Raw genomic sequence first — 55,267 nt, forward strand, 5'->3', positions numbered from 1 at the left:
GTCAGCAATCCGGATCAGTTCACGCCATGTCAGCCCAGTGCCCGAGAAGTCGCAGTCCCAGCTGGCGATCTGCTCGGCGCAGCTTCTGCCGGGATGGGTGAGGAGGTAGTCGGTGCCGTAGTCGCCATCCAGGTTGCGATAGATCACCACAGCTCCAGGGCCGTCTTCTGCCGGCACCCTGAACACCGGCCAGCGTTCGGGATCGAACAGGACCTCGGACAGGGCATCGACATCGGCGCCGTCCTCACCAAACCACTCCGGAACCGGCCGCTCAGCACACCCCCCGTCGCTACACATCGACAGAAGGTAGTTCGACCAGAAGCCCGGGCGGGCCAGCAGTGACTCGCCCGCCGCCAACGGGCTGACGTCGTATCCCTTGATCAGCACCCGTCGATTCTGGCACCAGCCACCGACACGGTCCGATCCGGGATCGGCAAGGGGGACCCGCCAGTTACGGGACAGCCCTTAGTTGTATTGATCATGAGCGTTGTTGACAGTCGTGGGTCTTGAACATGGCGAAGACCTCCGATGTGGTGGAGCTGTCTAGGAACACACCACACGGAGGTCTTCGTGTCCCACCGTAATGCCCGGCTGACGGTCTTCGGGAGGCGGTTGCTGGTCGAACGTGTCACGTCCGGGCGCCCGGTCGCGCATGTCGCCGCTGAGATGGGAATCTCGCGGGCCACGGCCCACAAGTGGGTACGGCGGTGGCGTGCGGAGGGCGATCCGGGGTTGTTCGACCGCTCGAGCCGGCCGCGCACGACCCCGCACCGCACGGCTCCCGAAACGGAAGCCGCAGTCTGCGATCTTCGGCAGGCCCGCAAGCTCGGTCCGGCCCGCATCGGCCCGATCCTCGGACTGCCTGCCTCCACGGTGCACCGAATCCTGACCCGGCACGGACTGAACCGGCTCGCCTGGCTGGACCGCCCGACCGGCGAGCCGATACGCCGCTACGAACGCCACCGGCCCGGCGAGCTGGTACACGTCGACATCAAGAACTCGGCAACATCCCTGACCGCGGCGGCTGGCGCACGGTCGGCAGAACAGTCGGCAACCAGAACCGGCAGGCCACCACCGACCAGCGCAAGAGCTGCAAACCAGTGATCGGTTACAGCTACATCCACTCCGCGATCGACGACCACTCCCGATTGGCCTGCAGCGAGGTCCTGGCCGACGAACGTCAGCACACCGCGATCGGCTTCTGGCAACGGGCGAACGCGTTCTTCGACGCCCACGGCGTCACTGTCGAACGCGTCCTGACCGACAACGGTTCCTGCTACAAGTCACGGCTGTTCACCCAGGCGCTGACCGCGGCCGCCATCACACACAAGCGCACCCGCCCCTACCGGCCGCAGACGAACGGCAACGTCGAACGCTTCAACCGCACCCTCGCCGAGGAATGGGCCTACCTACGGCCCTACACCTCCACCCTCGAACGATCCGAAGCACTCGAGGGCTTCCTGCACAGCTACAACTACCATCGATGCCATACCGCACTCGGAGGACGGCCCCCAGTCACGCGCGTCAACAACCCTGCGGGTCAATACAGGCGGCTTACCGCATTGCGTGGTGAACGACCCGGCCACTCCTCAAGACACGGCGCAATAAAGCTGCTGATCGACGCCCCGACGCGGGCTTGCCCGCCCGCTCACGGGCCTGCTCCGCTTCGTGCCGCAACAAGAGCAACGCCTCGTACGGCCTGCGCTCCGCACCCCTCACAGCCCCTCCCGCGTTGCCCGCCCGCTCGTGGGAGCCCGGGCCCGCAACCAGGAAAGCTACCCGCAATGTGCCCGGGTCGCCCGGCTCAGAGGACGGGCAGCGTACAGCCATCCCGTTCTCGTGTCATCGATGAGAGAGGAGCAGACCCATGTCCTGCCAGTCCACCCCCAAGACCCACCACCGCCTGGCCCGCACCGCGATGTCCGGTATGGTCCGCGGCTTCACCACCGCAGCCGGCTCCGCCGGTGCCGCCATCGCAATCCGGTCGCTGCGGCACCTGTAAGGCGCCTGCCGGCAATGTGCGCCGGGGGATGCTGCTGCCCGCGGTTCTTCCGTCCTCGGCGCAACCGCCTCTGACGTGCGCCTGGTTACCCCGATCCGAGCCTTCACATGAGCGGTCCGGCACGAGCCGGACCGCTCACCGTGGGCGGGCCCCGTCCAGGGCCAGATCCACGAGCCCCTGGACGAGCACGTCGTCCAGGGGTCCCCCGCTGAGCAGCACCCGCACGAACAGCGGGCCGCTGACCGCCTCGATCAGCAGCCCGGGATCGGTGTCGGCGGCCAGCTCGCCCCGCCCGACACCCCGCCGGACCATAACGACGGCCCGGTCGAGACGCTCGCTCCAGTAGGGACCGCGTCGCTCCTCGAGGGTGTCGTCGTGCTCGACGCTCAGCCGCAGCAGAGCCCGGCCCTGTGCGGTGCTCAGCAGCCGGGCCAGCGCGACGAAGAACGCCAGCAGGTCGTCCCGGACCCGCCCGGTGTCCGGGACCGGCAGCGCGGCGTCCAGCTCCGTGGTCAGCGCGTCCAGGATCAGGTTCTCGCGCGTGCCCCACCGCCGGTACACGGAGGTCTCGTGCACCCCGGCCGCGCGGGCCACGGCGCCCACCGTCGCACCCGCCAGTCCCTGGCTCGACAGCAGGTCGACCGCGGCGGCCAGTACGGCCCGTCGCATCCGCTCCCCACGGCGGCGCAGGGGTGGGGCGACGAGTTCCGGTGAGCTCATGGAATCAGCGTAAAGCAAGTCTCCATGCGTTGGATGTACAGTTTACGCAAGTCGAACTGCGATGACCTCCTGAAGGCCGTTCGGGTTCGCCGCACCGAGGAGGTCATGTCATGGCGCAGATGCTCGCCGCCCGCCTGCACGTCCCGAGCCGCACCCTGCGGCTCGAAGAGGTGCCCCGCCCGCAGCCCGGCCCGGGGGAGGTGCTGGTCCGGGTCGAGGCGGCCGGCGTCTGCCTGTCCGACGTGCACCTCATCGACGGCACCCTCACCCCGCTCCTACTCCGGGGAGACACGGTCACCCTCGGCCATGAGGTCTCCGGCACCGTCGCCGAGACCGGGGCGGGCGTCACCACATGGTCGCCCGGGCAGCGGGTCGTGCTGCACGCCGGCGAGATACGGGACGGCGTCACCTACACCCGCGGCGTCGACTACGACGGCGGCTGGGCCGAGTACGCCCTTTCCGCCGCCGATGCCATGACGCTGCTGCCCGACGCCATCCCCTTCGAACAGGGCGCGATCATCCCGGACGCAGTGTCCACCCCGTGGGGCGCGATCACCGAGACCGGAGCGGTCCGGCCCGCCGAGGCGGCTGGCGTGTGGGGCGTCGGCGGGCTCGGCATCCACGCCGTTCAGCTGCTCCGGGCGATCGGCGCCTGTCCGGTCGTGGCCGTCGACCCCAACCCTGTCGCCCGCGAACGCGCCCTTGCCGCGGGCGCCGACCTGGCCTTGGACTCAGCCGACCCTGAGCTGAGCCGGACGGTCCGTGCGGCGACCGGCGGCGTCGGGCTCGCTGCCGCCTTCGACTTCGCGGGCGTGCCGCCCGTGCGGGAGCAGGCGGTCTCCGTCCTCGCACCCAAGGGGCGGCTGGTCCTGGTCGGCCTGACCGACAAGCCGCTCACCGTCTCGGACGGGACCCGATTCAGCTACTTCCAGCAGCGCATCCTCGGCCACTACGGTTCCGACATGCCGGTGGCCCTGCCTCAGCTCCTGCGGCTGATAGAGGGCGGACGACTGGACTTCTCCGGTTCCGTCAGCGGGATATTGCCGCTCGCCGAAGTCGCTGCGGCGGTCACCCGGCTGGAGAAGAAGGAGGGCGACCCGATACGGCTGGTCCTCCGCCCATAGAGCGAAGAAAGGCCTGAGAGCCGGTCAGGTGCCAACTTGCCGTCAAGGAACTGTTTGTAGAGCCGACGGGCTCGCTCATGATTTGCGGCGCTGGATGGCACGTCAGCCCAGTACATCAGCGCCTTGCCCTCTGCTCGGGGAGCCGTCGGTCTGGGTGATTTGTCGGAGTAGTCTGCGGGCCTCCTCCAGATCCCTGGCGTCCGCCTCCGGCCGGCTCCGCGCCTCTTGTCTGCCTCCGGCTCAGTCCCCGCGAAGACGGTGCTGTTCGGCGTCGCAATGGCGACTTCTCGCTCGTCGATCATCGTGGTGAGGACGACCCGCAGCCAAGGGGAGCGAGACGGCCCCACGGACGCGGGCTGCAGGCTCTGCCCGGTCGGAACAGGTGCCGGAACTCAATTCTTCTGCTGTCGACGCACCATCTCGGTGATCCAGACGGGCGCGTACGGAGATGTACAACCCGGCGAGGCCGGATAGTCCTTGAGCACTCCGAGACGCTCACCGATGGCGAGGGCGCGAGCCCGGTGTGCGGGGTACTCGATCCCGATCTGGGCCAGGCAGTGGTTCATCGCCCACTGCAGGCGGTCCGGGGCGCCACTCATCTCCGTTTCGATGACATCGAGCAGGCCCGCCAGTTCGAGGCCTTCGGACTTGGTCATCACACGCGCAGTGGTCAGCTCCCAGCCAGCGGCGGCGACCGTGGGGTCCGGATCTGCCAGCCACGTCTGCCGCAGCTCTTCGGCATGCGGGCTCTTCTTGGCGACATAGCTCACGAGCCAGCTGTGCACCTTGGGTGCGCGCGCCTGGCGCAACATGGAGTCCAGCTCGTCGCGTGTGAAGACCTTCGGACGGCAGATCAGGAGCGCAAGAAGCCGCGCCGCGGCGTCACCCGACTCCCAGAGCTGACAGGCGAGGTCCTGGTTCGTCTTGAGCCTCTTCGCGAGCGACCGCAGCGCGCCCAGGTTCACGCCGTGATCGTCGCCGTGCTTCTCGTTGACCGCACGAATCTTCGGGTCCTCAAGCTCGCCGAGCTCGGCCAATACGCCGGCCACCGTTGCCTCGGGCATCTCGCGCTCTCCTGTCCTCATGTAGGCGCACCCCACGGTGCAAGCAGGCCTCCATCGAAGACACTCGGTTCATGCCCGCCTGCTGACCAGTACGGATCGGTGCCCGTTCCCTGGTCATGGCGCGCCTGGTCAACTCCCATTATTGCGTCGAGCCTCAACGGTGGTAGCGCACCGCTTCTCATGCGTTGTGTCGGAGAAATAGTCCTCCAACGTGGCGTCCAGGAGGTCCTGCAGGCTCGCGGCGTGCAGATCCAGCTGGCGCCCCGCCAGCTCGCGTGCCCCGCGCTCGTCGCTGGACATTTCCGGGTAGGTAGAACCGGCGGTGCTGGCGGTGCTCACCGCCCGGTCAGGTGGCCAGTTGCTGGTGAATGGCGGCGAGCCTATCGGGCAGCCCAGAGGGCAACTCCCTCGAGACGGATCCGGCCAACCAGTCACTTTACGTCATCATCCGGCAACTGCCAGGCGCGACGGTGCAGGTTGCGGATACATAAGGGGGTCGGGACGGGACCGAGGGCGATCCAGGGCGGGGTGGGATGCTGACCATCAACGTAGGAGTGCTGCTCGCCGTGATCGTCCTGCTGCGGCTGCGCCGACGCACCGAGGCCCGCAGCCGGAACGACGAGAAGCTGACCGTGATCATCGTGCTCGCTCTAGGTGTCGTGATCGCCCCGACCCCGTTGGGCGAGGGCATTGGCGACTTCCTGGGCCAGCTCGCCTCCGGCATCACCGACTCCTCCCGCTGAAACCGGAGCGCGCCCGATGGCCAACCGCCGCCCCCCGTCCCGACGCCGGCCCGCCGTGCGCCGTCCATCCCGCCGCAGCGCGCCCCCGCGCCGCCGTCGCTCGCGCCGGCAGCAGCGCCGCGACACCCAGCTGCTCCTGTTCGGGTTCGGTGCCGCCGCAGGACTCGCGCTGGTCTGGGCCGTGATCTCCTGGCTGCTGGTGAACTGGTGGGCGCTGATCGTGCTGGGGGCCCTCGCAACCGTGGGCGGGACGGTGTGGACCCACCGGTATCGCCAGCAGCAGGCCTGGGAACGGGTACGGCAACAGGCACTGCGCTACGGGCTTCCGCAACTGGACGCCCTGCACCACCGCGACTTCGAGTACGCCATTCGCGACCTGATGCGCCGCGACGGGTGCACCGACGCCCGGCAGATCGGCGGGGCCGGCGACAACGGCGCCGACGTCCTGGCCACCGACCCCCTCGGTCGCACCTGGGTCATCCAGGCCAAACACCGCAAGGACGGCGACCGCGGCTCAGCCGTCGGCACCCCCGACCTCCAGCGCGTCAACGGCACCGCCCGCCAGCTGTACGGAGCCGACGTCGTCCTGGTCGTCACCAACGGCCGCTTCTCCACCCGATGCGCACCACTGGCCAAGCAGCTGCACATGCACCTCGCCGATCGGCGCACCCTCGCGGCCTGGGCGAGCGGCGAGCGTCCCTTGTGGGAGCTCCTCCCGAAGGTTCCACCACCTCGCAGAGGCCGGTAGCCCGCGTGCCCGGCGACGAAGCGGTGATGCGGCCAGTTCACGCTCTTCTCCCAGCAACGCCGGAGCATGCCGCACCCGCGGCAAAGTTGCGCGGTACGCGGGCCATGCCTTCCCAGGCGGCCCCGATCTCACCGCGCCATCTGTTGGTGACGAAACTGAAGCGCCGGTGAAAGTCATGCAGCCGGTGCAGATCCGCGCCGAAATTTCCGCTCGAACTGAGCGTCACCCCTACTCCACGCAGGTCGGCCGCTGAGGTGAGGTGCGCCATGACGCGCGTGCCGAGCCCTGCGCCCCGCTCGCTCTCGGGAAGGACGATCAAGTACAGCAGGGGGTAACCACGACTGATACGGAGACTGACGTGCACACCCGGGCAGGTTGTCCGCACCCCTTCGGCCAGAGCATCGGCCCACACGCTCTGCTCCTGGTCCTCGGCACCTCGGCACCTCGGGCGAGGAAGGGCCACGTCTCACGGTACGTCACACGAGAGGCACACCCACACGCCTCACTGCATGAGTTCCGCCCGCGCCCTCTGCAACTGCTCAACGCCCACCGTGCCGGTGTCGGGCAGGCCTGTGCTCTCCCACGCGCCCTGGGCGCGCGCCACGACGCCGCCGACGTCGTCCAGGAGGACCTTCTTCGCCATGTTCACCGAGATCGCGCCGTCGCCCAGGTCCACGATGTGGGCGAGCATGCGCACGTTGTGCTGCCGGTTGCGGGACTTCTCCTCGTTGTACCGGTAGACCAGCACCCACCTCCCGACGAGGGAGCGGGCCCGCTCGATCAACTGGCGGCCACGGTCCGTCTCCTCCTGCTCGACCGTGAGGGTCTGCACGCGGCGGCCCCAGGAGGCCTCCTCACCGGGCGGGCAAGGGCCGGCGGCCTGGGCGGCTGCGATCACGAGGCTGTAGTCCACGGTCCCATCATCACGTGCGCCTCCCGACCCCGTGACTCCGCAGGCCGTTCTCTCCCCGCTGCCAGAAGCTCGGCTGCGCGGACGAGCCGCAAGAAATCCGAGGACAGCCAGCCCTCAGGACGACGGCTCCTTCCAAAGGGCCTTCAGAACCACCTCGTCACTGGCAGACTGGGACGTGCAGTCAGGATGCTGTTCAGGGCAGGATTTACTGCATCTCAACGAGACTGAGAAGCAGGAGTGAGTCAAGGCAAGTAAGTGCGCACCGGCGGTGCGCATAGGACAGTGATGGATCTCGTTCCTTAATGTCAGGGGCGAAGGGCAGCCGAACGGCGGCCACGAGGGAGTTCAAATCATGTCCATCGCTGACCACACGGATCAGCTCCATTCACAGGCGGAGATCGCCACGTTGGCAGGGGTCTCCCGGGGGACCATCACGGAGTGGCGCCGCGTCCCCGGCTTCCCGTCTCCCGAGCGCGGCGGGGACGCGGAACTGTTCCGTCGCGCCGACCTTCTCGGCTGGCTGGACCAGCGGCCCGTTCCGCGACGTCTTCTGCGGGGAGATCCGGACGGCACGACGTACGGAACACGGGCACGCCGGGCCCTCGCCCTCACCAGGAGATCCCCGGCCGACGTGGACGCACCCCGGCCGGGCGTCCCTGACAACAGGTCCGGTTCACACGACGCGGGCCATGTGCGGGAGCTCATGGGGCAGCTGTGCGACCGGGTACGAGGAGCGGGCTCACGGGTCGACTACGTGAACCTGCTCGTGTCGCTGCACTTCCTGCGGCGGTCCGGCGGGAATCACTGGAACGACCTCGTCCAGATGTCTGCGACGGGGAAGGGCTCGGACGGTTCAACCGCTCTCCTCAAACACATCGCCGCGGCCGTCGACGAAGAGCTGAGGCTGCTGGGTATGCGCCCGGCGATGCACCAGGCGTTGGTACGCCTGGAACCCCGCTCGTACGGAGATCTGCGGCACGTGGTGCACCTCGTGGGTGAGCTCGGACCGGAGGCCTTCGAGCTCATGCTCGACGAGTACGAGTTGCTGGCCGGGCTGGACAGCGGCGAGTTCTTCACTCCACGCGCCGTGGCACGCGTCATGGTCCGCATCACTGAGGAGAACAGAGCGGCCGGCGTCCCGCTGGGGATCTACGACCCGTACGCCCGGGGCGGGGAGCTCCTCGCTGCAGCGACCACCTGGTGTGCACAGCAGGGCACGGCACCGCGCAGGATGCGAGTCCGCGGTCTCACCCACGGGCGGGACACGGCACCGCTGGCGACTATGAACCTCGCTCTCCTCGGCGCGCGGCCGAGCGTGCGAGTCTCCTCCGGCGCGCCGCCCTGGGCCGCGTCCGGAGCGTTCCCTGCAGAGCAGTTCGACCTTGTACTGAGCAATCCCCCGTTCAACATGAGTGACTCCACCGGAGAACCACGTGCTGAGGGCAGCTGGCCGTACGGTTCCCCTCCCCAGGGCAACGACAACCTCGCCTATGTGCAGCACGTGCTCAGCACGCTGAGAGAGGGCGGCGCCGCCGCCGTGATCATGCCCAACAAGGCCGGCAACTCGGCGAACCGGTCGGAGAAGAGGATCCGGCAGGCCATGGTGGAGCGCGGCGTGGTGAAGGCCGTCATCGCCCTGCCGGACCGCTTGTTCTCCCACACATCGGTGCCCGTCTCGGTGTGGTTCCTGGTCCATCCGTCACAGGCCTGCGACGAGATCGCGTTTCTCGACGGACGACAGGTGGGAACCCCGGTCCGAGGCAAGCGCGCCCTCCAGGACGAGGATGTACAGGCACTTCTCGACGCCTACCGGGGCTGCCTCCACCCGGGCGACAACGGGCAGAACCCTGCTGTGCCGACCGCGGTCGTGACCCGGGAGTCCATCAGGGAGCGGGACTGGTCCCTCAGTCCCGTGGACCACATCGATACGCATAAGCCCTGCCGCAGTGCTTCGGAGGCTACCCATCAGGAGGCTCTGACCGTACTGGAGCTCCGTAAGCAGCAGGCGTGGGAAGCGGATGCCGCCGCAGCCTCGGCCCTGGAACAGGTGGAACGGGAGAGGGCTCTGCTCGATGCCGTCGGGTGGCAGCGCGTGCTTCTGTCTGACCTGTGCACCATCCAGGCGGGCCCGTCGTACAGCCTGCTGAAGAAGCACATCACGACCGATGGCGGCGTGCGCCTCCTCTATCCCCAGAACCTGCGCGGAGGCCACCTCGCAGAGTTGGCCGATGACCGGCACGTGACGGAGGCGCGGGCCCGAAACCTGGACCGTTTCCTACTCCGGTCCGAGGACATCGTCTGTGTCCGGACCGGGGCCATGGGCCCCCCGGCTCTGGTCCGAGATGTGGGCGCCGACTGGCTGATGAGCGCCAACGTGATCCGGCTCAGGATGGAGGACAAGCACCGGGCCCGTGTCCACCCCGGCTATCTCACGGCCTACTTGGGGCGGCCCGAGTCGGTCGCCTGGGTACGGGACCGTGCGACGGCGACAGGTGCACCGTCCATCAGCGCTGCGGCGCTGGGCAACCAGCCCGTGCTGCTCCCTCCCCATGCGGAACAGCAGCGCGTCGTCGCGATCCTTGACGCGCTCGCTGCCCAGGCCGCGGCCCACATCCGCCTCGCTGAAGCGGTCTCTCACACCCGCGCAACTGCGGCGGAACGTCTGATGACCTCGGATCTGAACGCAGGCACGCAGCCGGAAGGCGGTAGGCGCTCATGACGGCCGACCGTAGTCCCTCGCCCCAGCCCACCTCCGTCGATGAAGAGGTCTCTGTGACTGCCCCGGCTACACCGCCGCCCGTACCCGTCTCGTCCTCCCCCACCTGGGCGCTGTGGCTCCTGGTAATGGTGCTCTTCTCGGTCGTCGTCGCCCTCGTCGTGATCATGCTGAAACAGCACAGTGGCTCGGGACTCGCAGACGCGGTCCTGTCGGGCGGCACCGCCTTCGGCTCGACGATGATCATCTGCCTGGGCGCCGTCGCCGCGGTCAGGGAACTGCGTCGGTCACGCTGACTGTCCTGTGAACCGCCCGCGGCAGAGCGTCGCTCGTTCCGCGTCCGTGCCAAGACGTCGAGGAACATCACGTGCCGAGGCACAGGTACGGGAGCACCACCGTCGGCCGGAGGAATCCTGTTCAGCTCGCGCACACACTGTGGCATCAGCTGGACAGGGACTCTCCGGCCGGCGGGGCTCCGTTCCGGAGCATCGTCAGGAGGGCACTATCTCGCCTCGCAGCTTCCCCTGTGAGCGCGGGGTCTTCTCCCCCACCCGGCGCGGCTCGATCGTCCGGGGGTCGACCGCTTCGCCCGGAGCGCCCTCCTTGTAAAGGCCCTCCGGATCGTTCGGCCGGTCGTGAGGCAGGAGGAAGAAGGTGCGGCGCTGGAACAGGCCGCTGTCGGGGTTGGCCTCCGCGTCCTTGTCGAGCTCCGCGTAGCCGACCATGCGTCCGTCACGGGCGTAGCGGGGCTTCCCACCACGGCGGGCGCTCTTGTCGAGCGCCTGGCGGACGTAGTCGAGTGCGTCGAGGTCCTCGAGCCACACCACGTTCGCCTCGTGTGCGAGCTGGCTTTCGTGCAGCAACGAGCTCATGGCCGCAACTCCTTGTCGGTGGTGTGGCGGTACGGGTGGATACGACTGCTCGGTGCGGACCCGGCGGTACGACGATCTGCGGACATCCCCATGGTAGGACGATGCCCGGATCCTGGGCAGCAAGTCTTGGGGCTCATGGGCGCCTGCCTGCCCGTTCGTCGGAACGCGCGATGTCGTCCGGCAGCAGGGCCAGGGAGGGGTAGTACTTCTTGCCACTGGACTTCAGCATCTCGGCCGGGGAGGCCAGTCCGATCTCCTGCCGGATCCGGCCCGCGAAGGCCCGCGCCGTGTCGGCCCGGATGCCCTCCGAGCTGCACCAGCCGGTGTAAGTCCCGTAGAGGAGCCCCTGTTCGACACGGAGGTCACCGGTCTCCGGCCCCTGGCGCATGCAGCACTCGCTCAGGAAGCGTCCGATGTGGTCCTCGGTCGTCTCGTAGGCCGCCGTGGCGAGACGGACCGAGGCCGGACCGGTGAGCGGGTCACGGCTGGTGAGGTATCGGATGGCACCCTCGATCAGCCAGTGCAGGATGCCCGGCCCCTCCTCCTTGACGAGTTCGCCGGCCAGGTTGTCGATCTTCCGGTCGGCTACGACGACGCGTTCGAAGGGGATGAGGCGGATACGGCGCCAGAACGCGTGCCCGCCGGTCCCCACCTCGGGCTGGTGGTTACCGAGCAGCCAGAGCTTGTGGGTCGGGGTGAAGCTGAAGTAGTCCTGCCGCATGCGGCGAGCCTTGATCTTGTCGCCGCCGGTGAGGAGCTTGACCCTGGCCTCGTCGAACTTGTCGTTGGGCTTGAGCTCGCTGCAGACGAAGATGCGGCGGCCGTGCAGCTCCGTCAGTTCCGTAGAGTGCTCGGCGAAGTTGCCCTTGTCCATGAGGAAGCCCGGTGGGGCCGCGTCGGCGTAGTCCCCCATGACCTGGATCATGACGTCCAGAAGTACCGACTTCCCGTTGGCTCCCTTTCCCCAGAGGAACGGCAGGACCTGCGCACCGACATCGCCGGTGATGGAGTACCCGAGCAGCAGGTGCAGGAAGTCGGTCATCTCCCGGCCCTTGGCGTCGTCGCCGAAGGTGTCTTCCAGGAAGGCGTGCCACCGGGGGGTGGGCATCGCCTGGGGGGCCACATTGGTGGCGCGCGAGTGGAGGTCCCGGAGTGGATCGGGCTTGTGCAGGCGGCCGTTACGGAGGTCTACGACGCCCGCGGGGGTGCAGAGGGAGTAGGCGTCGCCGTCGAGCACATCGGGGTCGAGGCTGAGCGCGGGCGCGGCTTTCGCCTGGTGGAGCAGCGCCTTCATCCCGCTCGTGGACATGGTGCGCCGTCGGTGCTGGGCGATCTCGCGCTCGCTGAAGATGCCGCGGGGATCAGTGGCGGACATCTGCTCGGCCATATCGCCGGCGGCCCACAGTGCGGCCTTCTCGCCTCCGACCCGCTTCCACCGGAACTGGTCCCAGCAGTACCAGCCGAGGCCTTCGACATGGCGGAACTGGTCACTGTAGAGCTGGGCGAAGAGCTTCGCGTTACCGCGGTCGGTGAGCATCGGGGGCAGCAGAGTGGGTGTATCGGCCGGGGTCGGCGGCTGCACCTGCTGCGGGGGGACCCACGCGGGGGCCGCAGCCTCGATGTCGAGCATCTGCTGAGCGGCGGCAGCCGCGTCGAAGCGGCTGTTCTCGGCGCTACTCATGCGAGTCCTTTGGGGTGGAACGGGCGACTGGCGCCTGCGGAAAGGGCTGCGTCGATGATCGTCTCACTACGGCGGGTTTGGTGGGGACGAGCATAGTGAGCGGCTTCTGTCAGCTCTTGACGGGCTTCGGCCTGGTTCAGATGGCCTGCTCCGGCGAGCCCTCCTGCCGTGTATGCCGCTCGGTTGAGCTTCTCCGTGAAGCCTGCCCCTTCGGCCTGGCCGGCACATTCACGAACGGTCTCGACAAGCGACTGCAAGAGCGCCTGCGCGGCGCCGGGCCTCGCCTGGCGGGCCTGTCTGTGCGGCCGCGGACCGGGAACCGGGGAGGCCTGTATGACGTGGCCCGTGCGCCGCAGTTCGGCGGCCAACCAGGCGGGGAGGGGGGCGGGCTCCCGTACGGCCCCGAGGGGCGTGTAGACGCCCGCTGTGGTGCGGGTGGTGGGGGCCACGACGTATCCACCGTGGGCTCGTACGTCGACCTGCCAGGCGAGCGCGGTCCTGGGGCTGGATCCGGTGGAGGAGCGATAGCGGACCGCGGGCTCGGGGTTGACGTACCAGATGTGCAGCCCGCCGGACGGAGTGCGGACACGCAGGGTGGTCTCATCCTCGGCTGGGTCGGGTTCCTGCCGGTAGGCAGCGAGAAGGGCCAGCGTGTCGAAACCTGAAGCGAGGCCGGCCAGATCGACCTGCTCCGGGATACGGATGCCCGGCAGGAGCCGATCGCGGGCCGGAACCTGCGCGGCGTGGGCGTCGACGTCCAGGACCACGAGATGCGCCGGTCCGCAGGAGACACCGACGCCTGCCCGGGGCTCCCTCCCCCACCAGGCAGCGATGCGCGTGAACTCGGTGGTCGCGCTGTGAAAGCCGTGACACCACAAGCCTCGTGCATGACAGGGGCAGTCCGAGGGCTCGTGGCTACGCGTGCGGCACTGCTCGCAGTTGGCCGCCGGCGTCTTGCGTCCCGGGGCCAGTGGGTGAACCGGCCACTGACGGCCTGCAAGCCAGCGGGCCACGTCCGCAGGTCGTGGCTGCTGCGCGACTCCGGACGAGGCGGTGTCGGCGGGGCGCTGCACTGTTCGTGGATCCGTTCCTCTTGTGTGGCCAGGCAGGGTCTGTCAGTTGAGTCCCGGACGTTTTACCTGGTCAGGTAGGACAGCACGCGGGACTGAGGGACTGAAGGGACTGAGTTTCTCTTATAGCAGAGAGAGCCTAGCCGATGGGGGTGCCGCTCTGCGGGAGACATGACCAGTTATTGAAAATCCAGTCCCTTCAGTCCCTCAGTCCCTGATGCCGGCGAGGGCGGGAGCTGTCGGTCCCTCACACGGGCGCGTGAGGGACCGAAGGCCTGCAAGGGGCGGGGGACTGAACGGTCCCCTTTCAGTCCCGAACGTGTTTATGCAGGTCAGAGCACTTGTGGGTTGGGCCGGAGGGACTGAAGGGACTCATTTTCGTAGTTATCAGCGCACCAGGATATGAAGAGGTACCTCTTACGTACGCGTACATACGCCCGCGCGCACGCAGCTGGAACAGGGAGTTTCGGTCCCTTCAGTCCCTTCGGTCCCCGGGCATACTGCTCTGACCTGGTCTTTTGCGGAGGGACTGAACGAGGGAGGGACTGAACGAGTTGGGTCCCTCCCCCAGCAGGGCACTGGTCCCCGTCTAGTGCCGTCTACGGAAAGGGGGGCGTGAAGGGGGGAGCACATAGAGGAGCGTGAAGTTGACGGCCGCCCCCGGTACGACAGACGCGCCCGCGCCGTCGCGAACTGGGAGAGGCCGCACGAACGCCGTTGGAACGATGAGGACCACTTGCCTGCGGGGCACCACGTGGGAAGGGTCGGCGCCCGCGCCTGGCAGGCGTTTTTTGTTTTGACAGACTCGTCGGCCAGATCGTGTGGCAGTACTCCGCACGCGTGAAGAAGCCTTGATGTCCGACCAGCCAGGATGTACATGGACCATCCCCTCAAGTGAGGGGAGCACATTTCGGCCCTGGGGGTGTAGAACGCAAAGGGGGACCATTCCCGCACCTGCGGGAAGCACGAAGCCGACGGCAAGAGCAAGGTCGGCGAGTGGGGACTACCCCCGAACGTGTGGGAGCACCCGGTATTGCACAGGCCGAGGCCGTTGCCGATGGGAGCATCCCCGCACGCGCGGGGAGCACCCCACCAGCCGTGAGTCGGCGATATCGAGAAAGAATGACAGTTCGTGGCCGGAGTGCACGAACCCAGAGCCGGGCTGCAGCCAAGGACTTCCGCGGCGGCGAGCGCTGCTTCGGTCTTGCCCTCCCCCGTGGGCGCTTCGATCACCAGGAGCCCGGGATCGTTCATCGTCCAGGTCAGATCCACGGCCGCCTCCTGGACGGGGCGGACCTTCGCGCCCCAAGGCAGCGCGAAGCGGGAGGCAAACAGCTCCTGGACATCTACAGGCGGCTCCGCAACACGCCATGCGGCCGGCAGGTTCAGGCCTTGCCAGGCAGCTGCGATGCGTTTCTCGCTGCTACGGCTCGCATCCTGGGGGAAGTAGGGGAACAGGTCGGGGTTGCTGGCGATCCAGTCGGAGACGATGACCAGCACTGTGAGAACGACCTGCACGGGCTGGGCAATTTCACCGATCGCCACGCGCTGAGCCTGCCGACTACACCGAACTCTGCCGCGCATGCTTCAAAGGTTCCAGCTGCACATGTTGCCACAGCTCCCTGCTCTTGCCCGGGGTGCGCAGCAGCTCGGGGTGCCTGTCCAGGGTGGTGATCTGGCCGTGTTCGGGAGGGACTCCGTGGTGCCCGCCCACCGCGACGCTGAACTGCCCCGTCTGCACCATGGTCCAGCCGTGCTGCTCCTCCAGCCACTCCCCCAGCAACACCTGCCCGGCAAGCCCGTGCGGAGCCAACTTCCGGTCCGCACCCATTGCCCGCTGGGAGCGCATTTTCAGGCCGTCGGCTCGCACTACCTGCGCGAGCGGTTCGACCTGGCACGCGAACGCCGGCGTGGCCTTCGGCGAGCATTTCCAGGACCAGGCCGTGGGCGGTGAGGTGGTCGGCGAGCGGGGTGAGTTCGGCGGCGTCACGGCCCAGGCGCTTCATCTCGTACACGATGAGAAGATCGTGCCGCCTCGCCTTTCCCGGCAGTCGCTGACAGGCGAATACCGGCATTGCGCCGAGGTGGCGTTAGGCGGGCTGCGGGGCGGGCGTCGCCGGAGCGGCCGCGACCTTGCGGGTCTCGCGCATTATCAGCAGACCGTTGACCACCATCAGTGTCGCAGTCAGGCCGTGGACGCCGAGCGCGGTGGCCACGGAGCCGTGGTGGGCCAGCACGGTGGTCATGTCGCCGTACGCGGCGAGGGCCTCCACCAGCAGCGCCCAGCCCAGCGCCCGGCGGTGGCCCGTCACCAGCAGGATGCCCAGGACCAGGGCCAAGACGACGTCGCGGATCCCCTTGATGATCATGAAGCCGTCGCCGTCGCCGGACGGCCAACTCGGCAGGCCGAAGCCCGGGGCCGTCGTCTCCGGGCTCAGGATGAACTCCGCCCCGAACCAGAGGATGAAGAGGATGAAGGCGGCGGCCAGGACGGTGTTGATCTTCTTCAGCGACATTGTTCTTCCCCTTGCGAGTCTTCGTCAGCTTGGTGAGCTTCGTGGAGCTTGCTGAGTCGTGTGGGGCCTGATCAGGCCGCGGGCGCGGCTGATCGAGGGGGCGTAGTTTGTCGGAATCGCCGTTGTGGGATCTGAGCGGCAGCTGCATTCCCGGATGCCGGGAGTTCGGTAGCCCGCTGTCGCCCGGGCACGAGCGGGGATCGTGCGCCGCTAGCGCGGGGCTGGCCCGCGGGCTCAGACGAGGCCGGCGACGAGCAGGGTGAAGGCGGCGACGATGACGGCGACGCGGACGTAGTGGAAGCGTTCCCAGCGGTGCAACTGCTGCTTCCAGTCGGCGGGCCGGTTGCCAGGGGTCCACGTCTTGTTCAGGTTGTTGATCGGGACGAGCAGCAGGATCGACATAACCACGCTGAGCATCAGCAGCGCGCCGGCGGTGGCGACGAGGCCGGTGCCGTGGCGGTGCCATCCGGCGATGGCCCAGACCACGACGAGGACGAGTGAGCCGATGTACCAGACCGGCATCACGGCGCCGAGCATCCGGCCCCCGTGGGCATGGCCGAGTTGGCCGCTGTCCTCGGGGAGTGCGTTGAGGATCGGGTTCATGACGAAGGCGACGGAAAACTCCACCCCCACCATCACGCCGACGATCACGGTGGTGACGACCTCGAGCGCATTGAACATGATGCCCCCCTGGAATCTAGTGTTGCTAGACGATGAGGCAACGCTAGTACTGCTGCCGCTCGATTGTCTAGCGATGCTAGGATCGAATCATGTCGGTACAGGAACGCAAGCAGCGCGAACGGGCGGAGCGTGAGCGCCTCATCGTGGCGACGGCCCGTGAACTCGCCGAGCAGCAGGGCTGGGACGCGGTCACCACCCGCCGGCTCGCCGAGCGCATTGAGTACAGCCAGCCCGTCCTCTACAGCCACTTCCGCGGCAAACGGGAGATCATCGGCGCCGTCGCCCTCGATGGCGCCGCCGAGCTGGCCGCGGCGGTGCGGGCCGCGACCGCCGCCGCGGACGGCCCGCGCGAGCGGGTCACCGCCCTCGCGCGCGCCTACCTCGACTTCGCCGCACGCAACCCGGCGGTCTACGACGCCATCTTCCAGCTCGACGGCGGTCTCGCGTACGCGCAGGAGGACACCCCGGAACCTCTCAAGGACGCCTTCGCCGCGCTGCTGGAGAGCCTGGGCGAGGTCGCCGGGGACGGCGTCGCCCCGGGGCTGTTCACCGAGGTGTTCTGGGCGTCCCTGCACGGGGTGGCGACCCTGACCCGGGCGGGACGGCTGCCGCCGGAGGACACCGAGTGGAGGGTGGAGCTGCTGGCGGACAGGCTCGCCGTGGTCTGACACACCGTCCCGGCGGGCACGCGGCCGGGGCACTCGGGCCCCGCCGCTGCCAGCCTGCGGCATGAACAGGCCGAACACCATGTCGGAGTACGAGGCGTTGTCGGTGGCGATCTCGAAGCTGAGCTTCGCGTCCTGCACGTCCCGACGCTGAAGTGCGCGATAGAGCTGTTCCAGCACGCAAACTACGTACGCGTCACGGTCCACCGCCCCGGCCGGGAGGCCCGCGTTGTTCAACACCGCAGAGTTCTGACCTGGTCGACCCACGTTCCCTGGATGCGGGGAAGGCCTTGCTTCTCTCCGGCTGTCCATAGGCGCCTCAGCGTCGCCCCTGCTACTGAAATGCAGAAGGTGCGCCGAGGTCTGCCGACCCCCCGGCGCACCCATCAGTGCCCTCACACGTATGCGTGGAGCTCCTCGATCAGCTGCGTGAGCTGCTCGGGAGGAAGTCCGGACGCGATGGTCCGCGCCTGTTCCTCGACGGACGCGCCGAGCTGGCGCACCAGCAGCAGGCTGCGTTCGTCTGCGGATTCGGGCACCTCGTTTCCCTGGTGACCCATGGTCTCGGACGGAGGCATCAAGGCGTTGCCCTTGTTGTCCGCGGACAACAAGGGAGCGGGGACGGACACGGCCGCAGCCGGTGATGTTGGCTCGGCGGCATCCGTGTTGTCCGCGGACAACACAAGCGCCTCAACCGGGGCGGGATTCGTCCGAGCCGCCTTCCGAGCTTGAACGGGCTGGGCAGCCTCGGTCTCGGCTGCTGTGTTGTCCGCGGACAACATGGACCCCAGGGCGGGGGAGTGGCTCACCGGTTCCGCGTTGCCGGCAGGCGATACGGAGGGCTGTGCAGCAGCGGTCTGCTTGGCTCGCTGCAGCAGGAGCTTCTCCTCCTCACGCGCGCGGACCTCTTGCTCCCGAGTCTCCTTGAGGTGGGCCAGCAACTGGGCTCCGTCGAGTCCAGGCTCCTCTTTAAGCCGCCGCGCGAGCAGGCGGCCATCACGCTCAGGGAGCGACCCTGCGCTGAGCATCGCCTGCAGCTCGGCGGGGAGTTCCAGGAGAGCGAGCTGGTTTGTGATCCAGGAACGGTCACGCCCGAGCCGCTTGGCCGCCCGCGTACGGGCACCCTTCTCCGACTCCTCGCTGCACACCCGCACGAGCTCGAGGACGCCGCGTGCACGCTCGACGACGTCGAAGTCCTCCCGCTCCAGGTTCTCCTTGAGCAGGTGGTCGACGAATTCCTCACGGGAGGCAGCCAGGTCATCGCGTACGACGAAGTCCAAGGACTCCAGGGCTACGTGGACCGCGCTACGGAACCGCCGCTCACCATTGACCAGGACGTAGGCGGAGTCACCGATCTGTGCTTCGTGTTCAGGCCAGAGCCGCAGGTACGCGGGACGGGACACGGCGACGCACGCTGCGAGCTGTGCGACGCGCAGCTCCTCACCGAAGCGGGTGAGGTCTTCCTCCGAACCGAAGTTGCGACGAGGATTGAGCGGCGTCGGCGCGACATCATCCAAGGGCAGGCGCCGCAGCTCGTACGCCGGAACATCGCCCTGCACTATGGCCTTCGCCCGGCCACGGGCACTGCGGCCGCGCGGCACGCCCCCGAAGGACGAGCCTGTGCCAAGCCGATCGGCGACGCTCATGACATGACCTTCCGAGCGATGGCGCGCATGACCTCGGACTGCTCGCACTCCGGGGCGTAGAACAGCAGGGGCTGCTTGAGCCGCACCGACTCTCGTTGTTCCTTGAGCTCAGGCATGACGCCGACGACCGGCGGATCGCCGATCTCTTTCCAGCTGTGGAGCGACGACGTGGCGATGTAACCCTTGCGGCTGTCGTACATGTTGACGATGAACCCGAGCATCGAGATCTCGACCTCCATGTCCACGCTCAGGTCCTGGATCTGGTCGTAGAGCATGTCGTACGCGTCGGCGGACGAGTCCTCCGCGAGCACGGGGATGAAGATGCCGGACAGGTGAGGAGCCTCGCCTTCGCGTGTGCGGCAGTAATACAGGGCGGTGTCCATGGTGTACCCGAGGCTGGGCGGGCAGTCGACCACGATGTAGTCGAACTCCTTCTCCAGCGGCTCCAGAGCCTTCTCGAGGGCCGTCTCCTTGATACGGACGAAGCGGCTGGTAGCGAGCTTGGCGTCCAGCAGGAACGCGTCCTTGCAGGCCGGCAGCATGAACAGGCGCCCCCTGAAGGCACCGTCCTCTATCGGGACGAGCAGTTCGCGCAGCTCTCCCCTCGCCTCGCCCAGCATGTGCTTGGCCAGACTGGGGGCTTCGATGTCGAACAGGTCGTACCCGAGCTGTTTGGTGAGGTGGCCCTGGGGGTCGAAGTCGATGAGCAGGACACGGTTACCTGCCTCGGCCAGCGCCTGCGCGACACCGGAGGAGGTCGCGGTCTTGCCGACCCCGCCTTTCTGGTTACCGAAGATGAGCCGGCGGGCCCAACTGGGCCGCGTTGCGGGGCTACGGGGGGAGGGGTGGGTGTCGAGCCACAGACGGATTGCCTGGGCGATGCCTTGGTTGAAGGGGAGGCCGCGTCGCTTGCAGTCGTCCTTGAACTCCCCGTACAGCCCGGCGGGGAGATAGGTGGAGAACGAACTTCCTCCCGTCGTGTCCACGGGGGAGCGCTCGGCCTCATCTGCACGCCATGCTTGTACGCCTTCGGTCACGGCGTCCTTGATGTCGACGCCGAACTCAGCTGCTCTGACCTTGAGTTCCTGCCGCAAGGCCGCCGGCAACTTGGCGACTACCTTTTCCCTGTTATCGGGGGAGTATGGGACGGTCATGCGGTTACCTTACTCACCTCGTTGCGGCCTATGGTGCAGGCGGGGGCGAGAATCTGCGGCGTGTCACCTGGATGGGGGAGGAATGCCTCAAGCGGCTCGTTTTGAGGTGATGGGTGAATTGGGCGTTAGGGAGGCAATGTCGGATTCGGTGAAAGTGTGTCAGAACTGGACTTGCTGCTGATAGAACAGCAGGTCAGTCGGTCTGCTCCTCGCATGCGCGGGGATGGTCCCGCCTTCGGGTCCCGAACCGCCTGAGTCCTCAGCTGCTCCCCGCACGTGCGGGGATGGTCCCCGGCTCCGGTGACGCGCATGAATCTGCCGCGTCTGGTCGGGTTCTTGTTGTCCGCGGACAACAAGAACCCGACCTCCGGTTCGCCAGGTCCGCAGTCCGTCCGCCCTCCCACCCGCTGATCGTCCACATCGCTGCCGCGGAGCAGCTCGACGACTGGGTTGCGGAGGTGCCGGCGGCCGCGCGCCTGCTGGCCGAACGCTTCTGGCCAGGGCCGCTGACGCTGGACCTGCGGCGCGGGCACCGGGTGCCGTTGGAGGCGACGGGTTGGCTGGAGACGGTGGCCGTGCGTATGCCCGACCACCCCTGTCGCTCTGGCGCTGCTGTCGGCCTTCGGTGGCGGCATCACGGCCCCGTCCGCCAATCGGTTCGGTTCGGTCAGCCCCACCACGGCGGACCATGTCCGGGCGGAGCTCGGCAACGCCGTCGACTTGATTCTGGACGGCGGCTCCTGCCAGATCGGCGTCGAGTCGACCATCGTCGACGTCACGGGAGAGATGCCGAGCATCCTCCGGCCCGGCGGGGTGACGCGAGAGGACCTCGAGGCGGTGCTGGGACACTCGGTCGCGGATCCGTCCACAAGCGGTGTCCGGGTGCCGGGTCAGCACTCGTCGCACTACGCGCCGCGTGCGCGGATCGTTCTGGTCGAGCTGGAGAAGGTCGTCGCCGAAGCCGAGACTACGCGGGAGGCGGGGCAGCAGGTGGGCGTGCTTCTCCCGTCCTCGCTCGCCGACATCGAGGTGAAAGCGCACGCCGTGGTGGCCCTGCCCGGTGCGCTGGACGCCTACGCGCACGGGTTGTACGGGCTCCCGCGCGAGCTCGACCAGCAGGGGTGCGACCTCATCGTCGCGTCCCTGCCGGTGGAGGAAGGGCTGGGGTTGGCGATCGCCAACCGGCTTCGCCGGGCTGCGGGGCTCCGCACTCCCGTGTGAGCGGCCACGGCGAGCCTGTCAGGACGCGGCGGGGACCGCCGCATCAAGGCCGCGGGTGGCGACGAGCTGGGCGCTGCCGTCGGCCAGGCGGTAGGACAGTCCCACCACGGCGAGGCGGCCGGCAGCCACCGCGTCGGCCAGGACGCGGGAGCGCTCCAGGAGCAGGTTCACGGTGTGCTCGATGTGCTCGGCAAGGATCTCTTCGGGCTTTTCGCGTCCGGCGGCACGGGCGGCCAGCACGCTCGGGGTGACTCGCTCGACGATGTCGCGGACGAAGCCGCCCGGCGTCTGCCCGTTCTCCAGCGCAGAGCAGGCCGCAGCGACCGCGCCGCACGAGTCGTGGCCGAGGACGACGACCAGCGGCGCGTTCAGGACGCTCACCCCGAACTCGATCGAGCCGAGGACTTCGGTCCCGGTGACATGCCCGGCGGTGCGCACCACGAACAGGTCGCCCAGGCCGCGATCGAAGATGATCTCTGCGGCCAGCCGGGAATCGGAGCAGCCGAACATCACGGCGAACGGCTTCTGGGACGGTGCGGTCGCGGCACGGCGAGCGACGTCCTGGTTCGGGTGCTCGGGGGTGCCTGCGACGAAGCGCTGGTTGCCGGCCATGAGCAGCTCGAAGGCGTCGCGGGGTGTCGGAGTCTGGGTGATCTCAGTCATGGCTGCAGCCTACGAGGCGGCACCTGCCGGCCGTCGCAGCGACCGGTCCCGCCGGACGGCGCCGGCCGCGGTGTCACCCCGAGGCGCAGGGCGAGGGCGGTCTCGATGCGGAACCCGGTGCAGTGGCCCGGCCCCGTACGGGTCCCCAGCTGTCGGTTCGTCTTGCACACCGGCACAACGAGCGGGCCGCAGCTTGCGCTGTCGGCCGATCGGGCCGTGCTCCGAGTCCGGCAGAGGGTCAGGGCTCAAGCGGCTTCGCGGTGGCCAACGGCTGGCGTGGGCCGGCTGGAGCCCGGAGTGGTCGCGCCGGTCGGCGCACAGGCCGTGCATGTCACCCCATGCCCGCCGCAGGATGTCGTTGTTCCCGTCGTGCCATTCGAGCTGCCGCGGGAGAGTCTTCTCGTACGTGCCGATGGCGAGGATCAGTGCCTCGGGCACGTGCAAAAACAGTGCATCGAGCACGTGCAGGATCAGGGCAGCGTCGGCGGACTTCTCCACCCGCCGACGAGTTCAGCAACGCGCTGCTTGGTTGGTGGTCTCCTGCACGCGGGCGATGGCGAATGCGGCTAGCCTCGCCGGTTCGGTTGCCGTGACGGGCCGCTGATCGTCGTCAACTCGTGGGTGTTCGCGTTGTTTTCGTTGCGCGGGCATGCGGAGGTGCCAGCGCGGGGCCAGAGTCTCCAAGGCACCGCCAGATCGGCGGCGACCCGACCCGGATCGTGACCGGTCCCGCGCGGCCGCAACGGCCGCAGCACATCGCCGTACGCAGCCGTCAACCCAGTCGCATAGGCGAGATCCGCCAGCAACCGCGCTCCGGCATGCCCGACCACCCCCGACCCGTCAGCGGTGACGTGAATCCTGGGACGCGACCCGATAGCCTGCACGTGGAAGGTGCCTTCCGCTTGGCACGACAGAACCCCTAGACAAGGTTCATCGTCCCAGGTCAAAAGGCACTTTCGCGTTACTGGCCACCAACTGGACCCGCCCCAACCGAAACGGCGAGGCCAGGGCCCGTCTTCAAAGCCGTTTAGGGCCCCGATTTCTGCTTGCGCCAGGCCGGTGAGCCCGCCCTACTTGCTGTCTCGTGCCTTCTCGTAAGCGGCCAGTTCCCCCGCATTGCCGATGAAGGCCGGGCCGCAACGTGGCGGCAGGCGATCGATGACCATCGCTACTGCGGCCTGCGCGCTGTCCGTCTCGGCGATCCGAGGGCTGCTCCGATGCGGTCCTTCGACGTAGTACCGGCCGTCTCTCAGCGTGCCGATGTACGGGATGTCCCAGGTGTAATCCACCTCCGTGCACCTGCTGAAGTGCAGCTCCCACATACCGGTCCAAGGGGAGAGCTGGCGAAGCAGCGGTTCGGCATGCGCTACCCGCGCGAGCTTTGCAAACGGTTCCAGAAGCGGTGACGCTTCCGGCCGGAACGGTTCGCCGTAAGTACTCAGGACCTTGTGCCAGGCTGCGTCGACGATGTTGGTCATACCGCGATTGTGCGGGGCCCTTTCGGCGTTGTCATCAAAGATCATCCGCCAGTGGGTCATGGTCGGATGCAGAGACATGAACTCACCGATCAAGACTGGGATTTACTCGCTCCGCTCATACCCTCGGCCTCGACTGGCCGGCCCAGGGTGGACGACCGGCGGGTCATCAATGGGATGGTGTACAAGATCCGCACGGGCCTGCCGTGGCGTGACCTGCCCGACCGCTACGGGCCGTGGCAAACGGTCTACACTCGCTTCCGCCGCTACGCGTTGAGCGGCGTCTTCACCCAGGCCGAGCCAGAACCCGTTCTCATGAACAAAGCCACGGCGACGACGAACAGGTCGATGGAGCGGGCGACGAGCACGGTGGCCGGGTCTTTCTGTTGGTGGAGAAGGTGAAGCGGCGGGCTGGCGTAGGCAGGCCGTCGGGCCGAAGAGAGCGGTGAGCAGGTCGGCCCCGTCGGAGGCGGCGCGGACTTCGAGGTGGAGGTCCTGGCCGTCGAGGTGGAGACGGAAGGCGAAGAACGGACAGCACTGCTGCTCGGTTGCGGCCAGCGCGGCGACGTCTCCGGCCCGCGCGGCGGGGAGGCTCAGGCGGAGCCCGTCCGGGATCTCCTGGCGTACGGCGCCGCCGAGGAACTGGTGCCACTGGGCGGTGCGCTCGCCGAGCCCGTTGCCGGTCAGCGAGCAGGCGACCGGCGCGGTGCGCCAGGACTCGGTGTTCTCCGCGGCCTGGCGGCTTGGCGAGAGCACGACGTCCACCGCTTGGCCGCACCGATGAACGCCAGGCGGTCCACCGCCTCCTCGCCGTACACGCGGTATCCGGAGGCGGTGCGGTCGGCGGGCACTACCGGCCGCTCCAGCGCGACGTCCTCAGCAGTCAGGACGCGGCGGTGAGGTTTCAGGCGTCCTACGAGGGCTCCGTCTCTACCGATCCGGAGGAGCCGACAGCGGCCACCGTCGCGGGCCTGCTCGCCGCCGGGCTCCTGGTCCAAGCCGATGACGGCACCGCCGTCCTGGCCGACGACGTCCGCTACGGCCTCCGCCTCACCGACGCCGACGACGCCAGCACCTACTGACACACCTCATGGCAGAACCACTGACATCCAGTGGCGGACTCCGCTGACGTCCCGATGGCAGACGACACGAGGCGGTGACGGTCGTGGCCCCGGCACTGGTACCTACGGGGGCTGGGCAGGCCGGATCAGCCGGATGCGCGCGTGGTCGCCGGCCGGTGGGTGTGCCGCTGGGCTGTTGTCCGCGGACAACAGCCCAGCGGCACACCCACCGGCCGTAGGATCTGTAAGATCCGGAATGGATGGACAAAGGTACGTCCCCTCCAGGACATACACGGCAGAGCTGCTCGTTGGACGACAGGGAGTAGGGGGGAGAGGCAGCGCGGATGGCCTGGGTCAGTCGGATCGTGGACATGGAGCAGGTCGAGTACCGCCTCTCCGGGAACGCCGGCTGTTACGTGCGCCTTGACGGCCAGGAGGCCGATGATGCCGCCGAGTCCCCCACCGACCCTCAGCTCCACCACCGGATGACTGCCCTCCAGGACAGCGGTCTGGTCTGGCTCGGTGCAGGCCTGACCGAAGTCGGGCTGGTCGCCGGCACGTCTCTGGACGAGGCCGGCAAGCGGGCGGCACGGGCGCTCGCCAACGGCGTGCACCCCCGGACCGGCGAGCTGCTCGTCGGAGCCGAACTGCGTGCCCATCCTGCCGCTCAGCTCGTTGGCGCTCGATTGGTCGAGGCGATCGAGCATGCCGCGATCGCCGCCGGCGTCGAGCCGAAGGACCTCCTGGCCGGTACCCCGAAGCAGCTGAAGAAGTACGCCACCCTGGCGCGCATGGTGAACGCTCGAGGCGAGCAGCACCAGCTGCAGGTCGACTCCCTCCACCGGATCGCCCGGGCCGCCGGCATCGACCTGGCCGACGTCTACGACGCGGAGGGACTCGCACGGGCCCGCGCCCACGAGAGGGACCGCGTCAACGTCCGGGTCCGCGCCTACGACCTCGTCGCCGACCTCCCCAAGAGCGCATCCACGCTGTGGGCCCTGCTCGGTCCTCGACGGGAGGCCGACTTCCGTGTCCTGGTCCACGAGGCCAAACGCGAGGCGTTCGCCGAGCTCGAACGATGGATCGGCTACAGCGTGGCGAGCGAGTTGGGGGAGCGGCGCCGGATTGCCACCGGCGGGCTGCTCGGATGGAGCGTGGAGCACCAGTCCGCCCGGCCGGTCGACGACACCCCCGGAGACCCGCATCTGCACGTTCATCTGGTCGTCGCCAACATCGCCCGATGTGAAGACGGAGCCTGGCGTGTCATCGCCAACGGTGGCATGGACCTGCACCGCCATGCGCGAGCCTTCGACGCCCTTTTTAAGGCCCGCGTCCGCGCTCTGGCGAGCGAGCGGTTCGGAGTGCGGTACGAGCGCGACGGCCGTACCCGGGCCTGGGAGGTCATGGGTATCCCGGCCGAACTGCGCACGCACTACTCCCGCCGCGCGGCCCAGGTCGACGCGCTGGCAGGAGCCGGCGCCGGCCGCGACGAGAAGCTCCGGGTCTCGGCCGAGACCCGGCACGCCAAGCACGACGAGGGAGACATCGACCTGCACGCCCACTGGCGTCAGCGCGCGGTAGCTCTCGGCATCGACGTCGACGCGATGATCGCGGCTGCCGCTCCTGGCCCTGGGCCGTCCGGCGGGCTTACGGCCGGCGGATCACCCGGCCCGAAGATCCCGCCGCCCGCCGCGATCGCCCGCGACGTCTTCGACCCCGCGCACGGGCTGACGAGCAGCGCCAAGGACTTCCGGCGCGCCGAACTCCTCGCGGCCGTCGCCAACGCCTGTTCGTACGGCCTCGAAACGACCGCGCTCGACAACCTGGCCGAGCAGGTTCTCGCCGTACCCGGCTACGCCGAGCCTCTCCCGCACCGCGGCTCGACCACCATGAGCAACACCGACCGCTACACCACGCGCGACATCCTCGATGCCGAGCAGATCATCGTCGACCAGGCCCGCTCCCGGTACGCGAGCGGTTCAGCCCAGCTGACGGGGGACCAGGCTGCGGCCGCGCTTGGGGTTTTCGAGGTCGCCTCCGGGTTCGCGCTCGATGGCGTGCAGCGTGCCACCGTTCAGAGGCTCCTGACCGCCGGCCACGGTGTCGATGCCGTCATCGGCGCCGCCGGAGCCGGGAAGACGTCGCTGCTGGAGGTCTGCCGCATCGGTTGGGACGCCGTCGGCATGACCCACGCGGGCGCCTCTTCCTCCGCTGTGCTCGCACAGAATCTGTTCGAGGGCACCGGCATCCCCGCGCGCACAGTGGCCTCCTGGCTGCAGGGCATCGACAGCGGGGAGGGCCTGCGAGGGATCGACGTACTCGTGCTCGATGACGCGGTTCTGACCGACGACCGTTCTCTGGCGCGCCTGCTGACCGCGGCCGCCGCCACGGGCACGAAGGTCATCGGAGTCGGCGACCCCCAGCAGCTTCGGGCGCTCGGTCCAGCCGGTGGACTCGAGGAGATCCACCGGCTCGTCCGCGGCGTCGTGCTGCACAGCAACCGCCGTCAGAAGGACGCCGGCGAGCGCCTGGCCCTGGAAGCCTGGCGGGACGGCGCCCGGGACAACGCGTTGCGCATGCTCGCCGTAGGCGGCCGTGTGCACGCCACTGACACCGCCGAGCAGGCGCACACGGAGATCCTGGCCGCCTGGAATCAGCAGCGCCGCCGATGGTCCGCTCCGCATGACACGGTCGCGAACCTCGTCCTGCTGGCCGCGCGGAACGCCGACGTGGACACCCTCAACGCAGGAGCTCAGGCCATCAGGAGCGCCGCCGGTGAACTCGGCGCCACCCACACCTACGCCCGTCCGCGCGGTGAGCAGATCACCCTCGCCGTCGGCGACATCGTCCGCGTCCGGCAGGACGGTTCCCGAGGGCGGCGCGGCACCGGTCCGGATCCCCTGAGCGGGTACCGCGCCGTCGTCACCGCCCTCGACGGCGAGCACAACGTGCAGATCACCTGGAGGCGTGAGTACGGCGTCCATGGCCAGGCATGGCTGAGCCCGGGGCAGGTCGGGCACGGCGCCCTGGCGCTGGGTTACGCGATGAGCGTCTCCGCTTCCCAGGGGCTCGCTGTCGAGACATCGCTGCTGTACGGGCTCGGAGCCGACGCGTACACGTTGTACCCCGCCATCACCCGGGCCCGCAGCGAGAATCACCTGTGGCTGGCCACAGCGGCGTTGGAGTACGAGGAGGCCCAGGTCAGGTCAGGCGAACCAGGCAGCGAGACCGACCGCCTCAACCGTGCAGTGCGCGCCTGCGCGGCCCTGCTGAAGCAGGTTCGTCCGGAGTCCATGATCAGCGACCAGTTGCGCGCTGTTCCGGAGCCTGTGCCTGTGGCCGCAGGTGACCTGCAGTTTCCCACGTGGGACGACCGGGCGGCCCGGCCGTACGGTGCTGTGACCGATACAGAGCTCGCGGTGAAGGCAGCCGAACTGACCCGGCGGGCAGCGGCAGCCGACCGGAGGGCGAGCGAACAGGCTCGAGCGTCCATCGACGGCGTTGCGGACGTGGCCCAGCACTCCGGCCGGTATATCGCCGGCAACGCGAGAAGGCTCATCGATGCGGCAGACCGGCTGATCCGCCAGGCACACCATGAGGCCGATGCGGCGGAGCGCGCCCGCGCCGCCGCTTCCGGCGCGCGCGACGTCTGCGCCAGCCTGCAGCGGGCCACCGGACGCAGCCGCATCGCCTTGCGCCTCGCAGGCACCTCCCGGACAGAGCAACAGCAACTCATCGCCCAGTACACGCAGCAGGCCGAGGCGGCGGACCGCGAGCACGAGACGTCCGCCCGGGCCGCAACTGAAGCCCGGCGTGAAGCAGCGCGGATCCTGGAGTCCTCCCCGTACACGCAAGCGCTGCGCGATCAGGCCACGGGAGGCATGAGGTCAGCAGTCGTACGGATCGAGGAGCTGGAGGTGATGAGGCAGCAACTTCCTGCCTTGGCCCTGCAGATCGACAACCACCGCGCCGAGGCAGTCCGTGCAGCACGCACTGCCGCCGTTGATCTGCGCGCCCGTGCCGAAACTCTTCGTACCGACGCAGGGGGCATGCAAGCGGAGCGTCAGCTGCGTCGCCGAATTGCCGAGCAAGCGCCGCTTCAGCACCGCGTAGAGGCGCATCTACGGGACCAGTTCACGGTCCACCGCCAGGCGCAGCTCGCTGCTCAACGGCCCCACGCCGTCCGACACTCACCACGTGACGCGCTACCTCGCATTCCCGGTGGCCCGGGCGTCAGCATGTGAACGCAGGCCGTATCAGGCGGCGATGCTGTTCGACGCCGAGATCGACCCCTACTGGGAGGACGCCCGGAGCTTCCTCGGCGACTTCTACAACGAGATCCTCCACCAGGACACCTGCCAGCCCGCTACCGTCGAAGTCGGCGGCCGCCCAGCGTGCTGGGCCCCAGCCAAGCTCGACGAATGGTTCCAGGACGCCCAGAGCCCGCTCGAACTCCGCTGTCCTGCACAGCTTGCGCGCGGCCGCACGCGCGCAGGACCACGCACCCCTTGAAGCTGCCCGGACCAGCAGCTCTACGTGGCCCCCGCGATCAGCATTCGGGCTGGACGGTAGAAGCGCAGCTGTACAGCGCACGCGGATATCCGCGAAGCAGTCCGGCGAGGTGGGCGGACCTGGTAGGGGAGCCGGTCGATCGGTTCAGGCGGCGGTCGGATGCCCGGCGGCCTTGCCGGTGGCGTCCCGGCGCATGGCGGTCATGCCCAGGTCCGCCATGCGGGGCACGAAGGCGACGTCGAGTTCGTCGACCGGGTGGATCAGGCCCCGCTCGCAGGTCTCCGCCAGCCACACCGTGCAGCCAGCGGTGGGGTAGGCGGGGTTGACCCCGATTTCGCCCTTGGGGAGGAACCCGTTGAACGGCGTCGCTATTTGGTGGACATTCCAGTAGTTCCACGCCCGAAGGGCCTTGGCCTGCTCAAAGGCGAGGTACAGCTGCGGATAGCGCTGAAGGATCCGCATCTCTCGGAAGAGCGTCTGCCCCAGCAGAGACGGCGTGGCCTGGGCAAGGCTGTCGAAGTCCTGCTCGTGGAAGGTGAAGGTGGTTGCGTCCTGGCCGTGGTCGAGCGCCAGGGCGGTGAAGAGGTGGGAGAGACGGTCTCGGGTGTACTGCGCTGCTTCGGGGGCGAGAGAGGGCTCGATGTCGGCGATCAGCTCGTACAGGCGCTGGTGGTCGGGGTGGAAGCGGGACAAGTCGAACAGCTTGCCCATGCCGCTGACGGCGGAGAACGCCAGACGCTTGTAGAGGAGGTTGTTCATCTCTCCAGCCCTCGCATATGTCTTCGTCTCGGTGCTGGTGGAGTGGAGCATCAGGTACTCCGACAGCACCTCGAAGTACACGTAGCCCAGGAATGGCAAGGCTGGGACGGTGGCGGCGAGGCGGTCCACGAACACGTCCGGCGCCGTCCTGTGCCCGGCGGCGCCTGCCACCAGCGTGTCCAGGAAGGGGGCGGCCGTACGGATTTGGTGCACCGCTTTTGTGCGGAGCTGGGTGTCCTCTGCCTCGGTGAGGAAGCTGCGGTGATCGAGATAGGTGTGCAGGTGGACGCGGCCGAGTCGCAGGTAGTCGATGCCCCTGGCGGGCGCCGGGCTGGTGGGCGCGATCTCGATCATCAGCGTTTGGGCGTGCGGTTTGGTCCGCAGCAGGTAGGTGCCGAGGTTGTGCGGGCGCAGGCCGTCGGGGGTCTCGGTCAGTGGCGCGCAGTACAGCGCGGCGAGCAGGCAGCCGGAGGAGGCGTAGAGCTGTCCGCTGGAGCGGATGGCGTCCAGCGCCGTCGTGGTGTGCATCAGGTGGATCGGCCGGCCGCTGGTGAGTACTCCCGTCATGGCGTTGTGCGCGAGCAGGTGGCCGCCGGGGGTGTCGTGTTGCAGGTATCGGCGCCAGGCGTCTTCGCTCTCGGCGCACCCGGCTGCCATGGGCCGGGTGTGGGGGCTGGTGTAGTCGGTGTGGGCGTCGTCGAGTTCGGTGTCCACGAGGAGGTCTCCTACTGGCCGTGGGCCAGGCTCTGACGGGCGGTGGTGAGGGCGTCGTGGTGGGTGGCGCCGTCGAGGGCGGCTTGCTCGCTGCGTACGACGAGTGCGAAGGCGGCTGGGGGCAGCCAGGCGGGCACCGGGGTGCGCAGTCGGGTCAAGTCGGGCCACCACTGCTGGAGCGGTAGGCGGTAGCGATCCAGGCAGTCGGCGGCCTTGAGGACATCGACGAGGTGCGGGGCGGCCTGGTAGACGCGTTTCTGCTGGGCGGTGAAGTCGCCGTAGGGCACGTCGTGGACGGCGATCGCTTCCGTCGCCCGGTGCAGCGCGACCGCCGCCACCGGGCGGCTCATCGCACCAGTGACCGTGTCGGTGTGGTGGAGGAACCAGGATGCGGCGCGCCGCCCGTGCCCGGCATCCGCCCGGTCGTCGCGTCGTCGGCAGTCGTGGACCGCCCCGGCGGCACACACTGCCGCGACGTCGTCGTCTTCCAGCCCGTACTCCTGGGCGAGGAGGGCGGCGAGCAGGCTGACGCGGGCGTTGTGGAGGATGCCGTGGTTGGAGTCGGCCTGGCGCTCGGTGGTGAACCAGGATCTGGCCGGTACGAGCATCAGGCCTGGGCGTGGGAAGCTGGGCGCGGCGTCGAAGTTCACCGGCCGGTTGTCCGCGATCCACTGAAGCGTCATCTGGTCCATCGGCTGATGGGCGGGCAGTCGGCGCTGGGCAGCGAGTTCCTGGAGGCAGGCGCGGCCGGGCACAGTCCGATCGGTCATGGCTTCCTTCACACAGAGAGGTACGGAGCGGGCGTGAAGCTGGGCGTGGCGATTCTGACGATGGGCACGCGGCCCAAGGAGCTGGCGGAGCTGCTGGCCTCGGTCCATGCGCAGACGGCTCCGGCGGTGCGGACGGTGGTGGTGGCCAACGGGTGTGCGATGCCCGATCTGCCGCCGTGGGTCGAGACGGTGCAGCTGGAGGAGAACCTGGGGGTGACCGGCGGCCGCAACGCCGCCCTGGAGCACTTGGGGGACATGGACCTGGTGCTGGACCTGGACGACGACGGGCTGCTGGTCGCCGACGACGTATTCGCCACGATCCTCGCTCTGTACGCGGCAGACCCACGGCTGGGGATCGTCGGGTTCCGTATCGCCGACGAGACCGGGGTGACCCAGCGCCGCCACGTGCCCCGGTTGCGGGCCGGTGATCCCATGCGCGGCGGACTGGTGACCGGCTTCCTCGGCGGTGCCCACGTGCTGTCCACGAAAATGCTGGCCCAGGTCGGCCCGTGGCCGGACGCCTTCTTCTTCGCGCACGAGGAGACCGACATGGCCTGGCGGGCGATCGACGCCGGGTGGACGGTGCTGTACGCGCCGCAGTTGCTGCTCCAGCACCCGCGCACCTCTCCGGCCCGCCATGCGTTCTTCTACCAGGTCAACGCCCGCAACCGGGTCTACCTGGCGCGCCGACACCTCCCGGCGGTGCTGGTGCCCGTCTACCTGGGGGTGTGGGTGGCTTTGACGCTGGCCCGTACCCGCAGTCTGGGCGGGCTGCGGGCCTGGTTCGGCGGGTTCGTCGAGGGCTGGCGCACTCCGTGCGGGCGCCGGAAGCCGATGCGCTGGCGCACCGTGATCCGCCTCGCCCGCCTCGGCCGTCCCCCCGTGATCTGACGTCCTCACGCAGCGTCCCGGGCCTCGGCGTGCAGCCATGCCGGGATCGCCTCGGGGGTGTGCTCCAGCCACGTGAGGTAGCGGCGCACGCCGTCCTCGATGTCCACGCGCGGCGCCCAGCCCAGCACCTGGCGCATACGGGTGGTGTCGGCGCAGGCGCCGAGCGGGTCGCCCTGCGGGCGGGGGGTCTCGACGATTCGCGCCCCGGGATAGTGGCCGAGCACGAGGTCGGCGACCTGCCGGATGGAAGTGGCGCGGCCGGTACCGACGTTGAGCGTGGTGCGGTCCGCGCCCTCGGTCACGGCCGCCAGCAGGGTCGCCTCCGCGATGTCGTCGACGTGCACGAAATCGCGGACCTGTGATCCGCCGCCGTTGAGATGCAGCGGCAGGCCGAGCGCGGCCCGCATCGCGAACCAGGCCACCACCCAGCTATGGCTGTTCTCCTTGACCACCTGCGGTTCTCCGTAGACAGAGAAGTACCGCACGATCGCGTACGAGTCGCCGACCCCGCCCAGGGTCAGGGCGGTCTGATGCTCGCCCCACAGCTTGGTGTTGGCGTAGACCGACGTCGGCACCAGCGGATCGGTCTCCTTCCATGGCGGGAGGCGCCACTGCTCCGGTCGTCATATGCTCCGCGCGCCTGCGGAGAGCCCGGCAGGAGCGGGCCCCCAGCCGTCGCTACGCCCGGCTCCGCAGCCACCTGATCGGCTACTCCCACCCGTGTTCCGTGAGCGCCCCGTCGCCTTCCAGGTAGGCCAGGAGCCCCTTCTCCGGGTACTCGATGATGTCCTCGGGCAGTTCGTGGACGCTGAACCATTCCAGCCCGAGGCACTTCTCCGGTTCCCTGTTGACGGGCTCTCCGCTCCACTCGGTGGCCTCGAAGAAGAAGCCGAGCCGTTCGACTTCGGCGCTCTGGCGGTGGTGCACCACGTGCACCATCCGCAGGTGCGCGGGGTCGACCGTCACGCCGGTCTCCTCCAGCAGCTCGCGGGCGGCCCCGGCTCGCAGGGGTTCGCCCTGGTCGAGCTTGCCCGAGGGCATGTGCCAGCGGCCGTAGCCGTACGGGCCGCCGCGCTGGGAGAACAGCAGCTTGTCGCCCGCGCGCAGGAGGACGTGGGTGTCGATGACGGGTTCTGCGAGTGGTTCCGGTGTCATGGTCCCTGGGATGGTGTCGACTGCGGTGCAGCAGCCGACGCTATCGACGATCCGGGGACCGCGTCGGCGATTGTGGCCGCAACCTCCGTCGGGGTGACCTCACCGGTATTCACGACGAGCACCCTCACACCCGCCCCCGGCCGGGGGCGATGCCAAGGGGCGGGAGGGTCTCGCGGGCCCGCGCGAGCATCGGCTCCACAGACGGCCTCAGGACCACGCGAGACTCCCTCCGGGACTGTCAGCCGCCTCGGGGTCAGGAGTCGGGGTGCGCGTCCGTCTGAAGCGTCCACGCGGCCCCCGGGCAGCCTGCCGGAAGGGGAGGGAAGCGGTGCCCCTTCACGTCGGTGCTCCAGTGGTGGCCCGCGCCGCAGTCGCACTCGTAGATCCCGCTCTCCGGCACAACCTCGCCCGGATGCCACGACGTCTGTCCCTCGCTCATGTTCTCTGTGTACGACGCCCCGTCGTAGGGCGCGAGTCCGGGAGCGCCGCCCGGCATGCTGTGACCGGCGCGGAGTCGCACCCTGGAGGGATGAGCGGGCTGATAGTCATTCACCGCCTCTTCCCCACGGGCGGCCGGCAGGTCACCATCCGCGGCAGATCGCCGGACTCGCGGGCGGCCAGCCTCGCGTCGGCCGCCTGCCGGGCGGCCCGGTCCGCGGCTGTCCGGCGCCGATAGTAGAAGCTCGAGCAGCTGACGCCGAGGATGCTGCAGAGCCGCTTCACGCCGTAGCGGCGCTGGAGGTCGGCGACGCACTGGAAGCGGTTCAGAGGACCCGCAATTAAACTACTGCCGGTTTTGGCTGATACCTCGGTGATGCCATGCAGTTGGGCTGTTGTAGCCATTGCGGATGAAGTCCTGACGGTGCTGGATACGAGTTCGCGGTGGTGCTGCCGCATCTGGACGAGCGGCAGCGCCGTCTGTATCTGGCTTCCGAGGCGGAGGCTCTGGGGCATCGGGGGATCGCGGCCGTGGCCAGGCTGGCGGAGGTCTCGGAGTCGACTGTGACACGAGGGCGTGCGGAGCTCGCGGTCCTAGCAACAGCGTTGGGGCGGATACGCAGACCGGGCGGCGGGCGCAAGTCCGCTGCCGAGCGCGACCTGGTCTGCTCGCGGCTCTCGAGTTGCTGATCGAGCCGCGTGCGGTGGGTGATCCGGTGTCCCCGTTGCGCTGGACCACCGCCTCGCTGCGGGACTTGTCCCAGGAATTAACCGTTGCTGGTCATCCAGTCAGTGCTCCGGTGGTCGGCGGTCTGCTGCGTGCGACTCTCAGCAAGCCAGGTCAGGTGTCACCTATCCGTGCAGCAGTCCCAGATGATCATGCCGCCCGAGAAGGCCACCACTCAACCTGACAACGCCAGGACAGGGCCTACCGTCGGCCGGGGCGACCGACGTCCTCCTGAAGATGCCCGAGCAGGTGCTGGCCACGTGGTGTCAGCCGGTGGGTGACGTACATTCCGGCGCGTTCGCTCGCGACCAGTCCGGCGTTCCTGAGAACGGTCAGGTGACCGCTGACCGACGACGCCGGCAGGGCGAGGCGAATCGCCACGCCACCCGTGGTGCGGGTGGTCGCCAGGGCCGTCAGCACCCGTGCGCGGTTCGCTCCGAGCAGCCGTGCCAGGGCGGCGTCCTCGTGCACCGCGTGCGGCTCGTCGAGGTGCAGGGGATAGACCACGACGGGAGGCAGCCCGGGGTCGGCGATCGCCACGGGCCGCGTGTGGCAGAAGAAGGACGGGACCAGACGCAGCCCCCGCCCCCGCAGGCGCAGGGTGACGTCCTGGGGGTAAGCGGCGCTGAGGACCGGCTCGCGCCACACGAACGGCGTGAACGAGGCGAACACCGCCCCGAGTCCCTCCCCGAGCGCTTCCATCCGGCGCGCCCGGTCGGCCGCGCCGGCCGCCTCGACCTCGCTCCAGTCGGGTGCGAGCAGGCCGCCGTGGACCGTGCCGACGGCGGCCACGACGTCGTCGAGCAGCGCACGGTCGCCGGCCGCCAGCCGTCGCGTCCAGGCAGGCAGGGGCCGGTGGCGGGACGCCTCGCGCATCTCACGTTCCAGCCGGGCCCGTGAGGTCTCCCGCAGCACGCGCAGTCCGGCGGCGAGTCCCTCCTCCGACTCGGCGGGGGTGAGGAAATCCGGCCAGTAGGAGGCGTCGGACGGGGCGAGATCGTGCAGCAGGCGGAACGCGCCCCGTACGTCCGGCTGCCGGGCGCGCCCACGCGCCCGGTTGCGCCACAGACGCAGCCGGGCCGGGAGCCGGTCCGCCGAGGTGGTCAGTACGTGCAGTCCGAGGACGGCCTCCCACATGGGGTCGGGTGAACGGGCGAACCGCACGCGGAGGAAGTCGGCGGGGGTGAAGTGGATACGCAGCATTCCGGCCATGTGAGGTATGAAACAGCGTTGGGGCGCCCGTTGGAAGGCCCGCTCCGGGCTCCGCGGTGCGGACTGCCTGCGCCTTTCGACTGGTACGGAAAAGCCCTCCACCCTGGCATGAACACGCTCATACACTCGGCTCCGCGACGCGAACCGTCACGCGTGCGCACGCGTTCTCCGGCCGGCTCTCTCCCCAGTCGCCGGCCCCACCTCCCGGAAGGGCCCCGTGCCATGTCATTCAGACGCCTCCTGTCCGTCCTCCTCACCAGCGTCCTATGGGCCATGGGCCTCGTCGCCCTCACCGCCGCACCGGCGCAGGCGGCACCGAACTTCAAGGCGCCCTACCCCTGCGGCCAGCAGTGGACCTACAGCCACCACTCGGCCGAAGTCCGCCTTGCTCTCGATTTCATCCGCTCCGACGGCGGCGCCACCTCGGGAGCCCCCGTCCTGGCCTCCGCCTCCGGCACGGCCTACCGTTACTACGAGGCTGGCGGCGCCGGCAACTACGTCGTCGTCGACCACGGCGGCGGCTGGAAGACGTACTACTTCCACCTGAACGCCTTCTCCATCAGCCACGGTCAGGGCGTCGCCCAGGGCCAGCAGATCGGCACCACCGGCTCCACCGGCGCGAGCAGCGGGGCCCACCTCCACTACGAGCAGCTCTACAACGGAGTCGGGCAGACCATCCAGATCAACGGCACCTACCTCTCCCCGTATCCGAGCTCGTACTACCAGAAGTACCTGACCAGCGACAACGGTTGCTCCGGCAGCGGCAAGTACTGGGTGGACACCTTCGCCGACGCACCCGGCTACGCCTCGCCCACCAGCACCACGCAGACGGGCACGCTGTATAAGGGCACCAACTACGTGTACTGCAAGGTCTGGGGCCGTGAGATTCGCGACGGCGCCGGCAACTACAACCACTGGTGGCTGCGCACCGACCTCGACGTGGGCCCCGCCAACCAGTACATCTCGGCGTACTACCTCTCGCGGTGGGGCAACGACCAGGCTCGGGACAACAGCGGAAACATCATCCGCGACTGCTGACCCGGCCGGCCCGCGCACGCGGGACAGCACGGGAGGGGGCGGCCCGCCGGCCGTACCGGCGGCCCGCCGGCCGTACCGGCGGCCCGGCCCCCGTACGGCGGCCTCCCCGCGTCCGACGTGCGGGCGTCGCCTTCACCACGTCATGCGCTCGGCCGCGGTTCCACACCCCGGTGACGGACCCCCTTCGCGCGGACACCGCCCCTCCCCTCCGCGATGGCGCCTGTGTTCACGTGGTCGCCCGCGGAACACGTGACACTTCCAGCCCACCCCGCCTCCCCACAGGACGGCCCGCCGTCTCCCCTCCTCACCTGGAAGATTCCCATGGATCTCAACAACCGACCCCGCAAGACCCTCGCCTGGAAGACCCCCGCCGAGCCCTCAACGAGCACCTACTAGCCCTCCAGGAAGCTGGTGTTGCGACGACCGGTTGAGTCCAAGCTCGCTTCCGCGATCACTGTGGACCACGCATCCGGGCTCCAGGCTGCCACGCCCGGCCGCCATCCGCAGGGCAGCGACCGGCAGCTCGGCGCGGTGGTGATCGGCCATCGCCCAGCCGACCACCTCCCGCATCGCAAGATCGATACAGGTCGCCAGATACAACCTCCCTACCAGCGTCACGAGTTCGGTCATGTCGCCGACGAGCCGCATCCCCGGCCGGGGCGCGGTGAAGTCCCGCCCGATCAGGTCGAGCGCGAACACCGCCCGCTTCGCCTGCCGAGTCAGCCCCCACGCCGACGGCGAGTGATCCCGACGATCCGGTGCTTGCGCATCAGCCGCTCGACCTTCTTGGAGTTCACCACCCGCCCGGCCCGCCGCAGGGCAGCGTGGATCCGCGGGCCCCGTAGGCACCGCGAGACCCGGCGTGAAGCACCCGAATCTCGCCCACCAGCACCTCCTCGGCGGCCCGCTCCCGCACCGTCCGGGCCGGCCATGACGCCCTGTACGCGTAGTAGGTGGAACGGGTCACTCCCAGCACATGGCACAGAAACGAAACACTGTGACCTGCAGGATTACCCTCCGACGCCTTCTCCGCATCGATGAAACGACACCGTGCCGCGGTGTCTACCTCATCTTGTCCTGAGCGAAGAAGGCGGTCACTTTTCCCAGAACCTCGATCGTGGCCCCCTGCTCGCGGACCTTCCGCCGCAGCCGGACCAACTCCTCACGCTCCGCAGTGATCAAAGCCCCGGCAGGCCCCTTACCGCGGTCGACCTTCGCCTGCTTCACCCACCCGCGCAGCCCTTCCGGACTCACGCCCAGATCCCTCGCGACCTCGGTGACCGTCTTCTCCGAGGACAACGCCAAGGCGACCGCGTCCCGCTTGAACTCGGCCGTGTACCGCTTGCTCATATTGCTCTTGTTGCTCACTACCTGTGACTGCTTCCTTCGGGACCATCCGTCCCAGTGTCAAGCTGTCCGGCTGGCAAGGGGAACCTCATTACGGCGTAATAATCCTGGCTGGGTGCGGATCCCGGGCGGCAAAAGCTTCATGACGCCGATCCGGTCCAGTGAAGTTCGGTGTGACCGCCGAACTGGAGTGGGTAGGCGAGGCCAGGCTCGGAGTCCGTGATCGCGGGGTCGCTGAGGAAACGGTTGTCGCGAAGACCAGGCGCGGACTGCTGGAAGGGCATCGTGGGGCGCGGAGGGGGAGTGGGCCGTCGCAGCGTCTGTCTGCGCCGAACCTGGGCTGCGGGCCTTGTTCCCGTTCCCGAGCCACGGGGCTTGCACCCTTCTGCCGCGTCACATAGTTCCCCGTGATGAAGCATTGGCTTGCTGTGCTTTGCGAGCGACGCGCAGTCGTGCACCGTCTACGAGTCGGTGCACGTGGGTGGCCTCTTGGACGAGGCGCTTACGCCTCAGGATGCGGGCGGCGCTGGTGATGACCCTCTGTCCGACGGCTGGGGGCGACCTTCGAGGGGCCCTGCTGGCCCCGGCGACACTCCGCTGAGGCTCATCAAGGATTGATGCGACGGGTCGGTGACGGGGGTCTAGCTTGTTCTCTATCTACCAAGATCTGCCGGGTTTGCCGATGGCTTTGAGAGTCTCGGGGCGTTTGGCGGTTTTGCCGACGTCGTAGCGGGTGGCGGGTCGCCGGTTCTTTGAGCCGAGGGGGCGTCCGGGCCCGGTTCCGGTCGGTTGCGGAACACGGGCCGGGCAGGGCAAGTGGGCGCGGATGTTCCTGAACCCACGGCGGACTTGGGCCGGGGTGAGGCTTTCGGGCTTGGCTGGCTTCTCCCAGGGCCGACGGAGATCTGCGGCGAGTGGCCGGGCGAGGCGAAGCTGGGTGTGGGCGACTACCAGGAGCCAGGTCCAGCGGTCCGCTGCCTCGGGAGTGGGCTTCGGGGTGGTCCAGCCGAGCGTCTGTTTTCCGCACCGGAAGGTGTGCTCCAGATCGAACCTCCTGAGGAACACCTGCCAGCACCGGTCCACGTCCGCCGGGACGGCGCCGGTCTTCGAGGACCACAACCACACCGGCGGGGCCTCTCGTTCCTTCGAGAGGTGCTCGACCTTCAACCGGAGCAGGGTGCCTTCGACGATGGGGAGTTCCCCATCATGCTCCAGCCAGGCCGAGCGGTGGGTCAGTCTCGGGTGGACCCGGTCCCACGCCTGGGCTTCGGCCTTCCCGTAGCTCACCGTGTCGGTGGCCGTGGTGATCGCCGGTTCGGGCCAGGTCTCGGGCTTGGCGAAGCGGAACTCCGGCCCGTGCTTGGGCGGCCGGCCATTGACGCCTTGCATCCTCGGTGGTTTCGGCAGACGCATCACCCGGTCACTGCGGATCCGCCCGACCAGCTCGATGGGCAGATCCTGCAGTACCCAGGCCAGACGGGTGACGTCGTAGCCGGCGTCCATGACGATCGTGATGTCCAGGTCTCCGGGCGTCCACTGGCCGGCCGCGATGAGCCGCTCGGCCACGGCCCTGAGCTGGGCGGCGGTGACAGCGGTCGCGTCGTCCTCGGGCCCAAGCCGGACCACGTCCAGGATCCCGGTCCACGACGTGGCACCGGGCTCCAGGACGGCGACGAACGAGTACGGCCAGCCGGGGATGAACTGTGACGCCGACTTCGCCCGCCCGTAGAGGTGGCAGAACAGCCTGGCCGCCGAGCACGGCGCGTCCGACCTCAGCCACGGCGACACATCCACCGCAAGCACCAGACGCCCCCCGTCGAAGCGCGGCAGACGCATGTCGGCCAGCAAGGACCGCAAACTGCCGACGTCGATCCGACCGTGGTTGAGGGCTCCGTACAACGCTCCGTGCCCACGACGATGCTCGGGCACCAGCGTCAGGTCCACCGGCGAGACCACCGGCCCATCAACGCACAGCAGCGCGTCCGTCAACTCGAACAGTTCGTCACGCCGGGCGGTCAGACACCCATAGAACTCGGCCCGGAAGCGTGACGCTTCCGCGAACGCTTCCCTCTGGACAGCATCAGGCAGCAGACTCACCCTCACGGCCTTCGTCTTGGTCACGTGCACCTTGGTTGGATCACAGGATCAGACGAAGGCCGCCTGCGTGTCCGACGAATGCTCAGGTGAGCGACCTAGTGCGAGTCTTCGTTCGATGCTGGATGCCACATCGATCCAAATATGCCGAGGCGAGTACGATCCACCGGGCTCAACAGCGCTTCCGTCTGCTCACCAGTCGATTTCTCCGGCCTCGTCTACGGAAGGATGGGAGACGGCATGGAGCAAGTCGGCCCGATCGTGGTGCTCCATGGCCTTGGCCACCTCGTGGAGCCAGGATCCAAGGCTTGGCCACCCCAGGAAGTAGGCACGGTCGTCGTGCGCAGCGCGGCCAAGGTGGTTGTGCCAGAGGCCTGGGCCCGCCTCCATGAAGTGCTCATCGCCATCGCTGCCGGCGAAGGGGATCCACTGCGTTCCCCACCATGGATTTTCCTGCTCATCTGGGTCGTTCTCGCCTTCCCAGATCTCCATGCGCATCTGTCGCACTTCGGCGATTACATCCGTGGAGTACAGCGGGCCGCACGGCAAAATACCGAGATAGGAAGAATCCCCGTCGTGACACAGCAGTGATGCGCGCAGGTCGGTGGGCAGCCGGACGCCCAACATGACTTCGAGCTGGTCGATGGCATGGGGCGACGCCGGAGGACCAAGCTCTGCGAGTCGAGCGGGCGCATGCTGGGCCAGCCATGCATCGATGCGCTGCCAGGAGGTGGCAACGGGTGGAATCACCGGCGTGATGCCGTTCAGAGGCGGCTCAATCATGAGCTGAAGGGTCTCACTCGGGTTCAGCAGCAGGCTTCGAGGGGATCGTTCTCATGCGCTTGGGCGGGCTGGTAGATAAAGAACAAGCTAGGTGCGTGCCGTTTCCCCAATCTGATTTGCCTCTGTCTGTTCCGTCTATCCGTTCCAGCGAATCCCAGCATCGACTTGTCTGACCGAGCAGATCCGGGGGACTGGGGCGACTCTCAGAGGTGCTTACCGGTCAGATGGCCGGCATCCACCGATGTGGAGCCGGCCATCTGTGTCACGGCGGGGGAGTGCTCCCTCACTTGCGGATGCTATTTGTCTACGCGCAGAGCTGCGGCGACCTGCTGGAGGATGTCTGCCAGCGAGCTTCGTGCCTCGGCAGGAAGGCTCCCCCGCATATCGGCCGTGACCGCCGTGATCCCGGTGCTGCGCTTGAAGTAGCGGAGGATGAAGGCGCTTCGCTGCTCGTCGTCGAGTTGATCGAAGGCGGCGTCCATGAGTGCTTCGCCCTGCTGCCGGGGCTGCGAGGGTGGAGAAGTGTTGTCATTCTCGCTGGGAGCGCGCCTGGTGTGTGAGGGTTTGCCTGGGGCGTTTTCAGCTCCCGGAGCGTCAACTCTTTGATCGCTGTCCGGAGCGGCGGGCGTCATTACGGCGTAATAGTCCTGAGCCGGGGGAGTGGGAGCAGGGATGGCCGCTGGTTTCGGGGCTGCGCCCCTCTGTGGGGTCTTTTTCTCCTTCTCCTTGAGGCGGCGGAGGTGTTCCTCTTGCTCTTCCGGCTTCTTTTTCCCTACACGCCGCAGCAGCGCTGCGGATTCCTCACCAGTCTGCAGCTTCTCCTTCAGCTTTGGTGTCAGGCCGAGAAGTGCGAGGCGCTGCGACACCCATCCTTGTGATCGGTGGAGGCGGGCGGCGAGAGCGTCCTGGGTTTTGTGGATCTCGAGGAGCCGCTGGAGGACCTTCGCTTCGTCGAGGGGGTCGAGATCCTGACGGTGGACGTTGGCGACGAAGGCGGATTCGAGAATCTCGTCGGGGTTGCTGCCTAGCTCGTCGTCGAGCATCACCTTGATCTGGGTGAGGCCGGCTTCGCGGGCAGCGGCGAGGCGCGAGTTCCCGTCGATGACGACGTACTTGGTTCCCTCCTCGAGGTCGTTCGCCCGGCCGGGGTTGCCCTCCAGATAGGCGAACCGGCTCATAATGCTGATGGCGGTCTTCTGCTTGTGGTCTCGGAGGCTGGCTCCGAGGTCGGTCAGGTCACCCAAGTCCTCCCGGGGGTTGTCGGGGTTGAGGCTGATGACGTCGACGGGGAGCTTCAGTGGCGGGGGAGCGCCGTCGGTGGGGGCGGCGGCGGCGGCTTCGATCGCGGCGCGACGGGCGCTGATGCCTCCCCTGGCTTGGCCGAAGGATGCGCTCGCGCGCAGGGTGTCTGCCTTGCTCATGAGATCTCCCTGGTGAGTGCGCGCATGCCGACGGCCTGGTCGCAGCGGGGCGCGTAGGCGAGGAGGGGGCGCTTCACGCGGACGGCTTCCTTCTGCTCCTTGAGGTCCCCGATGACGCCGACGACTCGCGGATCCTTTATGTCAATCCATGACTGGAGGGAGGAGGTGGCGATGTAGCCGCGGCGGGCGTCGTAGTGGTTGACGACGATGCCGAGGTAGTCGAGTTCGAGGTGCATGTCGGCGCGGAGGTCTTCGATCTGGTTGGTGAGGAGTCCGTACGCGTCGGCGGAGCTGTCTTCGGCCTGGACGATGATGAGGATGCCGGAGTTGCCGGGTGCTTCGCCGTCGCGGCGGCGTCCGTAGTAGGCGGCGGCGTCCATGCTGAGGCCGAGGCTCGGGGGGCAGTCGATGATGATGACGTCGTAGTCGCCTTCGATCGTTCCGAGGACGCGTTCGAGGGCTGCTTCGCGGGCGCGGACGCTGGAGAGCTTTACGTCGAGGAGGAACGCGTCGGTGCACGCGGGCAGCAGATGGAGTCGGTCGCCGAAGCGTGGGTCTTCGATGGGGACGATGAGGTCCTTGAGGTCGCCCTTGGCCTCGCCGGCCATGTGCTTGGTGAGGGAGTCGCCCTCGATGGGCAGCGGGGCGTGACCGAGTTGGTTGGTGAGGTGGCACTGCGGGTCGAAGTCGACGAGGAGGGCGCGCAGTCCGAGCCCGGGGAGGTCCTCGTAGTCGAGGGGGGAGGCCGGTTCCTTGTCGGGCTCGACGAGGGCGGCGGCGAAGTGCTTGGAGATGCGCACAGGGTGCAGCTGGTCGCTGTCCTCCGCAAAGGCTTCACCGATACCAGCGGCGAGCGCAGTCTTGCCCACGCCGCCCTTCTGGTTGCAGATGATGATCCGCTTGGGGTGCTCCGGCCGGACGACGCCGGGGGCCGGGTTGGTGTCGAGCCAGAACAGTACGGACTGCGTGAGCCCTTGGATGAGTGAGACACCGCGGGAGGCACAGGCCTCGCGGAACTCGTCCCATTGGCCTGGCGGGAGGAAGGTGGCGAATGGCTTCGCTCCTCCTGTGTCGGCGGCGGGGAGGTTCGCTCCGAGCCGGCGCCATGCAGTGATGCCGGCTTCGACAGCATGCTGGATGTCGGTGCCGTGCTGTGCAGCACGGACCTTCAAGTCCTGCTGCAGGGCGGGGGGCAGCTTGGAAACGACCTTCTCGCGGTCGCCTGCGTCAGACGAAGTCATGGGCATACCTTACTAACGTCAGGGATCAGTTTCATCGTTGACACGTTAGTTAGTGCCCTGAGGGGGTGTCAGCAGAGCGGTATTACGTCGTAATGCTGCAGCCTCGCGCACCAAAGGTGGAGTGCCCGGGGCGACAAAAACGGCTGTGTGGCCGACTGGCGTCCCCGCAGCTGATGCCACATCCGATCACCCCAGCTCCACTGACTTCGACCGCCTGTGACCCCTTCCAGCTGTTCGCTTTTGCGTCAGAAGTGAATTTCGCCGGAAAGATGGTGCGCCACAGTTGTGAACCAGATGCAGCGAGCCTGTCGACACGCTGGGCACGGGGATGCACGCCGTGATCCGTCCCCGCACCCATCCCGGAGGCCGGAACTGCTGGCTGATGAACAACCGGAGGTCCGCAGCAATCAACGCAGGACAGCTGACCGACGGACACTGAGCCGGATGACGAAAGCTCCACCGGGTGGGGCGGAATCGGTGAGTGCTTCGATGCACCTGACCGAGCCTTCAACGCCTTCGCACCGGCGCCCCGCCGATCACTGGCGCCAGCCCCGAACGTCGAACAGTCAACATGACGATCGACCAGGGAGCCCCCGCGCCAATCGAGGACGTCGCCGACTAGCAGGACCTTTCCCTCTCGGGCGCCAACCTCACGAAGACACCCGGAGCCGCCGCACCTCTTGGGGTGGGGGAGAACCAAACGCCGAGCAGCAGCGGGACCGCACTGGTCGAGCCGGATATGCGCGGGGATCCGATGTCACCGCTGCGATGGACGACGAAGTCCACCCGCAGACTCGCCGACGAGCTCACCAGGCAGGGTCACCGTGTCTCGGCGGATACCGTCGCCGACCTGCTGAGGGAGGAGGGTTCAGCCTCCAGGCCAACGCCAAGACCGTCGAGGGAGCACAGCATCCCGGCCGGGAAGCCCAGTTCCGCTACATCAACGACTGGGCCAAGGAGCATATGGGAGCCGGCGACCCAGCGATCAGCGTCGATACCAAGAAGAAGGAACTGGTCGGCCAGTACAAGAACGCGGGCCGCGAGTGGCGTCCGAAAGGACTTCCGGCCCAGGTCAGGACCCATGACTTCCTGGACCGTAAGGGACCGGGCAAGGCCACCCCTTACGGGAGCTACGACGTCGCCGCGAACCGGATAGGTCAGTGTCGGCACCGATCACGACACGGCCGCGTTCGCCGTTGCCTCCATCCGTCGCTGGTGGAAGGCCCGTGGCAGTCACGACTACCCTCAGGCCACCCGGCTGCTGATCACCGCGGATACGGGCGGCTCCAACGGATACCGCACCCGCGCCTGGAAGACCGAGCTTGCCGCCCTTGCCGCCGAGACCGGCTTGGAGATCACGGTCTGCCACATGCCGCCGGGTGTCGGCGTACTTCTCTGAGTACTCCGGCAAGTACAGACAAACGTGCACCACTTAGCGGTCGGCAAGGTGGTTGTGACTGGTTGGTCGTGGGCAGTGTCGGACGTCTCTGCGGGGACTGTCATGATCTCGACCATGGATGAGATCACCGAGGTTCTGAGGCGGGAGTTCGACGCCGAGGAGGGGAGCTTCCTGCTGCGGTTGCGTGGGGATCTGGAATGGGATCGGGCTGCATTCACCCGTCTGGAACGTGCGATGCGGGCCGCATGCGAGCAATGGCAGGCAGACCAGAAACTCGATCGGTGGGTCGCTGAAGGGTTCTATGAGGTCGCGACCTGGGTCCCGTCGTGGACGTCACACCCGAACTTCCCAAGGCCGACGCCCGACGCCTACTTCGAAGACTGCGTCGAGCGCATCGGGGATCTTGCCAACTGGTTCTTCCGGGGCTGGCACGACTACTCCGAAGGCCATGTATGGACTGACCTGTGAAAACTCCCGGGAGCTCGGTCAGGCTGCGTCGTCCCGCTCGCGTTCAATGGAGGCGAGCCGGTTCTTGAGCCGGTAGCTGGGGCCGTTGATAGAGATCACGTCACAGTGGTGCAGGAGGCGGTCGAGAATGGCGGTGGCCAGAACCTCGTCACCGAAAACCTGTCCCCATTCATCTGGGGCTGGCACATGTTCCTTTTCGTGGATCGCCGCTGCCACCGGCCCGTATCCATCTTCTGCTGTCCTCGTTGGTCTTCGTGGTGGTGCCCAGATTCTCCAGGTGCTGCCTTGATCAGTCAGGTGCGAGGAAGGTGTGCCGGTGGCATCCCAGTTGAGGGTGGTCCAGGGCGGTGCCGTCCTACTGGAGCCGGTGACCGCCGATCCGTGGGAGTTCCAGGCCGACTGCGTTGAGGCGTTCGTCGCCTCATGGCGATCTCGTGGGTTCAGCCCGGTGACCGTCGAGAACGACATCGGACTGCTGGAACGCACGCTCACCGCACTGGGCCGGCCCGCCTGGGACGTCACCCCCGAAGACATCGACCGCGTCGTCGGAGACCTGGCCCTTGCCGGGCGGGCGGCCTCCACCCGCCGCGAGTACGTGCAGATCTTCAAAGGCTTCCACCGGTTCCTGCAGGTCCGCAAAGCCGTCGAGATCGAAGCCGGGTTCGGCGTCCGCCTGGTATGCCCAGTCGATGAGTTCAACGCGGCCCGGCATGTCGGCGACGACTCCCCGGCCCAGCTGCCGCCATCGACCCCAGAGCGGGTCGCGGAGTTCTTCGACTTCCTCAAGGCCCGGATCGCCACCGCCCGCAAGTACGCGCCCGCCGCCCGGGACTACGCAATGTTCCGGACCCTCTACCACGCCGGCCTGCGATCGGAAGAGGCGTCGCTTCTGGACCGCCCGGACCTCCACTTCACGCGGGGCCCGTTCGGGAAACTCCACGTCCGGTTCGGCAAAGGCGCCCGCACCTCCGGACCGCGGCCGCGCTGGGTGCCGATGCTGGACGGGCTCGACCTCGTCCTGCGCTGGTTCCTCGACGACGTCCGCGGGAAGTTCCCCGACTCACCGGTGCTCTTCGCGGACGAGTCCGGAGGCAGTCTGCACCGCGGGACGATCCGCAACCGTTTGCGCTACCTGATGGAACTCGAAGGCCGCCCGGCAACCGACCGTTTCAGTCCGCATGCCCTGCGGAGGGCCTGCGCGACCCACAACTACGAGCGCGGTGTGGACCTGGTGGCAATCCAGCAGCTCCTTGGTCACTGGACGGTCAGCTCAACCATGAGATACGTCCGTCCCTCCGCGAATTCATCGAGGATGCCTATCGCCGTGCCGTGACCACCACGCTCGGTGAACTCACCGCCGAGGGGGACAACTCCGCATGAAGATCCGATGGCGCCTGCGGATGGCCGCCGCCCAGCGCGAGATCTGGACCGGCACCCAACTGCAGCGGCTGCTGGCCGAACGCGCCGGGCTGCAAATGTCCTCCACCTCGGTGTCTGCCCTGTTCAGCAAAGAGCCCTCCCAGGTGAAGATGTCCACGCTGATCGCGTTGTGCACCGCGCTGGACTGCACCCCCAACGACCTCTTCGAGGTCGACACCACCCCCGTCGAGCGTCCTGCGGTCCCACCGCGACCGGTCGCCGACCTGCCGAAAGTGGCCTCCGCGCGAGGCCGCTCGATGCCACCCATCTGACCCGGAGACGAAGGGGGCACCGTGGGCGTCAAACAGAGCGACTGCACCAGCTGCGGAGCCCCGGTCGGCTTCATCGACCGGCGCTACTGCTGCCGCTGCACTGCCCAGCACAAGGAGGCCGAGGCCCGGGCCGCTTGTCCCCGGTGCGGCCAGCAGCGCGTTCTCCAGGCGGACACCGGCCGGTGCATCACCTGCTCTCGCGTCTGCACCGCTTGCGGTAATCCGGTACGGAGTAAATCCTCGGCTCTCTGCCGCACTTGCCTGCGGGAGTCCGAACGCGACGCCGCCAAGGATCCATGCCCTCGCTGCAGCCGGCCCGGACATCTGCGCGAGGACACCGGCTGGTGCGGGCACTGCTCTCGCCCCCGACAGACCAAACAGCCGCCCCGGGCCTGTGAACAATGCGGCAGAGTACGGAGGCACGCAGGCTTGGGACTGTGCACGGCCTGCTGGCAGCGTCACCCCGACCGCCCCTTCATCCGGGTGGAGCACCTCATCGCCGAACTCGACAATCCCCCCGACTGGCTGCAGGACTTCACAACAGCTCTCGCCGCCAAGTACTCCGTCGGCCGAGCCTGCACGATGATCACTTCCCTCGCGCGGCTTCTCCGGGACAGCCAGCCCAACCTCCCCCAGTCCGTACTCGAACGTTCCCGCCGCCCGGGCCGCTCGATGGGCCCCCTCGCCCGTGCCCTGGAAGCCTTCTTCACCAGTCACGGTCTGGCCATGGCCACCGACCAGGCCGAGCGGCTCGCGGCCGGCCGCCGGCAACGCCGGATCCTCGCGGTCCCAGAGCCCCTGCGACCTTCGGTGGAGTCCTTCTCCGACTTCATGATCCGCTCACGCGAGCGGTCCCGGCGTGCCGGAACGCTGCCCCGCACCGATGCCACCATCGAAGCCGCACTGGCCATCGTGCGTGACCTCGCCCTGTTCCTCGCCGGTGAGCGCGGGAAGCTGGACTGGGCACTGACCGACGTGCACGATCTCGAAGCCTTCCTGGCCGGCTCACCGAAGGCCCGGAAGCGTCGACTGGTGGTGCTCGGACAGTTCTTCCGCTTCGCGCGATCCCAGAAGGTCATCCTCGTCGATCCCGCCCGCGGTCTGACCGCCCGAGGACCGAGCGGCTTCACCGGTGCGACGCTGACACTTGACGAGCAACGTGTGCTGTTCCGCCGCTGGACAACGGATCCAGCCGTCCACCCGCACGAAGCCCTGCTGGGCATGCTCGCCTTGTTGCACGGTGCCTCAAGCCGCGAGGTCAAAATGCTTCAGGTCGTTGACCTCGACTTTCGTGCCCGGACCGCCCGGCTCGGAGACCGCCCGCATCCGGTTCCCTTGGATCCGCCGTCTTGGGTGGCAGTGGAACGCTGCCTGGCCCACCGAGAAGACCAGAGGACTGACAACCCGCATGTGATGGTCACCCGCCAGACGAAGTCCGGCCGGGGGCCGGCGTCCACCGCCTATGTCAGTCATGTCCTCGACGCCTGCGGCTTCCCACCCCGCATGATCCGCTGCACTCGACTGCTCGACCTGGTCAACGCCATGGACCCCAAGCTCGTCGCCGCCGCGTTCGGCATGGACCCCGAGGCCACCATGATCTATCTCGCTGACCACGTCGACCCCGGCCGCCTGCCTGACCTGCAATCACAGTGACGACAGGCACCTCCTTAACCTACTGTTCCTGGGATGAGCTCCCGAGATGCCGCCCCCGACGAACCAGCCGAATTGACCGTCCGCTGCCAGGACGACCGGGCCGTCTCTGTGAAGTTCTGTGACCTCTTCGATGAGGACGAAGACTGCGTGCACTACGCCATCGAGGCTTGCGCGGTTGGTCTGAACGCTCGGCTGGACGGCGTGGCAGCCTGGAACTGGGGCGGCGACCTTGCTCCCTTCCTGGAGAAGCTCTCCGAGGACTTCCGGGGCTGGGAGGGAGAGCGTGTTTGGCAGACCAACGACCGCGATCTCACTGTCAGAGCGGTCTTCCGCTCAGGCGGCCATGTTGGGCTGACCTGGACCCTCCGTCCCTGGCGAATATCCGTTGGCAGCTGGGAGGCATCCGTCACCACATGGCTGGAAGCCGGCGAGCAGATGTCCACTCTCGAAGCCGATGTCAGGCACTTCCTCGGCCAAGAGGCCGGTCATCGTGGGTGACATGCAGCTCGTTTGGACTCTCAGCGGGCGAGGATGGGCCGACTGCACCATCTCCGATCATCAGGCGGAAGCCGAGGTCACAGCCTCATACATCTCCACAGCCCCCGAGGACCTACTGACGGCGGTGGCCCGCCTCGTCACCGGTGAAGTCGAGGCGCGCGTGCAGTTCGAGGCGGAGCCCACCGCGTTCCGCTGGATCTTCTACCGCGAGGGCACCGACGTGTGGATTCGGGTGCTGGAGCTGGCCGACGGCAGCAAGCACGACAACGCCGGAACCGAAATCTGGTCGAGCCAACAGAGCATCGGCACCGTGGCTCGCGCTGTCGTCCGCTGCTTCGACGAGGTCGCGCGAAAATACGGCGAGAGCGGATATCGCGGCAAGTGGGGCGAGCACTTTCCCCGCTTCGAACTCGAAGCCCTCAGAGAGGCCTGGCACAAGAGCCGCCGCCTGGAGAACACCTGAGCCTCGCCGAACCTGGTTGGTTTCGGCGCCGCCTCGCACAGGTTCGCCGGAACATGTGCGCTTTGGCGATGCCGACATTGGTCGTGAGGATGGTGCTGGACTTCAGATACCTCTGGTTGATCACCTGGAAGAGGGCTGAAGCGCCGTCGCCCGGCAGTGGGAGGTAGCCCAGTTCGTCGATCACGAGGAGGCGGGGTCCGGCGAAGAACCTCATGATGCTGGACCAGCGGCCTTCGAGTGCGGCTTTGTGGCACTTGGCGGCGAGTTCGGCTGCGGTGGTGAAGTAGACGCGGTGGCCGGCATCGACTGCGGAGCGGGCGAGTGCGACGGCCAGCATCGTCTTGCCGACGCCTGGCGGGCCGACCAGAAGGACGTTCGAGGCGTTGTCGAGGAACCTCAAGGTGGCCAGGTCACGGATGAGTTTCTCATCGACGCCGGGCTGGGCGGCGAAGTCAAAGTCGTTCAAGGTCCACGGTTCTGGCAGGCAGGCGAACCGCAGCCGGGAGGAGAGCTTGCGTGCCTCAGTCGCCTCGACCTCGAGGAGTTTCTCCAGGGCGGTGGTGAGGGTCATTCGCTCGGCGCGGGCCTGGTCCAGGACGCGGGGAAGGGCTTCGGCGGCGTCGTTGAGTTTCAGATAGGACAGGTGGCCTCGCAACTGTTGGTAGCGGCGGGCCTCGCTCATCGGCATGGGGTCACTCACTCTCTCGCTCCTGGTCCTCGTGGGTGGGGGCCTGCCGGAGCCGGTGCCCGTCGGACAGCCCGCTTCACGAAAGCGCGAGGCTAACGGCCTGCCCCGCGATTGATGTTGGGCCGTGCTTGGCTGGTCGTTTGGCTTATGGGTGATTCAGCAGACCGTGGTGTGGACGAGTACGAGTTCGGCGGTCGATTTATGCAAAGTGGCCCGCTTGGCTGCTCGGTCAGAGACCAGGCTGGCGATGGCGAGGTGGGTCTCGGCGTACTCCTCACGTCGTCCGGTGTACCGCTGGAGCGGGCGCCACTGTCGGTGCTCGGCGTTGGCGTGCTCGACGCAGATCCGTCGAGAGGATTGACGACGGCGCATCTCGCGCCATCCGTACTGCTCGGTCAGCGGTGCGTTGTTGATGTCCTTCGGCTTTCTGGGCGGTGCACTGACCTGGTCGGGGAACTCGTTGGCCAGACCTCGGTAGCCCTCGTCGACCTCGGCTCTCACGGCGGGGTACTGCCGGAATTGCTCCGCGATGCCCTCGGTACGCACGGCGGTCTGGTCATGCATCCGGCCGGGCCGGGTGGCGCCGGACCACAGTGTGCGGCCCTGGTGGTCGCTGATCGTGGTGGTTTTGATCGTGTTCTGCCTACGCTTGCCGGAGACGAAGGCTCGGCGTCCGGGGCAGTGTGCCTGCGGGCGGCGGACCTGGGTCTCGGTGCCGTCGATCCGCAGCGTGACGTTCTCGGCCGCGGCATAGGCGAACACGTCCTCCAGTGTTCGTAGCCGAAGGCCGGGCCGGTCGGGCACGGCGAATCCACGCGTGGCCAGCAGCGGACGGATCTCGTGGATCGCCCGCCCGATAGTGGAAGAGCCCACGTCGTAGATCGCTCCGAGTGCCTCGTGGGTCAGTCCCGTCCGCAGGTGGACGAGCGTCACCAGGACCCGGTCGGTGAAGACGAGATCGTACTTCGGTCCGGCGCCAGCCTTCCGGCTCCGGGCCCCACGCCGCCGCTTGTATCGGTCTGACTCACATCGTGCATCCCAGCGAGTCGCGAGCTCGGCAATCAACTCTCCAAGATGCTGAGCCGAGATGCCGCAGAACGCACGGTGCGACATGGCAGTACGAGCCTGCTTGTTCTTCACACCTCGAGAACATGGCGGGGCGCTCCCACGTCACGGCAGAGTCCGACAGATCGCTCGGTCTAACCTCACCCGTATGACGACCGACTGGATAGCGGAAGCACAACGCATGGCCCGGGGGCGGCGCTTTGACGAGCTCAGCTCTTCCCCCTCGCGGCAGGGTGCCTGCCCGGCGGCGCCGCTGTCCGAAGTGGAGATCTGCGAAGCGGAGGCGGAACTGGGCATCGCGTTCCCGGACCAGTACCGGGAATACTTGCTCCGGCAGGACGCCGGCGGCGCGGTGAACCGTCTATGCCGATCCACGGCAGGCTGGGGCTGGCATGGGGACTCGGACACCAACTACGACCTGCTCACCACCGCCTTCCCGCACCCCGACTCCTACCGTGCCTACGAGGACGAGCTGGACGCACGCGAGCCGCTGCCGGAGGACTTCCCGGACCCCAGCGCCTACCAGGCAGCGTGTGAGCAGTGGAACGCCGAATACGAGGTGTTCCAGGAGCGTAAAACGTCCGGCGCTGTATTCATCCAGGACAACGGCTGTGGCTTCTCGACCCTGCTCGTTGTCACCGGTCCGCACGACGGCTCACTGTGGTTCGACGGCCGGGCCACCTGCGACCAGATTCTGCCTCTGAACCTGAATGGTCAGCCCTTGTCTTTTACGGACTGGCTCGCGCGAAGGTCCATGGACCTGGTCGGCTGGTGAACGCTGCCAGGCCGACATCCCGCGAGGACGGTGTCCGCAGCCCGGTAGCAGAACTCCCGAACCCACCCACCGATCAGGACTCTCGGCCAGGCTAATCGTGGGGTGGGTCGTAAGCTCGACCCCACCCCACCCCACCAGCAAACGGACCCCCTCCATGACCAACGGCCTCACCTGGATAGGCGCCCACGCCCACACCGCCACGCCCGTCCCCGGAATGCGCGGCGGCATCTCCCTCACCCTCGCCCGAGGCATCGACCCTGACGAGTTCCTCATCAACCGCGGGGCCGACCTCGATCAGCTCGCCGCCCGCACCCCGCTGGCCGAACTGCGTAGCCAGCCCACCCCGCCCGGCCACGACCCCACCCGCTACGCCTACGCGATGTATGGCAGCGAGGGTGAGTGGACGTACGTGCTGGAGAACGACCACGCCGCGACCTGGGCAACCGGCTTCCGCCGTGTCCCCTCGATGAGGCCCGGCCCGGGTGAAGAGATCCTGTGCGCCAGCCGGAACCTGTACAGCCCGCCCGCCGCGATCCTGCACGTCGAAGGCGACGAGGTGATACGGCGCGCAGAGTTCGGCACCACCACCGGCCACGAGTCGGCGTTGGACGCGGCGCTCACCGCCGCCGGTGCCGTCTTCCCCTCCATCCCCGACGCCACCGCCGACGAGGTGACCGCCTACTACGAACAACACGGCGCGCGCCTGCCCACCCTGGTGTTCACCGCGCTGGGCGCGTACACGGGGCTGAGCATCGACCAGGATGCCGCACAGGCCGGGAATCTCCCCGCCGTCCACCTCCCCACTCCTTGAGCGACTCTGTCGGGGATCTTGTGCGCGCGGCTCATTTACCTTGCCGCCACCAGCATTCCCAGGTCAGGCCGCGGGCATCGAGGTACTGCTGGAAGGTCGTGGGGCGGTGGGGGTGGCGAGTTGTGCACGAGGCGAGGCGTTCGATGTTGATGGCGATGCCGGTCAGGACGTGCTCACCCGTGGTTGGTTCGCAACCTGCGCGATGAAGCTCCGCTCGCGGCGGTGCTCGAAGAGTACGTGCGGGCCGGAAGGCCACTGCCCCGGCTCGAAGACTGGCAGGTGAGCAAGCGCCCGACCCAGGGATGGGATCCCCACGATCCACTGCTGAAGATCCGCTTCCTCCCGCTGCTGCGGCCGACCGGGCACCGGGACATCGGACGGCGGTTGTTCCCGAGCGTCCGTCCGTTGCTGGAAGCGGCAGTTGCTCAGGTCGGGACGGAGTATCCGTGGTGCCGTGACGCAGTGGATGTTCCCCGCGCCGACAGCGGTGACCTGGTCCCGTGGTCGCTCCCGTTGCCGGCGGTGCAGGCACACGCCCTGGTCAGAGTCGTCGGACATGCCTGCGTGATCACGACCTCGGCATTGACCGGCATGCGGTCCAGCGAGCTGATGGAGTTGATGGTCGGCTGCCACGATCCTGCAGAGGAAGACGCCCCGGGCCTGGCTCGGCATCGCCTGGTCGGCAAGGTCGTCAAGGTCGTCAAGGGCCGCCGCTGGGGCGGCGAGCGTGATGAATGGGTCGTAGTCGAGGAGGTCGTCCGCGCCGTCGCTCTGGCCGAGCAACTGACCGATGCCGAGCCCGGCCAGCTGCTGTTCGGTTCCTTCCAGGGCTTCAACAGCAACGGCGCGATGGACTGGCTGCGGCGATGGGTGACCTCGCCCGCTGGCCAACGTCTGGGCCTGGAGCCCATCCCCGACAGACCGGTCCATCCCCGCAGCCTGCGCCGCACGCTCGCGGTTGAAATGGCGGCCCGGCCCGGCGCGCTGCTGGCCACGAAACTGCACTTCAAGCACCTGTCTGTAGTCACGAGCGAGGGGTACGCTCACCGGCCCGGGGGCGCCCAAGCCGTCTTCCACCAAGAGTGGAAGAAAGCCGAGGCACACGAAAAGATGCGCCGTACCGTGGAAGCATTCCGCCAGTTCCAGGGCGGCCAGTTGCCAGCCGGTCCCGGTGCGGACGCTCTGATGGCCGCCTTCCGCGCCGTCGAGGACGAACTCCAAGGACACGAGCCAGGCCCGGCCAAGGTGGTCACCGACCGGCAGGTCGAACTGCTGCTCACGCGCAGAGCCGCGTGGAGTACTGCCAGAGCGGCAGTGGGAAAGAGTCTGGTCCCGCGGTTGGCCAGGTGCCGCGCCTCCGCAGACAGATGGAGGCCGCAGCCGTACAGCATTGGCTTGATCCGTCAGTATGCGGGCGGGCACTGACAGCGACCCGGGGATTTCACTGTCCCGGCCTTGGACGGTAGGCCGGGTGTCGCTGAGAGAGCGAGGGAACTCAGGTGCCGAGCTGACAGGAGCGCCAACGGCGCCCGGTGCGGCTGATCAGTCCAAGCTCTTCCAGGCGACCGAGTTGGTATGCGACCGAGCTGCTGCTGGACAGGCCGACCCGTTCTCCGATCTGGCGGATCGAGGGCCCCTCGCCGTGATCCGCGATCCAGTTTCTGATCACCCGCAAAATCTGGACCTGCCGATCGGTCGGGGCGTCGGTATTCATGCCGCCCTCGCTGCGCGACGGTCGCCGCGGGCCTGACGGCGCAGCTCGGTCCGGTCCGCAGGCCTGCCGGGCGGTTGGGTGTTCCAGAAGGGGTGCCACCAGATGCGGGCGGACAGGAGGAGCAGGCGCCGGCGCAGTGCGGTGTTGTTCCCGTGCTGGCGGGGTGCTGCGAGGGCGTCGTACGTGGCGTTGAGGTCGCGCTGGG

Annotated in this window: 51 protein-coding genes and 10 pseudogenes (1 of these 61 cut by a window edge); 26 read left to right on the forward strand and 35 right to left on the reverse strand. The window is 68.1% G+C overall.

The features are described 5' to 3' along the window. Positions 1-387: pseudogene (locus AB0F38_RS27455) on the reverse strand (hypothetical protein); the annotation flags it as partial. 183 nt (positions 388-570) lie between these two features. Here AB0F38_RS27455 and AB0F38_RS27460 point away from each other — a divergent pair. Then, positions 571-1,547 (forward strand): annotated as a pseudogene (locus AB0F38_RS27460) (IS481 family transposase); the annotation flags it as partial. A 320-nt stretch (positions 1,548-1,867) separates the two neighbouring features. After that, positions 1,868-2,002 (forward strand): hypothetical protein, encoded by a 135-nt coding sequence (locus AB0F38_RS27465; protein WP_361899032.1) that lies wholly within the window; start codon positions 1,868-1,870, stop codon positions 2,000-2,002. Between the two features lie 135 nt (positions 2,003-2,137). Here AB0F38_RS27465 and AB0F38_RS27470 read toward each other — a convergent pair whose 3' ends face one another. Beyond that, positions 2,138-2,722 (reverse strand): TetR/AcrR family transcriptional regulator, encoded by a 585-nt coding sequence (locus AB0F38_RS27470; RefSeq protein ID WP_361898767.1) that lies wholly within the window; start codon positions 2,720-2,722, stop codon positions 2,138-2,140. Between the two features lie 110 nt (positions 2,723-2,832). Between AB0F38_RS27470 and AB0F38_RS27475 the strand changes: the two genes are divergently transcribed. Then, positions 2,833-3,846 (forward strand): zinc-binding dehydrogenase, encoded by a 1,014-nt coding sequence (locus AB0F38_RS27475; RefSeq protein WP_361898770.1) that lies wholly within the window; start codon positions 2,833-2,835, stop codon positions 3,844-3,846. Positions 3,847-4,238: 392 nt separating this feature from the next. Here the strand turns inward: AB0F38_RS27475 and AB0F38_RS27480 are convergent, their stop codons facing one another. Next, positions 4,239-4,910 (reverse strand): DNA alkylation repair protein, encoded by a 672-nt coding sequence (locus AB0F38_RS27480; protein ID WP_361898773.1) that lies wholly within the window; start codon positions 4,908-4,910, stop codon positions 4,239-4,241. Between the two features lie 533 nt (positions 4,911-5,443). Between AB0F38_RS27480 and AB0F38_RS27485 the strand changes: the two genes are divergently transcribed. Both AB0F38_RS27485 and AB0F38_RS27490 read left to right on the forward strand, forming a co-directional pair. Next, on the forward strand, positions 5,444-5,653 hold the full coding sequence (locus tag AB0F38_RS27485; RefSeq protein WP_145811241.1) for a hypothetical protein: 210 nt from the start codon (positions 5,444-5,446) through the stop codon (positions 5,651-5,653). A gap of 55 nt (positions 5,654-5,708) precedes the next feature. Further along, positions 5,709-6,401 carry a restriction endonuclease gene (locus AB0F38_RS27490; RefSeq protein ID WP_361898776.1) on the forward strand — a complete coding sequence of 231 codons (693 nt, stop codon included), beginning with the start codon at positions 5,709-5,711 and terminating at the stop codon, positions 6,399-6,401. A gap of 37 nt (positions 6,402-6,438) precedes the next feature. On the opposite strand, the gene AB0F38_RS27495 is transcribed toward AB0F38_RS27490, so the two are convergent. Together AB0F38_RS27495 and AB0F38_RS27500 are read right to left on the reverse strand one after the other, a co-directional pair. Further along, a complete protein-coding gene (locus AB0F38_RS27495) occupies positions 6,439-6,813 on the reverse strand; it encodes a hypothetical protein (RefSeq protein ID WP_361898779.1) in 375 nt (124 codons plus the stop codon). Positions 6,814-6,903: 90 nt separating this feature from the next. Continuing rightward, positions 6,904-7,314 carry a hypothetical protein gene (locus AB0F38_RS27500; protein ID WP_361898782.1) on the reverse strand — a complete coding sequence of 137 codons (411 nt, stop codon included), beginning with the start codon at positions 7,312-7,314 and terminating at the stop codon, positions 6,904-6,906. 352 nt (positions 7,315-7,666) lie between these two features. Between AB0F38_RS27500 and AB0F38_RS27505 the strand changes: the two genes are divergently transcribed. Together AB0F38_RS27505 and AB0F38_RS27510 are read left to right on the forward strand one after the other, a co-directional pair. After that, positions 7,667-10,033: an N-6 DNA methylase gene (locus tag AB0F38_RS27505; RefSeq protein ID WP_361898785.1), complete on the forward strand. Its 2,367-nt coding sequence runs from the start codon at positions 7,667-7,669 to the stop codon at positions 10,031-10,033. 53 nt (positions 10,034-10,086) lie between these two features. After that, positions 10,087-10,326 (forward strand): hypothetical protein, encoded by a 240-nt coding sequence (locus AB0F38_RS27510; protein ID WP_361898788.1) that lies wholly within the window; start codon positions 10,087-10,089, stop codon positions 10,324-10,326. A 195-nt stretch (positions 10,327-10,521) separates the two neighbouring features. Here AB0F38_RS27510 and AB0F38_RS27515 read toward each other — a convergent pair whose 3' ends face one another. The 6 genes and pseudogenes from AB0F38_RS27515 to AB0F38_RS27540 all read right to left on the reverse strand — a co-directional run bounded on the left by AB0F38_RS27515 (position 10,522) and on the right by AB0F38_RS27540 (position 16,850). Next, on the reverse strand, positions 10,522-10,902 hold the full coding sequence (locus AB0F38_RS27515) for a DUF6009 family protein (RefSeq protein ID WP_361898791.1): 381 nt from the start codon (positions 10,900-10,902) through the stop codon (positions 10,522-10,524). Between the two features lie 133 nt (positions 10,903-11,035). Then, a complete protein-coding gene (locus AB0F38_RS27520) occupies positions 11,036-12,583 on the reverse strand; it encodes a phage/plasmid primase, P4 family (protein WP_361898794.1) in 1,548 nt (515 codons plus the stop codon). Further along, positions 12,580-13,596 (reverse strand): bifunctional DNA primase/polymerase, encoded by a 1,017-nt coding sequence (locus tag AB0F38_RS27525; RefSeq protein ID WP_361899011.1) that lies wholly within the window; start codon positions 13,594-13,596, stop codon positions 12,580-12,582. The genes AB0F38_RS27520 and AB0F38_RS27525 overlap by 4 nt, the downstream gene beginning before the upstream one ends. A gap of 1,230 nt (positions 13,597-14,826) precedes the next feature. Continuing rightward, positions 14,827-15,571: pseudogene (locus AB0F38_RS27530) on the reverse strand (HD domain-containing protein); the annotation flags it as partial. Between the two features lie 172 nt (positions 15,572-15,743). Beyond that, entirely contained in the window at positions 15,744-16,169 is a 426-nt protein-coding gene (locus tag AB0F38_RS27535; RefSeq protein ID WP_361898797.1) for a DUF4267 domain-containing protein, read from the reverse strand. Between the two features lie 234 nt (positions 16,170-16,403). Then, positions 16,404-16,850: a DUF1772 domain-containing protein gene (locus AB0F38_RS27540; RefSeq protein ID WP_361898800.1), complete on the reverse strand. Its 447-nt coding sequence runs from the start codon at positions 16,848-16,850 to the stop codon at positions 16,404-16,406. An 89-nt stretch (positions 16,851-16,939) separates the two neighbouring features. Here AB0F38_RS27540 and AB0F38_RS27545 point away from each other — a divergent pair, with 89 nt between their 5' ends. Further along, a complete protein-coding gene (locus tag AB0F38_RS27545) occupies positions 16,940-17,518 on the forward strand; it encodes a TetR/AcrR family transcriptional regulator (protein WP_361898803.1) in 579 nt (192 codons plus the stop codon). Positions 17,519-17,910: 392 nt separating this feature from the next. On the opposite strand, the gene AB0F38_RS27550 is transcribed toward AB0F38_RS27545, so the two are convergent. Then, positions 17,911-19,161 carry a plasmid partitioning protein gene (locus AB0F38_RS27550; protein ID WP_361898806.1) on the reverse strand — a complete coding sequence of 417 codons (1,251 nt, stop codon included), beginning with the start codon at positions 19,159-19,161 and terminating at the stop codon, positions 17,911-17,913. Next, positions 19,158-20,315: a ParA family protein gene (locus AB0F38_RS27555; RefSeq protein ID WP_361898808.1), complete on the reverse strand. Its 1,158-nt coding sequence runs from the start codon at positions 20,313-20,315 to the stop codon at positions 19,158-19,160. The genes AB0F38_RS27550 and AB0F38_RS27555 overlap by 4 nt, the downstream gene beginning before the upstream one ends. Positions 20,316-20,599: 284 nt before the next feature. On the opposite strand from AB0F38_RS27555, the pseudogene AB0F38_RS27560 reads away from it, so the two are divergent. Further along, positions 20,600-21,536 (forward strand): annotated as a pseudogene (locus AB0F38_RS27560) (L-threonylcarbamoyladenylate synthase). A gap of 18 nt (positions 21,537-21,554) precedes the next feature. Here AB0F38_RS27560 and AB0F38_RS27565 read toward each other — a convergent pair. The 3 genes and pseudogenes from AB0F38_RS27565 to AB0F38_RS27575 all read right to left on the reverse strand — a co-directional run bounded on the left by AB0F38_RS27565 (position 21,555) and on the right by AB0F38_RS27575 (position 23,677). After that, positions 21,555-22,199, reverse strand: coding sequence for a carbonic anhydrase (locus tag AB0F38_RS27565; protein ID WP_361898811.1), 645 nt, complete (start codon positions 22,197-22,199; stop codon positions 21,555-21,557). Between the two features lie 686 nt (positions 22,200-22,885). Beyond that, positions 22,886-23,113 (reverse strand): annotated as a pseudogene (locus AB0F38_RS27570) (IS1380 family transposase); the annotation flags it as partial. Positions 23,114-23,269: 156 nt separating this feature from the next. Continuing rightward, positions 23,270-23,677: a DUF6193 family natural product biosynthesis protein gene (locus AB0F38_RS27575; RefSeq protein ID WP_361898814.1), complete on the reverse strand. Its 408-nt coding sequence runs from the start codon at positions 23,675-23,677 to the stop codon at positions 23,270-23,272. A gap of 66 nt (positions 23,678-23,743) precedes the next feature. Between AB0F38_RS27575 and AB0F38_RS27580 the strand changes: the two genes are divergently transcribed. From AB0F38_RS27580 to AB0F38_RS27595, 4 genes are all read left to right on the forward strand, one after another. After that, entirely contained in the window at positions 23,744-24,076 is a 333-nt protein-coding gene (locus AB0F38_RS27580) for a transposase (protein ID WP_361898816.1), read from the forward strand. 494 nt (positions 24,077-24,570) lie between these two features. Continuing rightward, positions 24,571-24,756, forward strand: coding sequence for a hypothetical protein (locus AB0F38_RS27585; protein ID WP_361898819.1), 186 nt, complete (start codon positions 24,571-24,573; stop codon positions 24,754-24,756). Between the two features lie 323 nt (positions 24,757-25,079). Beyond that, the gene (gene mobF / locus AB0F38_RS27590) at positions 25,080-28,979 is read left to right on the forward strand and encodes a MobF family relaxase (RefSeq protein WP_361898822.1); all 3,900 of its coding nucleotides are present in this window, start codon (positions 25,080-25,082) and stop codon (positions 28,977-28,979) included. A gap of 22 nt (positions 28,980-29,001) precedes the next feature. Next, entirely contained in the window at positions 29,002-29,247 is a 246-nt protein-coding gene (locus AB0F38_RS27595) for a hypothetical protein (protein WP_361898825.1), read from the forward strand. Between the two features lie 144 nt (positions 29,248-29,391). Here AB0F38_RS27595 and AB0F38_RS27600 read toward each other — a convergent pair whose 3' ends face one another. Next, entirely contained in the window at positions 29,392-30,720 is a 1,329-nt protein-coding gene (locus AB0F38_RS27600) for a hypothetical protein (protein ID WP_361898828.1), read from the reverse strand. 11 nt (positions 30,721-30,731) lie between these two features. Then, positions 30,732-31,490: a hypothetical protein gene (locus AB0F38_RS27605; protein ID WP_361898831.1), complete on the reverse strand. Its 759-nt coding sequence runs from the start codon at positions 31,488-31,490 to the stop codon at positions 30,732-30,734. Between the two features lie 60 nt (positions 31,491-31,550). Between AB0F38_RS27605 and AB0F38_RS27610 the strand changes: the two genes are divergently transcribed. Continuing rightward, positions 31,551-32,381: a glycosyltransferase family 2 protein gene (locus AB0F38_RS27610; RefSeq protein ID WP_361899014.1), complete on the forward strand. Its 831-nt coding sequence runs from the start codon at positions 31,551-31,553 to the stop codon at positions 32,379-32,381. A 5-nt stretch (positions 32,382-32,386) separates the two neighbouring features. Here the strand turns inward: AB0F38_RS27610 and AB0F38_RS27615 are convergent. From AB0F38_RS27615 to AB0F38_RS27630, 4 genes and pseudogenes are all read right to left on the reverse strand, one after another. Next, positions 32,387-32,971 (reverse strand): annotated as a pseudogene (locus AB0F38_RS27615) (NAD-dependent epimerase/dehydratase family protein); the annotation flags it as partial. 118 nt (positions 32,972-33,089) lie between these two features. Then, a complete protein-coding gene (locus AB0F38_RS27620) occupies positions 33,090-33,536 on the reverse strand; it encodes an NUDIX domain-containing protein (RefSeq protein ID WP_361898834.1) in 447 nt (148 codons plus the stop codon). A gap of 253 nt (positions 33,537-33,789) precedes the next feature. Continuing rightward, positions 33,790-33,975, reverse strand: a complete 186-nt coding sequence (locus AB0F38_RS27625) for a hypothetical protein (RefSeq protein ID WP_361898837.1) — start codon at positions 33,973-33,975, stop codon at positions 33,790-33,792. Between the two features lie 110 nt (positions 33,976-34,085). Next, positions 34,086-34,379, reverse strand: a complete 294-nt coding sequence (locus AB0F38_RS27630; RefSeq protein ID WP_361898840.1) for a hypothetical protein — start codon at positions 34,377-34,379, stop codon at positions 34,086-34,088. Positions 34,380-34,460: 81 nt separating this feature from the next. Between AB0F38_RS27630 and AB0F38_RS27635 the strand changes: the two are divergent. After that, a pseudogene (locus AB0F38_RS27635) lies at positions 34,461-34,795 on the forward strand (ISAzo13 family transposase); the annotation flags it as partial. A 107-nt stretch (positions 34,796-34,902) separates the two neighbouring features. Here AB0F38_RS27635 and AB0F38_RS27640 read toward each other — a convergent pair. Next, positions 34,903-35,913, reverse strand: coding sequence for a helix-turn-helix domain-containing protein (locus AB0F38_RS27640; RefSeq protein ID WP_361898843.1), 1,011 nt, complete (start codon positions 35,911-35,913; stop codon positions 34,903-34,905). A 273-nt stretch (positions 35,914-36,186) separates the two neighbouring features. On the opposite strand from AB0F38_RS27640, the gene AB0F38_RS27645 reads away from it, so the two are divergent. Continuing rightward, positions 36,187-36,951: a M23 family metallopeptidase gene (locus AB0F38_RS27645; protein ID WP_361899017.1), complete on the forward strand. Its 765-nt coding sequence runs from the start codon at positions 36,187-36,189 to the stop codon at positions 36,949-36,951. A 441-nt stretch (positions 36,952-37,392) separates the two neighbouring features. On the opposite strand, the pseudogene AB0F38_RS27650 reads toward AB0F38_RS27645, so the two are convergent. The 7 genes and pseudogenes from AB0F38_RS27650 to AB0F38_RS27680 form a co-directional block, all read right to left on the reverse strand. Beyond that, positions 37,393-37,632, reverse strand: a pseudogene (locus tag AB0F38_RS27650) (DDE-type integrase/transposase/recombinase); the annotation flags it as partial. Between the two features lie 38 nt (positions 37,633-37,670). Next, complete coding sequence (locus AB0F38_RS27655; RefSeq protein ID WP_361898846.1) at positions 37,671-37,883, reverse strand: IS3 family transposase; 213 nt, start codon at positions 37,881-37,883, stop codon at positions 37,671-37,673. A 130-nt stretch (positions 37,884-38,013) separates the two neighbouring features. Further along, on the reverse strand, positions 38,014-38,319 hold the full coding sequence (locus AB0F38_RS27660) for a transposase (RefSeq protein WP_361898849.1): 306 nt from the start codon (positions 38,317-38,319) through the stop codon (positions 38,014-38,016). A gap of 636 nt (positions 38,320-38,955) precedes the next feature. Then, positions 38,956-40,395, reverse strand: a complete 1,440-nt coding sequence (locus AB0F38_RS27665) for an NF041680 family putative transposase (protein ID WP_361899020.1) — start codon at positions 40,393-40,395, stop codon at positions 38,956-38,958. A gap of 189 nt (positions 40,396-40,584) precedes the next feature. Next, positions 40,585-41,175 carry an SMI1/KNR4 family protein gene (locus tag AB0F38_RS27670; protein WP_361898852.1) on the reverse strand — a complete coding sequence of 197 codons (591 nt, stop codon included), beginning with the start codon at positions 41,173-41,175 and terminating at the stop codon, positions 40,585-40,587. A 296-nt stretch (positions 41,176-41,471) separates the two neighbouring features. After that, positions 41,472-42,596 (reverse strand): ParB/RepB/Spo0J family partition protein, encoded by a 1,125-nt coding sequence (locus tag AB0F38_RS27675; RefSeq protein ID WP_361898855.1) that lies wholly within the window; start codon positions 42,594-42,596, stop codon positions 41,472-41,474. Continuing rightward, positions 42,593-43,837: a ParA family protein gene (locus AB0F38_RS27680; RefSeq protein ID WP_361898858.1), complete on the reverse strand. Its 1,245-nt coding sequence runs from the start codon at positions 43,835-43,837 to the stop codon at positions 42,593-42,595. Before AB0F38_RS27680 ends, AB0F38_RS27675 begins: the two co-directional genes overlap by 4 nt. Positions 43,838-44,558: 721 nt before the next feature. Here AB0F38_RS27680 and AB0F38_RS27685 point away from each other — a divergent pair. Then, a pseudogene (locus tag AB0F38_RS27685) lies at positions 44,559-45,218 on the forward strand (ISAzo13 family transposase); the annotation flags it as partial. A 132-nt stretch (positions 45,219-45,350) separates the two neighbouring features. Beyond that, complete coding sequence (locus tag AB0F38_RS27690; protein ID WP_361898860.1) at positions 45,351-45,704, forward strand: hypothetical protein; 354 nt, start codon at positions 45,351-45,353, stop codon at positions 45,702-45,704. A gap of 18 nt (positions 45,705-45,722) precedes the next feature. Here the strand turns inward: AB0F38_RS27690 and AB0F38_RS27695 are convergent. Further along, positions 45,723-45,875, reverse strand: a pseudogene (locus tag AB0F38_RS27695) (ATP-binding protein); the annotation flags it as partial. A 145-nt stretch (positions 45,876-46,020) separates the two neighbouring features. Between AB0F38_RS27695 and AB0F38_RS27700 the strand changes: the two are divergent. The 5 genes from AB0F38_RS27700 (at position 46,021) to AB0F38_RS27720 (ending at position 50,009) form a co-directional block, all read left to right on the forward strand. Beyond that, positions 46,021-47,037 carry a site-specific integrase gene (locus AB0F38_RS27700; protein WP_361898863.1) on the forward strand — a complete coding sequence of 339 codons (1,017 nt, stop codon included), beginning with the start codon at positions 46,021-46,023 and terminating at the stop codon, positions 47,035-47,037. 43 nt (positions 47,038-47,080) lie between these two features. Continuing rightward, entirely contained in the window at positions 47,081-47,395 is a 315-nt protein-coding gene (locus tag AB0F38_RS27705) for a helix-turn-helix transcriptional regulator (protein WP_361898866.1), read from the forward strand. A 726-nt stretch (positions 47,396-48,121) separates the two neighbouring features. After that, entirely contained in the window at positions 48,122-49,048 is a 927-nt protein-coding gene (locus AB0F38_RS27710) for an integrase (RefSeq protein WP_361898869.1), read from the forward strand. Between the two features lie 33 nt (positions 49,049-49,081). Continuing rightward, entirely contained in the window at positions 49,082-49,546 is a 465-nt protein-coding gene (locus tag AB0F38_RS27715) for a DUF6228 family protein (protein ID WP_361898872.1), read from the forward strand. Between the two features lies 1 nt (position 49,547). Further along, complete coding sequence (locus AB0F38_RS27720; protein ID WP_361898875.1) at positions 49,548-50,009, forward strand: hypothetical protein; 462 nt, start codon at positions 49,548-49,550, stop codon at positions 50,007-50,009. Here AB0F38_RS27720 and AB0F38_RS27725 read toward each other — a convergent pair. Together AB0F38_RS27725 and AB0F38_RS27730 are read right to left on the reverse strand one after the other, a co-directional pair. Then, positions 49,966-50,709 carry an ATP-binding protein gene (locus AB0F38_RS27725; protein ID WP_361898878.1) on the reverse strand — a complete coding sequence of 248 codons (744 nt, stop codon included), beginning with the start codon at positions 50,707-50,709 and terminating at the stop codon, positions 49,966-49,968. The genes AB0F38_RS27720 and AB0F38_RS27725 overlap by 44 nt on opposite strands. Positions 50,710-50,853: 144 nt before the next feature. Then, complete coding sequence (locus tag AB0F38_RS27730) at positions 50,854-51,810, reverse strand: transposase family protein (RefSeq protein WP_361899023.1); 957 nt, start codon at positions 51,808-51,810, stop codon at positions 50,854-50,856. Positions 51,811-51,910: 100 nt separating this feature from the next. On the opposite strand from AB0F38_RS27730, the gene AB0F38_RS27735 reads away from it, so the two are divergent. From AB0F38_RS27735 to AB0F38_RS27745, 3 genes are all read left to right on the forward strand, one after another. After that, positions 51,911-52,537, forward strand: a complete 627-nt coding sequence (locus AB0F38_RS27735; RefSeq protein WP_361898881.1) for an SMI1/KNR4 family protein — start codon at positions 51,911-51,913, stop codon at positions 52,535-52,537. Between the two features lie 154 nt (positions 52,538-52,691). Further along, a complete protein-coding gene (locus AB0F38_RS27740; RefSeq protein WP_361898884.1) occupies positions 52,692-53,348 on the forward strand; it encodes a hypothetical protein in 657 nt (218 codons plus the stop codon). A gap of 183 nt (positions 53,349-53,531) precedes the next feature. Next, positions 53,532-54,773 carry a hypothetical protein gene (locus AB0F38_RS27745; protein ID WP_361898887.1) on the forward strand — a complete coding sequence of 414 codons (1,242 nt, stop codon included), beginning with the start codon at positions 53,532-53,534 and terminating at the stop codon, positions 54,771-54,773. Positions 54,774-54,843: 70 nt separating this feature from the next. On the opposite strand, the gene AB0F38_RS27750 is transcribed toward AB0F38_RS27745, so the two are convergent. Next, positions 54,844-55,062: a MarR family transcriptional regulator gene (locus tag AB0F38_RS27750; protein ID WP_361898890.1), complete on the reverse strand. Its 219-nt coding sequence runs from the start codon at positions 55,060-55,062 to the stop codon at positions 54,844-54,846. After that, positions 55,059-55,267 carry the 3' portion of a hypothetical protein gene (locus AB0F38_RS27755; protein ID WP_361898893.1) on the reverse strand. 37 nt of this gene lie beyond the right edge of the window, so 209 of the gene's 246 nt are visible here — the last part of the coding sequence; its start codon lies beyond the right edge, outside the window — the gene reads right to left on this strand; the stop codon is at positions 55,059-55,061. Before AB0F38_RS27755 ends, AB0F38_RS27750 begins: the two co-directional genes overlap by 4 nt.

This window comes from Streptomyces sp. NPDC025273 (assembly GCF_040638585.1).
Classification (GTDB): Bacteria; Actinomycetota; Actinomycetes; order Streptomycetales; family Streptomycetaceae; genus Streptomyces; species Streptomyces cinereorectus.

Excerpts from the sequence above, each read along its gene's own strand:
- AB0F38_RS27515 (WP_361898791.1), bottom strand. The coding sequence starts at position 10,902 with ATGAGCTCGTTGCTGCACGAAAGCCAGCTCGCACACGAGGCGAACGTG.
- AB0F38_RS27480 (WP_361898773.1), bottom strand. The coding sequence starts at position 4,910 with ATGCCCGAGGCAACGGTGGCCGGCGTATTGGCCGAGCTCGGCGAGCTT.
- AB0F38_RS27655 (WP_361898846.1), bottom strand. The coding sequence starts at position 37,883 with ATGGCCGGCCCGGACGGTGCGGGAGCGGGCCGCCGAGGAGGTGCTGGT.
- AB0F38_RS27545 (WP_361898803.1), top strand. The coding sequence starts at position 16,940 with ATGTCGGTACAGGAACGCAAGCAGCGCGAACGGGCGGAGCGTGAGCGC.
- AB0F38_RS27535 (WP_361898797.1), bottom strand. The coding sequence starts at position 16,169 with ATGTCGCTGAAGAAGATCAACACCGTCCTGGCCGCCGCCTTCATCCTC.
- AB0F38_RS27550 (WP_361898806.1), bottom strand. The coding sequence starts at position 19,161 with ATGAGCGTCGCCGATCGGCTTGGCACAGGCTCGTCCTTCGGGGGCGTG.
- AB0F38_RS27625 (WP_361898837.1), bottom strand. The coding sequence starts at position 33,975 with ATGAGCGAGGGACAGACGTCGTGGCATCCGGGCGAGGTTGTGCCGGAG.
- AB0F38_RS27670 (WP_361898852.1), bottom strand. The coding sequence starts at position 41,175 with ATGATTGAGCCGCCTCTGAACGGCATCACGCCGGTGATTCCACCCGTT.
- AB0F38_RS27675 (WP_361898855.1), bottom strand. The coding sequence starts at position 42,596 with ATGAGCAAGGCAGACACCCTGCGCGCGAGCGCATCCTTCGGCCAAGCC.
- AB0F38_RS27520 (WP_361898794.1), bottom strand. The coding sequence starts at position 12,583 with ATGAGTAGCGCCGAGAACAGCCGCTTCGACGCGGCTGCCGCCGCTCAG.
- AB0F38_RS27705 (WP_361898866.1), top strand. The coding sequence starts at position 47,081 with ATGAAGATCCGATGGCGCCTGCGGATGGCCGCCGCCCAGCGCGAGATC.
- AB0F38_RS27470 (WP_361898767.1), bottom strand. The coding sequence starts at position 2,722 with ATGAGCTCACCGGAACTCGTCGCCCCACCCCTGCGCCGCCGTGGGGAG.
- AB0F38_RS27540 (WP_361898800.1), bottom strand. The coding sequence starts at position 16,850 with ATGTTCAATGCGCTCGAGGTCGTCACCACCGTGATCGTCGGCGTGATG.
- AB0F38_RS27710 (WP_361898869.1), top strand. The coding sequence starts at position 48,122 with ATGGCCACCGACCAGGCCGAGCGGCTCGCGGCCGGCCGCCGGCAACGC.
- AB0F38_RS27735 (WP_361898881.1), top strand. The coding sequence starts at position 51,911 with ATGACGACCGACTGGATAGCGGAAGCACAACGCATGGCCCGGGGGCGG.
- AB0F38_RS27555 (WP_361898808.1), bottom strand. The coding sequence starts at position 20,315 with ATGACCGTCCCATACTCCCCCGATAACAGGGAAAAGGTAGTCGCCAAG.
- AB0F38_RS27465 (WP_361899032.1), top strand. The coding sequence starts at position 1,868 with ATGTCCTGCCAGTCCACCCCCAAGACCCACCACCGCCTGGCCCGCACC.
- AB0F38_RS27690 (WP_361898860.1), top strand. The coding sequence starts at position 45,351 with ATGGATGAGATCACCGAGGTTCTGAGGCGGGAGTTCGACGCCGAGGAG.
- AB0F38_RS27680 (WP_361898858.1), bottom strand. The coding sequence starts at position 43,837 with ATGACTTCGTCTGACGCAGGCGACCGCGAGAAGGTCGTTTCCAAGCTG.
- AB0F38_RS27595 (WP_361898825.1), top strand. The coding sequence starts at position 29,002 with ATGCTGTTCGACGCCGAGATCGACCCCTACTGGGAGGACGCCCGGAGC.
- AB0F38_RS27715 (WP_361898872.1), top strand. The coding sequence starts at position 49,082 with ATGAGCTCCCGAGATGCCGCCCCCGACGAACCAGCCGAATTGACCGTC.
- AB0F38_RS27630 (WP_361898840.1), bottom strand. The coding sequence starts at position 34,379 with ATGGCTACAACAGCCCAACTGCATGGCATCACCGAGGTATCAGCCAAA.
- AB0F38_RS27645 (WP_361899017.1), top strand. The coding sequence starts at position 36,187 with ATGGGCCTCGTCGCCCTCACCGCCGCACCGGCGCAGGCGGCACCGAAC.
- AB0F38_RS27750 (WP_361898890.1), bottom strand. The coding sequence starts at position 55,062 with ATGAATACCGACGCCCCGACCGATCGGCAGGTCCAGATTTTGCGGGTG.
- AB0F38_RS27505 (WP_361898785.1), top strand. The coding sequence starts at position 7,667 with ATGTCCATCGCTGACCACACGGATCAGCTCCATTCACAGGCGGAGATC.
- AB0F38_RS27475 (WP_361898770.1), top strand. The coding sequence starts at position 2,833 with ATGGCGCAGATGCTCGCCGCCCGCCTGCACGTCCCGAGCCGCACCCTG.
- AB0F38_RS27565 (WP_361898811.1), bottom strand. The coding sequence starts at position 22,199 with ATGACTGAGATCACCCAGACTCCGACACCCCGCGACGCCTTCGAGCTG.
- AB0F38_RS27605 (WP_361898831.1), bottom strand. The coding sequence starts at position 31,490 with ATGACCGATCGGACTGTGCCCGGCCGCGCCTGCCTCCAGGAACTCGCT.
- AB0F38_RS27640 (WP_361898843.1), bottom strand. The coding sequence starts at position 35,913 with ATGGCCGGAATGCTGCGTATCCACTTCACCCCCGCCGACTTCCTCCGC.
- AB0F38_RS27580 (WP_361898816.1), top strand. The coding sequence starts at position 23,744 with ATGCAGAGACATGAACTCACCGATCAAGACTGGGATTTACTCGCTCCG.
- AB0F38_RS27730 (WP_361899023.1), bottom strand. The coding sequence starts at position 51,810 with ATGTCGCACCGTGCGTTCTGCGGCATCTCGGCTCAGCATCTTGGAGAG.
- AB0F38_RS27575 (WP_361898814.1), bottom strand. The coding sequence starts at position 23,677 with ATGACCAACATCGTCGACGCAGCCTGGCACAAGGTCCTGAGTACTTAC.
- AB0F38_RS27485 (WP_145811241.1), top strand. The coding sequence starts at position 5,444 with ATGCTGACCATCAACGTAGGAGTGCTGCTCGCCGTGATCGTCCTGCTG.
- AB0F38_RS27620 (WP_361898834.1), bottom strand. The coding sequence starts at position 33,536 with ATGACACCGGAACCACTCGCAGAACCCGTCATCGACACCCACGTCCTC.
- AB0F38_RS27610 (WP_361899014.1), top strand. The coding sequence starts at position 31,551 with ATGGGCACGCGGCCCAAGGAGCTGGCGGAGCTGCTGGCCTCGGTCCAT.
- AB0F38_RS27740 (WP_361898884.1), top strand. The coding sequence starts at position 52,692 with ATGACCAACGGCCTCACCTGGATAGGCGCCCACGCCCACACCGCCACG.
- AB0F38_RS27720 (WP_361898875.1), top strand. The coding sequence starts at position 49,548 with ATGCAGCTCGTTTGGACTCTCAGCGGGCGAGGATGGGCCGACTGCACC.
- mobF (WP_361898822.1), top strand. The coding sequence starts at position 25,080 with ATGGCCTGGGTCAGTCGGATCGTGGACATGGAGCAGGTCGAGTACCGC.